This window comes from Micromonospora sp. NPDC048170 (assembly GCF_040652795.1).
Classification (GTDB): domain Bacteria; phylum Actinomycetota; class Actinomycetes; order Mycobacteriales; family Micromonosporaceae; genus Micromonospora.
Map to the genome: position 1 here is coordinate 1 of NZ_JBEZMR010000023.1, position 57671 is coordinate 57671.

Annotated in this window: 49 protein-coding genes and 4 pseudogenes (1 of these 53 running past the window's edge); 22 read left to right on the forward strand and 31 right to left on the reverse strand. The window is 68.5% G+C overall.

What is annotated here, in order from left to right; translation table 11 throughout:
- Nucleotides 1-7 precede the first annotated feature (7 nt).
- From AB0D32_RS23815 to AB0D32_RS23835, 5 genes are all read left to right on the forward strand, one after another.
- A complete protein-coding gene (locus AB0D32_RS23815) occupies nucleotides 8-1156 on the forward strand; it encodes an AAA family ATPase (protein WP_357094494.1) in 1149 nt (382 codons plus the stop codon).
- An 11-nt stretch (nucleotides 1157-1167) separates the two neighbouring features.
- The gene (locus tag AB0D32_RS23820) at nucleotides 1168-2793 is read left to right on the forward strand and encodes a VWA domain-containing protein (RefSeq protein ID WP_357094189.1); all 1626 of its coding nucleotides are present in this window, start codon (nucleotides 1168-1170) and stop codon (nucleotides 2791-2793) included.
- A 70-nt stretch (nucleotides 2794-2863) separates the two neighbouring features.
- Nucleotides 2864-3571 carry a peptidase inhibitor family I36 protein gene (locus AB0D32_RS23825; protein WP_357094194.1) on the forward strand — a complete coding sequence of 236 codons (708 nt, stop codon included), beginning with the start codon at nucleotides 2864-2866 and terminating at the stop codon, nucleotides 3569-3571.
- A gap of 67 nt (nucleotides 3572-3638) precedes the next feature.
- Nucleotides 3639-4265, forward strand: coding sequence for an ABC transporter ATP-binding protein (locus AB0D32_RS23830; protein ID WP_357094200.1), 627 nt, complete (start codon nucleotides 3639-3641; stop codon nucleotides 4263-4265).
- The gene (locus AB0D32_RS23835) at nucleotides 4262-6844 is read left to right on the forward strand and encodes a hypothetical protein (RefSeq protein WP_357094206.1); all 2583 of its coding nucleotides are present in this window, start codon (nucleotides 4262-4264) and stop codon (nucleotides 6842-6844) included. The genes AB0D32_RS23830 and AB0D32_RS23835 overlap by 4 nt, the downstream gene beginning before the upstream one ends.
- Nucleotides 6845-6871: 27 nt before the next feature.
- Here AB0D32_RS23835 and AB0D32_RS23840 read toward each other — a convergent pair whose 3' ends face one another.
- From AB0D32_RS23840 to AB0D32_RS23860, 5 genes and pseudogenes are all read right to left on the reverse strand, one after another.
- Nucleotides 6872-8032: a hypothetical protein gene (locus AB0D32_RS23840; RefSeq protein WP_357094210.1), complete on the reverse strand. Its 1161-nt coding sequence runs from the start codon at nucleotides 8030-8032 to the stop codon at nucleotides 6872-6874.
- Between the two features lie 302 nt (nucleotides 8033-8334).
- Entirely contained in the window at nucleotides 8335-11004 is a 2670-nt protein-coding gene (locus tag AB0D32_RS23845) for a BTAD domain-containing putative transcriptional regulator (RefSeq protein WP_357094214.1), read from the reverse strand.
- 506 nt (nucleotides 11005-11510) lie between these two features.
- Nucleotides 11511-13529, reverse strand: a complete 2019-nt coding sequence (locus tag AB0D32_RS23850; protein ID WP_357094217.1) for a BTAD domain-containing putative transcriptional regulator — start codon at nucleotides 13527-13529, stop codon at nucleotides 11511-11513.
- Nucleotides 13530-13578: 49 nt separating this feature from the next.
- The gene (locus AB0D32_RS23855) at nucleotides 13579-15432 is read right to left on the reverse strand and encodes an Hsp70 family protein (RefSeq protein ID WP_357094220.1); all 1854 of its coding nucleotides are present in this window, start codon (nucleotides 15430-15432) and stop codon (nucleotides 13579-13581) included.
- Nucleotides 15433-15645: 213 nt separating this feature from the next.
- Nucleotides 15646-15729 (reverse strand): annotated as a pseudogene (locus AB0D32_RS23860) (Lsr2 family protein); the annotation flags it as partial.
- A 61-nt stretch (nucleotides 15730-15790) separates the two neighbouring features.
- Between AB0D32_RS23860 and AB0D32_RS23865 the strand changes: the two are divergent.
- Nucleotides 15791-16258: a hypothetical protein gene (locus tag AB0D32_RS23865; protein ID WP_357094223.1), complete on the forward strand. Its 468-nt coding sequence runs from the start codon at nucleotides 15791-15793 to the stop codon at nucleotides 16256-16258.
- Nucleotides 16259-17696: 1438 nt separating this feature from the next.
- On the opposite strand, the gene AB0D32_RS23870 is transcribed toward AB0D32_RS23865, so the two are convergent.
- Both AB0D32_RS23870 and AB0D32_RS23875 read right to left on the reverse strand, forming a co-directional pair.
- Nucleotides 17697-18395, reverse strand: coding sequence for a hypothetical protein (locus tag AB0D32_RS23870; RefSeq protein ID WP_357094226.1), 699 nt, complete (start codon nucleotides 18393-18395; stop codon nucleotides 17697-17699).
- Between the two features lie 718 nt (nucleotides 18396-19113).
- Nucleotides 19114-19557, reverse strand: coding sequence for an ATP-binding protein (locus AB0D32_RS23875; protein WP_357094230.1), 444 nt, complete (start codon nucleotides 19555-19557; stop codon nucleotides 19114-19116).
- Between the two features lie 1045 nt (nucleotides 19558-20602).
- Between AB0D32_RS23875 and AB0D32_RS23880 the strand changes: the two genes are divergently transcribed.
- Entirely contained in the window at nucleotides 20603-21121 is a 519-nt protein-coding gene (locus AB0D32_RS23880) for an ATP-binding protein (RefSeq protein ID WP_357094233.1), read from the forward strand.
- A complete protein-coding gene (locus AB0D32_RS23885; protein WP_357094236.1) occupies nucleotides 21118-21444 on the forward strand; it encodes an STAS domain-containing protein in 327 nt (108 codons plus the stop codon). The genes AB0D32_RS23880 and AB0D32_RS23885 overlap by 4 nt, the downstream gene beginning before the upstream one ends.
- Nucleotides 21445-21586: 142 nt before the next feature.
- On the opposite strand, the gene AB0D32_RS23890 is transcribed toward AB0D32_RS23885, so the two are convergent.
- The 5 genes from AB0D32_RS23890 to AB0D32_RS23910 form a co-directional block, all read right to left on the reverse strand.
- A complete protein-coding gene (locus tag AB0D32_RS23890) occupies nucleotides 21587-23056 on the reverse strand; it encodes a protein kinase (RefSeq protein WP_357094239.1) in 1470 nt (489 codons plus the stop codon).
- A 504-nt stretch (nucleotides 23057-23560) separates the two neighbouring features.
- A complete protein-coding gene (locus AB0D32_RS23895; RefSeq protein WP_357094242.1) occupies nucleotides 23561-23770 on the reverse strand; it encodes a hypothetical protein in 210 nt (69 codons plus the stop codon).
- Nucleotides 23771-24133: 363 nt separating this feature from the next.
- Complete coding sequence (locus AB0D32_RS23900; protein ID WP_357094246.1) at nucleotides 24134-24739, reverse strand: hypothetical protein; 606 nt, start codon at nucleotides 24737-24739, stop codon at nucleotides 24134-24136.
- Between the two features lie 802 nt (nucleotides 24740-25541).
- On the reverse strand, nucleotides 25542-26792 hold the full coding sequence (locus AB0D32_RS23905; RefSeq protein WP_357094249.1) for an XRE family transcriptional regulator: 1251 nt from the start codon (nucleotides 26790-26792) through the stop codon (nucleotides 25542-25544).
- Nucleotides 26779-27567 carry a hypothetical protein gene (locus AB0D32_RS23910; protein WP_357094252.1) on the reverse strand — a complete coding sequence of 263 codons (789 nt, stop codon included), beginning with the start codon at nucleotides 27565-27567 and terminating at the stop codon, nucleotides 26779-26781. Before AB0D32_RS23910 ends, AB0D32_RS23905 begins: the two co-directional genes overlap by 14 nt.
- A gap of 234 nt (nucleotides 27568-27801) precedes the next feature.
- Between AB0D32_RS23910 and AB0D32_RS23915 the strand changes: the two genes are divergently transcribed.
- From AB0D32_RS23915 to AB0D32_RS23930, 4 genes are all read left to right on the forward strand, one after another.
- Nucleotides 27802-28977, forward strand: a complete 1176-nt coding sequence (locus AB0D32_RS23915; RefSeq protein ID WP_357094256.1) for a hypothetical protein — start codon at nucleotides 27802-27804, stop codon at nucleotides 28975-28977.
- A complete protein-coding gene (locus tag AB0D32_RS23920) occupies nucleotides 28974-32297 on the forward strand; it encodes a hypothetical protein (RefSeq protein WP_357094259.1) in 3324 nt (1107 codons plus the stop codon). Before AB0D32_RS23915 ends, AB0D32_RS23920 begins: the two co-directional genes overlap by 4 nt.
- The gene (locus AB0D32_RS23925) at nucleotides 32297-34705 is read left to right on the forward strand and encodes an RNaseH domain-containing protein (protein ID WP_357094262.1); all 2409 of its coding nucleotides are present in this window, start codon (nucleotides 32297-32299) and stop codon (nucleotides 34703-34705) included. Before AB0D32_RS23920 ends, AB0D32_RS23925 begins: the two co-directional genes overlap by 1 nt.
- Nucleotides 34706-35098: 393 nt before the next feature.
- Nucleotides 35099-36316: a hypothetical protein gene (locus AB0D32_RS23930; protein ID WP_357094265.1), complete on the forward strand. Its 1218-nt coding sequence runs from the start codon at nucleotides 35099-35101 to the stop codon at nucleotides 36314-36316.
- 113 nt (nucleotides 36317-36429) lie between these two features.
- Here the strand turns inward: AB0D32_RS23930 and AB0D32_RS23935 are convergent, their stop codons facing one another.
- A complete protein-coding gene (locus AB0D32_RS23935) occupies nucleotides 36430-36888 on the reverse strand; it encodes a GNAT family N-acetyltransferase (protein ID WP_357094268.1) in 459 nt (152 codons plus the stop codon).
- A 108-nt stretch (nucleotides 36889-36996) separates the two neighbouring features.
- Nucleotides 36997-37260 (reverse strand): hypothetical protein, encoded by a 264-nt coding sequence (locus AB0D32_RS23940; RefSeq protein ID WP_357094272.1) that lies wholly within the window; start codon nucleotides 37258-37260, stop codon nucleotides 36997-36999.
- A 40-nt stretch (nucleotides 37261-37300) separates the two neighbouring features.
- Here AB0D32_RS23940 and AB0D32_RS23945 point away from each other — a divergent pair.
- The 3 genes and pseudogenes from AB0D32_RS23945 to AB0D32_RS23955 form a co-directional block, all read left to right on the forward strand.
- A pseudogene (locus AB0D32_RS23945) lies at nucleotides 37301-37528 on the forward strand (hypothetical protein); the annotation flags it as partial.
- 37 nt (nucleotides 37529-37565) lie between these two features.
- On the forward strand, nucleotides 37566-38147 hold the full coding sequence (locus tag AB0D32_RS23950) for an RNA polymerase sigma factor (RefSeq protein WP_357094275.1): 582 nt from the start codon (nucleotides 37566-37568) through the stop codon (nucleotides 38145-38147).
- A 134-nt stretch (nucleotides 38148-38281) separates the two neighbouring features.
- The gene (locus AB0D32_RS23955) at nucleotides 38282-38989 is read left to right on the forward strand and encodes a hypothetical protein (RefSeq protein ID WP_357094278.1); all 708 of its coding nucleotides are present in this window, start codon (nucleotides 38282-38284) and stop codon (nucleotides 38987-38989) included.
- 110 nt (nucleotides 38990-39099) lie between these two features.
- On the opposite strand, the gene AB0D32_RS23960 is transcribed toward AB0D32_RS23955, so the two are convergent.
- The 3 genes from AB0D32_RS23960 to AB0D32_RS23970 all read right to left on the reverse strand — a co-directional run bounded on the left by AB0D32_RS23960 (nucleotide 39100) and on the right by AB0D32_RS23970 (nucleotide 41241).
- Nucleotides 39100-40185, reverse strand: a complete 1086-nt coding sequence (locus AB0D32_RS23960; protein ID WP_357094281.1) for a hypothetical protein — start codon at nucleotides 40183-40185, stop codon at nucleotides 39100-39102.
- Nucleotides 40178-40522, reverse strand: coding sequence for a PadR family transcriptional regulator (locus tag AB0D32_RS23965; RefSeq protein ID WP_357094284.1), 345 nt, complete (start codon nucleotides 40520-40522; stop codon nucleotides 40178-40180). The genes AB0D32_RS23960 and AB0D32_RS23965 overlap by 8 nt, the downstream gene beginning before the upstream one ends.
- 158 nt (nucleotides 40523-40680) lie before the next feature.
- Nucleotides 40681-41241 (reverse strand): hypothetical protein, encoded by a 561-nt coding sequence (locus AB0D32_RS23970; protein ID WP_357094287.1) that lies wholly within the window; start codon nucleotides 41239-41241, stop codon nucleotides 40681-40683.
- A 590-nt stretch (nucleotides 41242-41831) separates the two neighbouring features.
- Between AB0D32_RS23970 and AB0D32_RS23975 the strand changes: the two genes are divergently transcribed.
- Nucleotides 41832-42056: a DUF433 domain-containing protein gene (locus AB0D32_RS23975; protein WP_357094497.1), complete on the forward strand. Its 225-nt coding sequence runs from the start codon at nucleotides 41832-41834 to the stop codon at nucleotides 42054-42056.
- 124 nt (nucleotides 42057-42180) lie between these two features.
- Complete coding sequence (locus AB0D32_RS23980) at nucleotides 42181-42417, forward strand: cold shock domain-containing protein (RefSeq protein ID WP_357094290.1); 237 nt, start codon at nucleotides 42181-42183, stop codon at nucleotides 42415-42417.
- 519 nt (nucleotides 42418-42936) lie between these two features.
- Here AB0D32_RS23980 and AB0D32_RS23985 read toward each other — a convergent pair.
- From AB0D32_RS23985 to AB0D32_RS24005, 5 genes and pseudogenes are all read right to left on the reverse strand, one after another.
- Entirely contained in the window at nucleotides 42937-43446 is a 510-nt protein-coding gene (locus AB0D32_RS23985) for a tyrosine-type recombinase/integrase (protein WP_357094293.1), read from the reverse strand.
- An 11-nt stretch (nucleotides 43447-43457) separates the two neighbouring features.
- A complete protein-coding gene (locus tag AB0D32_RS23990; protein ID WP_357094295.1) occupies nucleotides 43458-44189 on the reverse strand; it encodes a phosphotransferase in 732 nt (243 codons plus the stop codon).
- Nucleotides 44190-44367: 178 nt separating this feature from the next.
- A pseudogene (locus AB0D32_RS23995) lies at nucleotides 44368-44927 on the reverse strand (NUDIX hydrolase).
- A gap of 26 nt (nucleotides 44928-44953) precedes the next feature.
- Nucleotides 44954-45211 (reverse strand): hypothetical protein, encoded by a 258-nt coding sequence (locus AB0D32_RS24000; RefSeq protein WP_357094299.1) that lies wholly within the window; start codon nucleotides 45209-45211, stop codon nucleotides 44954-44956.
- 980 nt (nucleotides 45212-46191) lie between these two features.
- Nucleotides 46192-46527 carry a hypothetical protein gene (locus tag AB0D32_RS24005; RefSeq protein ID WP_357094302.1) on the reverse strand — a complete coding sequence of 112 codons (336 nt, stop codon included), beginning with the start codon at nucleotides 46525-46527 and terminating at the stop codon, nucleotides 46192-46194.
- A 21-nt stretch (nucleotides 46528-46548) separates the two neighbouring features.
- Here AB0D32_RS24005 and AB0D32_RS24010 point away from each other — a divergent pair.
- Nucleotides 46549-46803: pseudogene (locus tag AB0D32_RS24010) on the forward strand (transposase family protein); the annotation flags it as partial.
- 84 nt (nucleotides 46804-46887) lie between these two features.
- On the opposite strand, the gene AB0D32_RS24015 reads toward AB0D32_RS24010, so the two are convergent.
- On the reverse strand, nucleotides 46888-47541 hold the full coding sequence (locus tag AB0D32_RS24015; RefSeq protein ID WP_357094305.1) for a hypothetical protein: 654 nt from the start codon (nucleotides 47539-47541) through the stop codon (nucleotides 46888-46890).
- 245 nt (nucleotides 47542-47786) lie between these two features.
- Here AB0D32_RS24015 and AB0D32_RS24020 point away from each other — a divergent pair, with 245 nt between their 5' ends.
- A complete protein-coding gene (locus AB0D32_RS24020) occupies nucleotides 47787-48686 on the forward strand; it encodes a helix-turn-helix transcriptional regulator (protein WP_357094308.1) in 900 nt (299 codons plus the stop codon).
- A gap of 23 nt (nucleotides 48687-48709) precedes the next feature.
- Here AB0D32_RS24020 and AB0D32_RS24025 read toward each other — a convergent pair whose 3' ends face one another.
- From AB0D32_RS24025 to AB0D32_RS24060, 8 genes are read right to left on the reverse strand one after another with little or no spacing between them, the layout of a single operon-like run.
- Nucleotides 48710-50077 (reverse strand): HAD family hydrolase, encoded by a 1368-nt coding sequence (locus AB0D32_RS24025; protein WP_357094312.1) that lies wholly within the window; start codon nucleotides 50075-50077, stop codon nucleotides 48710-48712.
- A complete protein-coding gene (locus tag AB0D32_RS24030) occupies nucleotides 50074-50724 on the reverse strand; it encodes a hypothetical protein (protein ID WP_357094315.1) in 651 nt (216 codons plus the stop codon). Before AB0D32_RS24030 ends, AB0D32_RS24025 begins: the two co-directional genes overlap by 4 nt.
- Complete coding sequence (locus tag AB0D32_RS24035; protein ID WP_357094318.1) at nucleotides 50724-51404, reverse strand: nucleoside monophosphate kinase; 681 nt, start codon at nucleotides 51402-51404, stop codon at nucleotides 50724-50726. Before AB0D32_RS24035 ends, AB0D32_RS24030 begins: the two co-directional genes overlap by 1 nt.
- The gene (locus AB0D32_RS24040; RefSeq protein WP_357094321.1) at nucleotides 51401-52387 is read right to left on the reverse strand and encodes a Gfo/Idh/MocA family oxidoreductase; all 987 of its coding nucleotides are present in this window, start codon (nucleotides 52385-52387) and stop codon (nucleotides 51401-51403) included. The genes AB0D32_RS24035 and AB0D32_RS24040 overlap by 4 nt, the downstream gene beginning before the upstream one ends.
- A gap of 10 nt (nucleotides 52388-52397) precedes the next feature.
- On the reverse strand, nucleotides 52398-53477 hold the full coding sequence (locus AB0D32_RS24045) for a radical SAM protein (protein WP_357094324.1): 1080 nt from the start codon (nucleotides 53475-53477) through the stop codon (nucleotides 52398-52400).
- A 10-nt stretch (nucleotides 53478-53487) separates the two neighbouring features.
- Entirely contained in the window at nucleotides 53488-53736 is a 249-nt protein-coding gene (locus tag AB0D32_RS24050; RefSeq protein ID WP_357094326.1) for an acyl carrier protein, read from the reverse strand.
- Nucleotides 53733-54299 carry a hypothetical protein gene (locus tag AB0D32_RS24055; protein ID WP_357094331.1) on the reverse strand — a complete coding sequence of 189 codons (567 nt, stop codon included), beginning with the start codon at nucleotides 54297-54299 and terminating at the stop codon, nucleotides 53733-53735. The genes AB0D32_RS24050 and AB0D32_RS24055 overlap by 4 nt, the downstream gene beginning before the upstream one ends.
- A complete protein-coding gene (locus AB0D32_RS24060; protein ID WP_357094334.1) occupies nucleotides 54296-55288 on the reverse strand; it encodes a hypothetical protein in 993 nt (330 codons plus the stop codon). Before AB0D32_RS24060 ends, AB0D32_RS24055 begins: the two co-directional genes overlap by 4 nt.
- A 654-nt stretch (nucleotides 55289-55942) precedes the next feature.
- Between AB0D32_RS24060 and AB0D32_RS24065 the strand changes: the two genes are divergently transcribed.
- The 3 genes in view from AB0D32_RS24065 to AB0D32_RS24075 are tightly spaced (at most 13 nt apart) and all read left to right on the forward strand, a layout consistent with a single transcriptional unit that may run on beyond the window.
- The gene (locus tag AB0D32_RS24065) at nucleotides 55943-56218 is read left to right on the forward strand and encodes a hypothetical protein (RefSeq protein ID WP_357094337.1); all 276 of its coding nucleotides are present in this window, start codon (nucleotides 55943-55945) and stop codon (nucleotides 56216-56218) included.
- A gap of 4 nt (nucleotides 56219-56222) precedes the next feature.
- Nucleotides 56223-57239, forward strand: a complete 1017-nt coding sequence (locus AB0D32_RS24070; protein WP_357094339.1) for a nucleoside hydrolase — start codon at nucleotides 56223-56225, stop codon at nucleotides 57237-57239.
- Nucleotides 57240-57252: 13 nt separating this feature from the next.
- Nucleotides 57253-57671, forward strand: partial view of a hypothetical protein gene (locus tag AB0D32_RS24075; RefSeq protein ID WP_357094343.1) — the 5' end (the start) only. Its footprint extends 562 nt past the window's final position; only the first 419 of its 981 coding nucleotides appear in the window; its start codon is at nucleotides 57253-57255; its stop codon lies beyond the right edge, outside the window.

Sequence of the window (57671 nt, forward strand, 5' to 3'; positions counted from 1 at the left end):
GTGCCCGGTGACCTCGCCCGCTCGACCCGCCAAGCCCAAGGCCAAGCCCCGCCCGATGTTCGGGCCGGTCCTGGCCCTGCTCGCGGCCGAACCGCACCGCGCCTTCTCCATCAGCGACCTGGGCAAGGAACTGCCCGGCCGGTCGTCCGGGGCGATCGGCTCCGTCCTGAACCGCCTCGTCGACCGCAGCTGGGCGACCATGTCCACCGGGTCGCCCCGCCGATACACCATCACCGCCGAGGGCATCGACGCGTTCACCGCGGGAGCCGGCACCAGCCGTGCCCCCTCGGCCGCCGCCCCCACGCTTACGGCGCCCGCCGCGCCGGCACCTGCCCCGACCGGCCCGGTTCCCCCGCGTCCCGGCGCTGTCCTGCGTCCCAACGGGGTCTGGTACCTGCCCCGCCAGCTCGCCGACAGCACCGACGTCGAGGTGCTGCGCCGGCTGCGCCGAGACAACATCGCGGTCCTGCTCTACGGGCCACCCGGCACCGGCAAGACCAGCCTCATCGAGGCCGCCTACCCGGATGCGATCACCGTCGCCGGCCACGGCGACACCACCGTCGAGGACCTCGTCGGCAACTACGTCCCCCTGCCCGACGGCGGCTTCGAATTCGCCTACGGGCCGCTCGTAACCGCCATGCGCGAGGGACGCGCCCTGTTCATCGACGACGCCACCCTCATCCCGCCCCGCGTGCTCGCCGCTTTGTATCCGGCGATGGACGGCCGGGCCACCATCACCATCGCCGCCCACCACAACGAAGTCGTGACCGCCACCGACGGGTTCTTCGTCTGCGCCGGCCACAACCCCGGCGTGCACGGCGCCATCCTCACCGAAGCCCTCGCCTCCCGGTTCTCCGTGCACGTCGAGGTCACCACCGACTTCCAGCTCGCCCGCTCCCTCGGCGTACCCAACGGCGCCATCGACGCGGCGATCGCCCTCAACGCCCGGATGCGCAAGCACGAGATCGACTGGGCGCCGCAACTGCGCGAGTTGCTGGCGTTCAAGCGCGTCGCCGCGAGCCTCGGCCTCGCCGCCGCCGTGGCCAACCTCGCCGCGATCGCACCCGAACCCGACCGGCAGGCCGTCGTCGAGGCCCTCCAGCGGGCCTACCGCAGCGCCACCATCACCCCCCTCACGCTCGGCAAGCAGAAGTAAGGCAGGCCGCCGTGACCAGCGTTTCCGCACACCTGCGCCCCTCCGGCACCAGCCCCGCCTCCGCGGCCCCGGCCGCCTCACCCTGGCACCGATGGTCAGCGGCCTGGACCAGACAGGCCGCGATACTCACCAGCCGACCCGACGCCAGCGTGACCGTCACCCCGGCCGTCGGCGGCCCACCCGGCTTCAGCTACCCCGCCACCGCCCAGATACAGGTCGACGCCGACCTCATCGCCGACCCGGCAATCGCCGACCCCCGCCGGCCTGGGCACCGGTCGAAGGTTCCCGTCGCCTACGGCGTCCTGCTGCACGAATGCGCCCACGTCATCCACTCGCAGTGGGACCCACCACCATCGGCGCCGCCCATCGTCCGGGAAGCCGCGCTCCTGCTCGAGGAGTCACGGATCGAGGGACGCTACCGCGACGCCCGGCCTCGCGACCGGCGGTGGCTACGTCGCGCCGTCACCAGCATCATCGACCCCGCTGACACACCCACCGACACCGCGTGGAGCGCCGCCTACGCCGCCGGACTGCTCCTCGCCCGCGTCGACGCCCGAATCCTCTACCCCGCCGACGTCCGCGAGGCACGACGCTCCATCACCACGGTTCTCGGCCGCAAGCTGACCAGGGGCCTACGCGCCATCTGGCGGGAAGCCCACACCGTCGGCGACACCGACACCACCCGCATGATCGAACTCGGCGAACGCTGGTGCCGCCTGCTCGGCATCGACCCGAACCTCACCCCGGGCCTGCCCGCCGACGCCGCCACCAGCACGATCGCAGCAGCCATCGCCGGCGCCCTCGACACCATCCTCCACAACCCCGCCGAGGCCCCGGAACCCGGCGGGGGACCTCGGATCAGCGGTCCCGGCATCCGTGTCGACACCGACATGCCGACCACCTGGGCCGAACGCGACGCCCGCGACGCCGAACGCCAGGCCGCCAACCGGCTCACCGCCCTGCTGCGCCGCGCCCGCCACCGCGAACCCGCCCGCACCCGTGAACCCAGCAGCGCACCGCCCGGACGGCTGCGGACCCGCGCCGCGGTCACCCTCGCCGCCCAACGCGCGGTCGGGGCCATCCCCACCGCCCAGCCGTGGCAGCGCACCGTACGCCGCCCCGTCCCCGACCCCGAGCTGACCGTCGGCATCCTCATCGACGCGTCCGGCTCGATGGAGGACTTCGCGAAACCCATGTCCTCCGCCGCGTGGATCGTCGCCCAGGCCGCCACCCGCGCCGGGGCCACCAGCGCGACCCTCGCCTACGGCGACCGGATCACCGTGCTCATCCCACCCGGCCGCCGCCCCGCCAAGGTCCGCGACATGCGCGCCGACGCTGGCACGGAACGCTTCGTCGAAGCCTGCGCCGAAGCCGACCGGCTCCTGCACCTGTCCACCCCCGGCACCGCACGACTGCTCGTCGTCGTCTCCGACGGCCACTACGTCAACCCCGACGAAAGCCAAGCCACCATCACCCGACTCCACCACGCCGGCTGCGCCGTCCTCTGGCTCGCACCCGACAACAAAGGATGGCCGTCCAGGGTCTACGACAACACCACCACCATTACCGTCGATGACCCCACCACCTGTGTCAACCTCATCGGCGAAGCAGCCATCGACGCTCTGAGCAGGGGTTAGGAGGGGCCGGACCAGGCTCTCGGCGATCGCGTCGGGAGCCCTGTGCGGGATCAGCAGGGTCTGGACGCTGATGACGTCGGCCAGCGGGCCGAACACCACGATGCCGATCGGGGTGGCCAGGGTCATCACGATGCCGACGTGGCTGAACACCCGGCCGTGCTTCTCCGGCTCCATCGTCTTCTGGATCAAGGTCATGAACGGAGTGGAGAACAGGGGAACCGCGAGCCCGAACATGAAGCCGGGCCGCGAGCTGGTCGAGGGGCATCTGGGGCGCTCTCGCGGCTGGGCTTCGCCGTGCAGGTTGCGATCCGCAAATTATCGCTGGGTTATTGATTCACTACCCTGCGAGATGTTTCGATGGGTGCCGTGTCGTGGACGCGGCACTTGTAATCGAGACGGGGAGGTGACGATGAGGATCAAGAACCTCATCGCGTCGGCAATGATCGTAGGGACGGGTCTGGTGCTCGTTCCGGGGACCGCCACTGCGGCCCTGAGCGACTGCGACGCGGCCTACATGTGTCTGTGGGGCAACAACGACTACAACTGGATGTTGGTCGAGCGCGGCCAGGGTTCATCCACCATCCAGAACCTGAGTGGCGACGCCAACGACCAGATGGACTCCTGGGCGAACAAGTCCACGACCCACTCCGGATGCATGTGGGCGGACGCCAACGGGTCCGGAGACCGCCAGACGTTGGGCCGCAACCAGAATGACAACAACGTCTCTCCGGCCAACAGCGACGAGGTGTCGTCCTGGCGTACGGCGTACAGCTGCTGAATAGTTAGGCACCGTGATGTCACCACTCATCCGTACGCAAAAGGTTCGCAAGGCCTACCACTCTGAGGTGGAGACCGTGTGGGCGGCACGAGACGTGGACTTCGAGGCTCGCCCGGGTGAGTTCGTGTGCATCTACGGTGCCAGCGGCTCAGGTAAATCAACGCTGTTGAACCTGATGGCAGGCCTGGATCTCGCCGATTCCGGCGAGATCCAGGTCAGCGGCGTCGACGTCACCACCGCGAACGAGAGGCAGCGCGCACAGCTGCGGCTCGAAACCGTCGGCGTCGTGTTCCAGAACCACAACCTGATCGAGGAATTCACGGCCGTGGAGAACGTCGCACTGCCCTCGGAGGCGCGTGGCATGCCGGCTGAGGCCGCGCGAGCCGAAGCAGCCGACCAGCTACGCCGGGTCGGGCTGGAAGGCCTCGACAACCGGCTACCCCGACAGTTGTCCGGCGGACAGCGCCAACGGGTCGGGATCGCGCGGGCGCTGACAGGACAGAGAGCCGTTCTCTTGGCCGACGAGCCGACCGGGGCGTTGGACTCCGCCGCCACCCAAGACCTGTTCGCGCTCATCCGCGCCCTCTGCGACGAGGGAGTCACGGCCGTGGTCTGTTCGCACGATCGTCGATGCCGCGACTACGCCGACACCCGCTACGAGATCATCGACGGACGCATGGAAGCCCGTTCATGACCGAAGGAAGCTCCCCGGCGTCGTCTCACGTGGCGCACCTGCGCTTTGTTCTGCGGCTCGCACGGCGCCTCATCCGCTCCCGCGAGCTGGCCCGATCAGCTTCGATCGTCTTTGTCGCCGGTCTGGCCGTCATGGCGATGTTCGTCACCCTGCGGACGCTGTCCCTGTCGGGCGCTCAGATCGCTGACCGGGACCTGGGTCGGTTCGGTGCTTCCGTCGGCTACGGCAGTGTCGTGCTGCCGCCCGGAGAGGGACAGTTCGCGCCGGACGTGCGGGCACAGGCTCTCCGCGCAGGGCTCACCGACTCCGAGGTCATGCTCAGCGCGTCCGACATGCAACTGGCCACCACTCCCGCGCGCAGCGTCAGCATGCTGGAGGCATCCTGGCAGGATCAGCCGTTCCCTGACCGGTACGACCTGCTGTCCGGTCGGTGGCCGACCCGGCCGGGCGAGGTGGTGGTCACCGAGCCGCGAGACGCCCCGGCGATTGCCGGCGGCACCCTACCCCTGCTCGGCGGCAAGGTGACGCTCACCGTCGTCGGCACCGCTGAGGACCAGTTCGCCCGTACCACGAACCTGCTGGTCGCCCCCGGCACCTGGGCATCACTTGATCCCAGCCTTGCCCAGGGATTTCCGCTGCTGGGCGCTCAGCCGCTGCTGCTGTGGTCAGGAGGCGACGCCGAAAGCGCCGTGACCGCCTTCACCACCGCAATCGGCGACTACACGCGCCGGTCGACTACCGCCACCGAGGGCGCGGACGCCCTCGTGGTCGGTGGCACACTGCGGTTCCGGGAGCAACTTCTCGAGCGGCCCGAACGCACCTCGATCGAACGCACACCCGCTGGCTACACCATTCCGTCGCTGCTACTACCCGTCGCGGCAGTCCTGCTCATGTTCGGACTCAACGACCGACGGTTCCGGCGGACATCGACCAGACTCGTGGCCGTCGGCGTACGCCCAGCAGCCGCCACCGCTGCTCTCACCATCGCGGCAACAGCCTGGTGCGTGGCTGCGGCCGCGGCCGGAGCGATCGCCGGGACCGGGGCCGGTCTGGTAGCCAGAGCAGTCATCGCGCAGGTGCGCGACTGGCCAGCCGGCCCGATCGAAGGACTAGCCGCTCCTCCGTTGCGTCTGCTCGCACTGGTCGTGCTCACCAGCCTGTGCGCCGGCGCAGCGCTAGCCCGCAGCAAACAACTGGTCAGCTCTGCTGTGGCTTCTCGATCTCGCCGCGAATCCCCCACGGCACCTGCGACTGGGCGACGCATCCGAGACGCGCGCCATCTCCTCGCCGTCGCCGCGTGGTGCGCCACCGTCGCATACGCCGTACGAGTCGATACTCCGGCCAAGGCAATGATCCTCACCGGCGTGCTCACGCTCGCGGTGCTACTCGTCATCCCCGATGTGCTCAATCTGGTGCTGCGAGTGCTGCCCGAAGGCGGGCCACGCCGCCGCCTGGCGCTTCGGCAACTCGCGGCCGACAAACTCCGTGCCGCAGCGATCGTCGCCATGCTCACGGTGCTGCTGGGCGCGTCCATGGGCTTCCTGACGCTGCTCAACACTCTCATTCGCACCCTGGACCAGCAGGCCTACCCCGACGCGCTACCCGGCCAAGTACTCCTGGCCGACCGCGCCAGCAGCACGCTGCCCCCACCAGCGGCGCTACTGCGTGCCGTGGAAGCCTCCGGCGTCGCCGACGGGCTCCCACGCACGCAACTGGCCTACCTGTTCACCACCGACGAGTCCGGCAACCTGACCCGGTCGGTCACCCGCGACGGCCACCACGGCAACCTTCTCGCCGTAGAGACCGACGCCCAGGTCGAACAGTTGATCGGCCACTCCCTCAACCCGACGCAACGCGCCGTCCTGGCTGAAGGCGGCCTGCTTGTATGGGCAGACGCACCCGACGCACCAACACGCACCGCGCGCCTCGCCGTGAAAGAGGGCGACAGCGTCACCAGCCGGACCCCCGAACTGCCCGTAGCCACCGTCGACGTGCCACTCGTTGAATGGCGCACCGGCACTGACGGCGTGACGCTGCGCTCTACGGCGGACAACCTGAACCTACCCGTGCCGCAGAACATGCCCCTCATCATCACCGAGGTCCCCGCTACCGCAGCCAAGGCCATGCAGGAAGCCGTCGGCCGTGCAGGCATAGACGCACAAGCTGTCCGGATCTACACGCCACCCAAGCCGCCCGTTCCCGCCGCCGCGCTGCTAGCCACCGCCGCTGGCCTGGTGATCCTCGTCCTCACCGCCGTTCTTGCCGCCACTCGCGCCCAGACCCGCATCCTTCGCGGCTACCTGACCCGCCTGGTATCCATCGGCATTCCTCCAGCCTGGACACGTCACGTCCTGCTCCACCAGTACGGCATCCTCATCGCCACGAGCACCCTGCTCAGTCTCAGCATCGCCCTACCGCCCACAGTGGTCGTCGCCCTGCAGATCTCCGGATTCGTCCTCAGCATCCCCTGGACGCAACTACTCACCCTGCTCGCAGCGATCTACCTCGCCACCGCTCTGGCCGCACTTCGCTCCGCCCTCAGCCTCCGCACCCGCGAACAAATCGGCACAAGTACCTGACGCCGTCGTCGCCTTCTGGTGGTGGCATCACTCGCTCTGGCCGATTCGTCGTCTGGGCGCCGAAGGCTGTTGTGTCCGTTTCCTCGCGATGCCCGGTCTGCGGGGGTAGTCCGGCGGCAGGTGCCGGTAGACCGAACGCAACGACCTGCCGATTCTCTCGGCAAGTACCTCAGGGTCCATGTTCGGTTCTTTGCGCAGCCAGTAAGCCACTGCTTCTGCGGTTGCCTGGGGAACTTCGGACTTCCGGTCATCGCCAGCGGCGTCCTCGCCGTCGAGTAGGTGCGTGACCGCCGGTTCGGCCAGCGACGGCACGGCTTGTGGAGGGGCATCGTTCTTGCTCTCGGTAGATACGTGCTGATCGTCGGTGGGAGTGAGCACGAGGTCCCGCTTCGGTTCTGGCTTCGGCTCCCGCCACCCATCGCCTGTCAAGGTTGCCGCGGACTCGCTGGACGCCGTTGGCGGAGACTCGGTGGGCTCGGCTGCCCGAGGCCTCTCGACGTGGCCTCTTCGTCGGCGCCAGCGACGGCGGCAGCCGGCATTATTGGCTGTGATGATCCGCTCTGGGGTCAGGTCCGCAGCGAGCAGCGTGGTGAGGCCGTTGTAGTCGGCGGTGGCCGAGAGGCGTGCGGCGATCTCGTCGAGGTCGTACACCTGCACGGCGATGTCGGCGGTGGTGGTGTCCAGGGCTGCTCGGATCCTGCGGTGCAGCACTTTGGCGATCGCGGCGTTGCGGTGTTCTCGGGTGACTGCGGCGCGGGCTTGCCGTAGGGACTCGTAGAGGTCGAGTCCGTCTGCCTTGGCGATCGTCCGGGCGCGAAGGGTGACGGCGGGATGTCGGATCCAGTGCCCGAGCAGTTCGTATGCGGGTGGTGCGGGTGGGAGGTTTCCGGTGGCACGCAGGCGGTCGCGGCGTTGGTTGCCAGCGTGAATGAGCCAGACGAGGTAGCCGAGGGCGGACATGCCGGCGTAGAACCCGCCGAGTAGGTGCTCGGGGTGAGCGGCCCAGTTGAACGTCACCGCGCCGGCGGCGATCGCCGCCGAGAGCAGGCGGGAGGCGAGTGCCCGTTCGCCGAGGCGGCGTCTGACGTCCGCGTCGGCCATCACCACCACGCCGCCGAGTTCCAGCGTGGCGACGGCGGGGACGGCGACGGCCAGCGGAATGTCGAGGGCCTGGGCGGCACCGGTCACCTGACCGACGAGGGCCACGGCCAGCACCAGGACGTAGAACGCCTGCCGGATCCGGGTGGCACGCCTGACCGCCTTGAGTACCTCGGCGTCGAGGTCACCGCAGGTCACCGGTACGGCGATGCGCCGCCGCGAGTAGGCCGGCTGGTGACCGGTTTCCGGCGATGTACCTTCGCCGAAGGGCGGGGTCGGTCGCGGGGCGGCGCGGCCATCGGTGGCTAGCGCCGAAGACCCGGTCGAGGCGGTGGCGGGTTGACCGGCCTGATCGGCACGCGCCGCCCAGGGCGGGGGGACCGAAAGCGCGGTCATGCCAGGCGTCCGTTGTCGCGGGGGCGCGGTCGTCCGGTGGGCCGGTGGGGTTGTGGGCTGGCGGCCAGGTGGTCGGCGAGGGCGAGGGTGGCCTTGCTCGGGGTGGCGTCGATCTCGGCGAGGCGGCGAGTGAGGATCTGGCGTAGGGCGTGGACCTCGTCGAGGTGTCCCAGGGTGGCGTGAGTCCGCATCGCCTGTTGGTACAGCGGCTCCGCGTAGGGGTCGTGTCTGATGGCGGCCTCCAGGACCGCGAGGGCCTCGTCCGGGTCCGGTGTCGTGGTGGCCAGAGCGAGGTGGGCGTCGCGGGCCTGCCGGCGGATGCCTTCGCGGTGGGCTTCGATCCACTCGTAGTCGAAGCCGTCGGCGAGGCCGCCGCCGTAGGCGTCCACGGCGCGACGCAGTGCGGCAAGCCGATCGACGCTGCTGGTGGCGCCCTCGGCGTCACGCAGCGCGGCACGCATCCGCCACAGGTCCGTGTCGATCGCTTGGCGGTTGAGCACGTAGCGGCGGGCGGGGTGGGTGAGGTAGGTGCCACGGCCGCCGGTGCGGGCGAGGGTCTTACGCAGCGCGGACACGTAGGTGTGCAGCCGATGCGGTGCCTTCGCCGCGGGCGCGTCGGGAAGCAGGTCGTCAAGGATTGCGTCCTGGGTCGCTTCGCCGTCGTGCACGGTGAGGTAGACCAGTAGTTCGAGGGCCTTCGCCCGCAACGGCAGGCTGGTGTCTCTGTCCAGGATGCGGGCCCCTCCGAGGACCTGCACCCCGACCAGCCCTCCACCACTTTCCGGCTGGTCGTCGGCGGTGGGTGATGGGGAACTCAGGCGGTGGATGTCCGTCGTCGCGGGGTGGCTCGCGCTGGGTGGCGGCGTGGCCTTGTCGTCGGGCGGCAGGCCGGCGTCGACTGCCGGACCGCCGTCCGCCGCTGGACGAGGCCGCGGCTCTCGGGTTTCCGCATGCCGGCCCCGGGCCGGGGGTTGATGTGCGCCGGCGTGTGCCTCGGCGAGCGCCGCGAGTAGGCCGGTGGTGTCCGCGGGGGTCAGGACGGTCAATCGGCCGGCAGCCGGCAGGTGCGTTCCCTGCTGCTCTTTCCCGTCGGCGACCGTGGTGGTCCCGTCGACGTCGACGTCGACGGTGTCCCCGTCGGGCCAGGCGCCGAGCATGACGCCATGGATGTCGAGGCGCTGCCCTTGGGTAAGCAGCGCGGTGGTGCGGGCGCGCTCGTGTGGTGCGGTGGCGTCGGCGATGAGCAGCAGCGGTGGCAGCGCTTCGGCCGACGGGTGGGCGTCGCGCAGCGCGGCGACGGTGTCGACCTCGTATTCGCAGCACATCCTGGTGCGGTGCAGGATCTGCTCCTCCACGGCGGCGAGAGCGTCGGTGAGGGAATCGGTGACGATCAGGCCAGGCGTGTCCACGACGAGGCCTGCGCTGTCATCCAGCAGCGTGGCCAGGACGGCGGAGGAAATGACCACCTGGCCGTGCTCGTCGCGTTGCCCTATGGCGTCGGCGGCGAGTGCGGACACCAGGAATCCGCGTGCCGCTGCCTGCGCGGCCGGTCCGGTCAGTCCGAGCCCCGACGCCGACCGGACCCCTGTTATCCGGCTGGTCTGCGCGGCTGTGACCATGCCCGCGTCGGCCGGGAGGCCGTACTGGCCGGTGCTGGGGATGCTGGTCAGGGCAGGGTCGGCGTCGGCGTGGAGGTGGCCGGAGGTGGCCGCCACGGGGATGGCCCTTGTCGCGGCCTGACCGGAGGTGCTGTCGGAATCCCCGCTGGTGGCCGCAGGGGTGGACGTTGGCGTGGAGCCGGGCAGCGTGCGGCGGATGCGGGCCAGGACGGCGGGCAGCGGCGGCACCTGCGGATCGTGCCCGTGGCTTTCCGCTGACGCGTTGCGGAGGGAGGTGTGGTGGTGTTGCCGGTAGGCCCAGGCGAGAGTGCCGGCGGCGAGCACCGCGGCGGCCAGCGCCGCATCGATCCACCCTCGGTCGCCGAGGGACACCCCGGGATGGTCACAGTCCGCCGATGATCCGTCGGGATCGGGTGAGGCAGGCGCCTCGGGTGTGGCGGTGGCCGGGGCGGTCGACGGGCTGGTGTCCTTGTCAGGTGAGGGTGGCGTGTTGTCCGGAGTGGTGTCGGGTACCGGGCGTGGGCTGGTGGACGGCGCGGGTGGGGCTGGAGCGTCCGCGCGGGTGGGCAGGCGCAACGTCCAGCCAGGCCGGATGAGGTCGGGGTCGGTCAGGCTGCCGGTCGCGAACCGTGCGCCACGGTTGAGGGAATAGATTTCCCGCCACCGGTCGGCGTCATCGAGCCGACGAGCGGCGATTGCCGACAAGGTGTCGCCCCGGCGCACCGTGACGGTCCGCCGCTTCGAGGTGTCGCCGTCGTCCGGCTTCGCCGAAGACCCGGCGGCGCGAGCGTCGCTGTCACCGTTGGCCGGCGGGATGGTGCTGTCCGCGGAATCTGTGGCCGTAGCGGCGAGGGCGGCGGGAGCGGAGCCGCCGGCGCCGACGGTCACGGCGGTAGCCCCGAGCAGCGCCGCGGTTAACCCCTGCAACGGTCTCGGAAGGCGCAGCCGGGCAAGCCGTTGCAGGCGACGGCTCGCCCGGGCGTACAGGTGGGTGAGCATGGCGGTGGCCAGCAGCGCCCAGAGCGCCCAGCCCACAGCGATCGCCAAAACGGCGAGGAATCCCGGTGTCAACGGCTGGCTGACCCACGCCCGCACATCGTCGCCGTCCGGCCACCGCACACTGGGGCGGCCGAGACCGCACAGCAGCAACGCGGGAGCGCCGATAACGGCCAGAGCGGTCAGGACCCTGCCGACGCGAGCTGTTGTCCGGATGCCCATGACGTCCTTCCTGCCGACCGGGTGAGATGTGCGGGGAACGTTAGGCCCGGACAGGCGGGTAGCGACGGTTTGGGCGGGACACACAAGGTCACAGCGCCTTACACGACCTTACAAACGCAGGTCACGCCACTTGGGGTAATCCCTTCCACCCGGGTCGCGTGGCCGGTGTGGGCACGAATCGCCGACGGCAGGCATCGATGTCCCGTCGTACCGGCGTCTTGCTGCGACCGGCTCGAGCCCCTGGCACCACGACGTGAGGGGCGGTGCCGTGATGGTGACCGACAGGACCGATGAGATCCCGGGGGTGGCTGGTGGCAGCGGGCGAAATGCTGCGGCTACAGGCGGACCGGGCCGCTGCTGGCGTGCGGGATCTGGTAAAGGCTGTCGGTGGGGCGCAGTCCCGCGAGGGTCAGCCGACGGGTGTAGGCGTCGCTCAGCCGGACGGCGGCCTTGTGGTCCCCGAGTGCGGTGAGGATGTCGATGGCCCGGCGGTGCAGGTCCTCGTTGTAGGGGTCGACGCGGATGCCGCCCTGAAGGATCTCCAGAGCCTGACGCGGGCCGGGCTCGGTGGACGCGGCGGCGGTGTGCGCGTCGATGACGAGGCGGCGGGTGGCCTCCCGTGGTGGGTCGGCCCAGGGCCAGGTGTGGTTGTCGGCGAGGTCACCGGTGTAGGCGTCTATGACGGCGCGCCATGCGGCGCAGTGGTGGGTGAGGGTGGTGGCGGCGTGGTGGGCCGCGGTGTGGAGCCGCCACAGGTCGACGTCGATCTGGTCCGGGTCCAGGCGGTAGCGGTCGTCGGTGTGCTCGATGATCGCGACGGTGGTCTTGGCGCGGATGGCGGCACGCAGGTCGCTGAGGGTGGTGTAGAGGCGGCGGGTGACGGTGTGGGCGGGTGGGCCGGGCCAGATGGCGTTGACCAGTTGTGTGGTGGTGGCGCCGTCGGGGTGCACGGCGAGGAAGACCAGCACTTGCAGGGCGGCACTGCGACGGATCGTGACCGGTTGTCCGTCGACGAGCAGGGCGGGGCGGCCGAGCACCCGCAACTGGGCGAGGGATGGTGCGGGCACCGGTGGCTGGGGCGTGGTGTGCGAGGTGTGCCTGCTGGGCTGGCGGGGGATCCGAGGGTGGCCGCCGTCGACAGGTCGGAGCGGTGTGGATTCGGTGCCGGCGTCGCCTCGTGCTGTGGCAGCGGGGTGGACGAGGACGGTGAGCAGGTGCGTCGCGGCGGTCTGGCCGAGGACACACAGCCGCGGTTCGGCCTGCCCGGTCTGGTCGTCGCGGGTGTGACCGTGGCGGTCGACGCGCCAGGTGCGCCCGAGCGGCCCGGGGCCGAGCGTGACGATGTGGGCCTGCCCCGCCAGGGCGGTCAGCCGGCTGGCCGTCGCGGTGGACGGCGGGCCGGTGACCAGCACCAGGGGTGTCATGATCGGGTCCCCGTCGGGCTTAGCCGGTGGGGCCGTAAGGGCGGACAACAGCGTGACAGCCTCCTCGCCCGTGTCCACGACACACAGCCCGGGGATGGAGTCGGCCACCGCATTGATGTCGGGCACGAGGGTGGTCAGGACGGCGCGGGTGATGACCACCCGGGTCGTGTGGGGTGGGTCGCGTAGGGCGGTGAGGAGCCGGGTGACGAGGACACCGCGGGCGGCGTCGGCGGCGCCGTCGCCGGTGAACGCCACGCCGGTTCCTGGCAGGCCCGGCACCGCCGCGCTGGAGGTGGTTGCCGGCTGCTGGCGGTCGGCGACGGCTGCTTGCACGGCGGTGACCGTGGCTGGCAGCGGTGTCAGCTGCGACGCTTCGTCGCTGGCGTGGCCGGGTTGGTAGGCGCGGCGGCGGCGCAGCCACACCAGGGCCGCCGCGGCGGCGATCTGCTGGGCGGTGTCGTCGGGTAGCCAGCCGCCCGGCACCGCCACCCCGGCGTCAGTGTGGTTCCACGCCCCATCGGTGGTGTGCGGTTCGACGCCACCGATAGGGACAGGTGCCGGTGGGGCCGGGGGGTCTGTGGTGGGGGTGTGGGCGGTGGTGAGGGCGGCGGCGCCAGCCATGCTGGTGGCGGCGGCCTGCCACGGTGTGGGCAGCGGCAGGCGACGCAGCCATCGGGCGCCTGCCCGTAGCCGGCGGGCAGCGGTCACCGCAACCGTGTAGGCCAGGCCCAGCCAGAGGAGCCAGGCCAGGGCGGTGAGCCCAGCGGTGAGAGTGCGAGAGGTGAGCGGGTCGGCGACCCAGTGGCGTAGTTGCGCGGCGGTTGGCCAGCCGGGCAGCGGCGGCTCGGTGAGAGTGGCCAGCAGCCAGGGTGGTAACGCCAGCATCGCCGCGACGAGGGCTGCGCCGGCCAGCCGGCGAGGCCACCTCATCCCCCATCCTCCTCGACGGCCATGAGCTCATGGGACGCGACGGGTCGGCTCATCCGGCTAGCCTGACTGGGGTGTGGGGGCGTAGGAGGCGGGTCCACAGCTGGCGCAGCCACCACACGGCCACGGCGACCGCGTAGATCGCCCCGAGCATTCCCGTGGCCGGCCAGCTGACCAGCGCGGCGGCGATGACCGCCAGGGGCGCGCCCAGGATCAGCCGCAGGACCGGTTGGGAGACCACGGCCATAACCGTCCCGACGCCGAGGAGCAGCCCGCCGACGCGGCCTGCGATGTCGATCCACAGCACCATGTTCGGCCACCGGTCCGCGGTGACGGAGTACTGGATGAGCAGCATCCCGAGCCCGGCGGTGACCACCGATCCGGTGGGGAACGCCAACAGACGCGACCAGCCACCCTGCGGGATGCGCCACTGTCGGGCGGCGACCAGGGCCATCACCGCGGCGGCGGCGGCGACCGGCGCGACCGGCAGCAGCGCCCAGCGGAGGAAACCGTTGACGGGCTGACCGATGTAGAGGCTGCCGACCACGGCGTACATGCCGGCGACCGCGACGGCCAGGGACGCCGACGCCAGGATCCCGGTGCCGATCTGGGACCCGGGGCTCACCGGCGTGGTGGGGCGAGCGGCGAGCGCGGACGCGAGGACGGTGCCGGCGCCGAGGCTGGCGATCATGGCGAAGACAGCGGCTATCGCCAGTTCACCCCAGTTGAGCCAGGCCTGCCGATACATGAGCGCGCCGTGCCACTCGGCGGTGAGAAGGAACTGGGAGATCAGGCCCAGCGACGCGAACCCCGGCACCGCGATCCCCGCTGCCCGCCGCACCGGCGGCACCGGCTCCCCCTCAGCCGGCACCGCCGCCGCTGCGGCGTCAACGGCACCGACGTCCGCAGCGCCGCGCACGGCCGCCGATGCGGGCTCCGCTACCACGATCGGCGTCAGCGGTAGAGCCGCAGTGAGGGCTTTCTGCAGCAGCGGCAGCCGAGCGACACCACCAACGCAGTAGACACCGGCAAGGTCCTGCACGCTGACCTCCGCTGCGGCTATCGCCTCCGTCGTCAGTTTGGCGACCCGCTGCAGGACGGGCTGGGCGGCCTGTTCCAGCAGGCCAGCGGTGAGCACCACGGCCGACGCGTCCGGCAGAGGCACCGTCACCGCGGCGCGGTCGGCCAGGGCCTGCTTCGCCGCGCGCACACTGGCCGCGAGAGCCCACCGCTGGCCATCTCCCTGAGGTGGGCTCGCGGCCGTCAGCGTGGCGGCGAGGGCGTCGTCGATCGCCGTACCGCCGGCGGCCGGGTCCGACAGGGTCGCCAGGACCTCGAACCCGGCGGGACCACGCCGCACAACACTGACCTCCGCACCGGCCCCGACATCACAAACGACGATGAACGCCCCGACCGGTGGTTGAACCCCGGTGGCGAGAAGATGCCCGGCAACCGCCACTGGCGCCTCGACAAGACGCGGCTGGGGAAGGCCCGCCCGGTGCGCGGCGTGGCGCAGCCAGGTGCGTCGGCGCGGTCCCCAGCCGGCGGGCACCACCAGCCGCACGTCCTGCAGCGGAGACCCCACCGTGCCTTGCGCGTGCGCCGCGACACGGCGCAGCGTCGCGGCGACCAGGTCGACGACCTCGACCTGCTGTCCCGCAATGCTCAGGTGCTGCTCCGGAGACTGTCGTGGCGCCGGGATGAACCTGTCCGGGGCACTGACGGCGGCCTGCCAGGCCTGATGGCCTGTCAGCGTGTCCCCCTCCGGCGGCAGAAGGACCGCGCTGGGCAACTCGGGCTCACCACCGAACAGTAACGGCGTCCAGTAGCCGTCCGGCCAAGCCAGCACAGCGGTCGTGCTCGCGCTACCACAGTCGATCGCCATCCGCGCCTGCCCCGCCCGCATAGACCCCAGTCAAACAGACGATCACACCCACGTCAGCCCGGAACTACTCACAAGCATGAGAGGTCCAGGTCAGCTTCGCTCACGGTCCCCCGCTTGCAGGTCAACACTGCCGACATGAACCCGCCGAAGCACCGACGTTCGACAGATTGCCTGCTGTTGGCCGGCGGACCGGTCATTCGCAGTGGGTGTGGGGCCGCTACCGTGCCCGGTTGGTCAGTGACCCGCCTTCGCGTGGTACTCGTCGACAATCTCCTGAGGAATTCGGCCTCGGTCGGAGATGTCCTTGCCGGCCTTTTGGCCCCGGCGCGTTTCTTGCGCAGCGATGCGGCGCCTTGCGCGTGACCGTCATAATCCATGCATGGCTATGTCCGAGGCGTTCGCTGCCACCGCTGTCCAGACGATCCCTGTACTTGCGCTAGCCGCCGTCCTAGAATATCGAACCTCGGTGGATATGGGCCGGGGCTATATGCTGGCTTATTTGCTGAGGAGTTCCGGGCAGCGGTTCGACGGGTGGAAGACTGGTCGGAGTGGTTTCATCGCGGGTGCCGCTTCAGGCCTCTGGACGATGGTCATGTTCGCTTGCGTGCCTGCGGAGGCCCTTGCTGTATACCGACTTCAGGGGCACGCGCTGGGGGCGGTTAGCGAGATTTTCGTCAGCGTGACCATCGTCGCGACCATGGCGCTGCTCGTGGTGTACCCGCTGCTTATGAGGATTGCTGATGCTCTTCAGGAAATCCAGAACGCCCGCACAGCGCCACCTCTGCACGATAGGAAGCCGACAGAAGGACAACCGATAGAAGCCGGGGTTGGAGATGCCGCAGAATAGCGAGAGCGGGATGCCTATCCTTCATGGACCGAGCGATCCGCGACTGCCGTGCGGGCTCCAACCTGCCACAAAGGGATGTATCCGGCGCGCCGATCGATCTTGACAGAAGCGGGCGCGCTGCCCGGTCGGGGGTCGCGATGCCACCGAATCGATGAACCTCTCCCGACAGACCAGCGAGTGATATCGCAGGCCTAGGGCTGCGCGGCCAACACCTTGACCATCAGTCGAGTGCTGGCCGGTCCTGCGGACCGAATATGCCGCTGCGGTACGCACGGGAACGCCACACCCCTCGACGTTCACCGGGGACTGCTGCTGCAGGAGCTGCTCGCCCGCGCGGTGCGCGTGCTACGGGGTGAACGAGTCCGCACCGCTGCTGGCTCGGCACCACCCGGCGGAAGTCAGGATTCGGTTGAGGTCCCGGCGCGCCAAGTCTTGCCGTAGCTGTTGACGATCATCATAGTCGACGGCAACGCCCTCTACGGCGGCACAGTCCTGCCCGTCTTCGCCGCCGGCATGACGCTCCCTCTGCCGCGGGAAACGAGTTCGTTGAGCTGGTGGTCGTCGGTGACGGCCGCGCGTAGGCGCAAGGCCGAGGAGACCGGGATCAGCGCGTCCCCCGATGACCCGGACCTACCGTGGGGTGCGCTCCGGGTGCTGCTCGGTAGCCGGCGCGAAGGGTCAGCCTGTCGAAGGCGCCCGATATCGTTCTTTTGTCCGCCGTCAGTGGAACTGCTCGGGGAGTTGCTTACCGGCCTGCGGGCGAGTGCCGAGGGGACCCGACGATGCCTTCAGCAACCGACCACCACCGCCCCGACCCGCTCGTGTTCAGCCCAGCCCTCTGAAACCTGCCGCATTACCTGCGCCTGCAGCTGCTGCGGATTCACCGCGAGGAGACGGCACGACCGACACAGAGCTGGTAACGCGGTGTCGATCTTCACAGGATCGCTCGGCTGGCAGCGCAACCCGACCGGTACCTCCGCTGATGTGGCAAGGCAATACTTCAAGAGTGTCCCAGCACGCTTACACATGATAAGTGCCTTGACGTGTTGCGATTCCATCCGATTCTCCTCGCCGGCGACCTGTGCCCCAGTCCTTCAAGACCGGTGGTGAGAGGCTTCAACGAACCCATCACGCGCGAGCTGTTGACGTAGCAGCTCGCGACGGGCGGTCTCCACCTGCAGCCGCTGGTCGCGCTGAACGACTTCTGCCCTCTACAAACGACAGGCGACCGAACTCTCGGGGCTGTTACATGAAACTTGTACGGCACTCGCCGCCGGAAGCCTCGACCCTGCCGTTGGAGACGACCTTCTCGCCACACGCGGTCGAGGGGCGATCAGCAGAACGCCCGAGCCGGGCAGGGCCCGAGCCCCCGAGCAGGCCCGGCGATCCGCCAAGCCTTGCCCGACCATCGAAGTCGAGGCCGGCGTTGCTCGTGTCGTCAGGTCTCGAGGGCGCTCGGCGACGCATACGCGACGCAGGAAGTCGGCTTGCCGGTCGTGAGCAGGTCTACCTCGGCAACAGCCTCGCCCGAGGGCGGGATCAGCTCGGGGAAAATGAAGCCACCACCGTTGATTTTCTTGCTGGCGTCGTAGCAGACGATGTCCACCCTTGGGCTCTTGAGCGGCTCCGTCTTCGGGTTGGTTACTTCGACCTTGGCCGTGAATTCGTTGCCGTACTCCGATTTCGCCACGGTGACGGGGCCAGTCTTGATTTCGGGGAAAGGCTCGGAGGGAAAGTTGCCCTTGTCCTCGATGAGTAGGGTTGCCTCGACCTTGGCGGCCTTCTTGCCCTTGGGTGCCTCCACTTGCGTCTGAACCGGAAACTCCTGTCCGACGCGAGAGAAGAATTCGACCTGCGACTCGCTCGCGAGCAGCTCGCCGTTGGCGTCCTTGACATTGAACTGGACCGTCACGGTCTGCCCCACCTTGTCGGAGGTGTTCTGCACGATGGCAATGAGCGACACATAAGCGTCCCTCTGGCCGAAGCCGGTCTTCAAGAGCGAGCCAGCTGGCTTCTCGTCGGCCCCTGCTGCCGGCGTGCTAGTCCCACCCGTCGAGGAACCCTGCTCGACTTTGTCGGCCTCACCGCATCCGGCGAGGAACAGTGCAGAGCACGCGACGAGGGCGGCAACCCGCATATTAATCAACTTAGTCCCCGTTCAGGTCGTTGGTGGGCTCCATGCTTTACCGCCGTGACGCCCGATGTGGTCATGACTGCCTGGTGCGCCGCGTCTGGTCGCGGCAGGAGCGAGACCACCCCCCGAGGTAGGGGAGCGCCTGCTCCTGTCGCGTCGCCCGCGCCTCCGTCATATCGGCGTTGACAGGCAGCGAATCGTTACGGCCGTGGAGCCTGGTGCTGATGCCGGGAAGGCTCGCTTAGCACCAGGCGCGGTGACAGTGGGCGCCGGTCCGGCTGTAGAGGGCTTGACGCAGAGCTTGCGGCCTCACCGTCGACGTCGTCGTACGGATCCACGCCCTGCCGACCGAACTGGTTCAAGTTGTGCGTCCCCCGCGACGCCTTACGTTGCTCGGGAGCGGGTTCGCGTACGGCGGCGAGCATCGCGGTGAGTGCTTTCAGCAACCCCTTGCCGCACAGCACTTCATCTGCTGATGCACCGTCTCCAACGTCAACTTCTCTAGGGAAGGAGAGCGCACCCTATACGTCCGCGCTACGGCACTTGCCATCCAGCACGGGGCGCGCCCCTAGCCTGGATGTCGGCCTGCACTGGCGCTGAGAGTTGGGTCAGAGCCGCCAGTCCACACTCTGCCGGTTCAGGCAGCTGAGGCAGCGGTGGATCGGCGGCCGGGCCGGAAGCTGCTGCTCAGGGAGGGCGGCCGATGTCACACATGCTGGCATCAATGCGGATCTTTCGGGCGCGCGGGCCGGCTGGATGCGGTCCAGGTCAGCCGCTTGGTGAAGCGCAGCCGCGTGCCCGTCCCGGCGATGGAGACGACGTCGAGGTGGTCAACGAGCGCGGCGACGATGTGCAGGCCCCGTCCGGAGGTGGCCGATGGGTCGGGCATCTGTGACCGCGAAAGTACGAAGCCTTCACCTCGGTCGGAGACCTCGATTGTGCATTGGTCGTCGTTGACGGTGACGTCAACGGTGTAGTCGACTGCGGCCACGGCGTGGGCGACGACGTTGCCGCACGCTTCGGTGAGCGCCAGTTGGATGTCGGTCCGGCAGTCGTTCTCGACTCCGACACCGGCCAAGGCGCCGTCGAGTGCACGGCGGGCCATCGCGACGGTCGCCGCGTCACGAGGCAGATCTAGCGACAGCCGCAGCAGCACGTTGGTCACCTCCCGCGCGCCGTTGCTTGTTCATCTGATGCTGCGGTACCCGAGGACGCTGGCGAGAAACGGTCCTTGGGCTCAGCCGAGATCGAGCAGACGGCAGGCGAAGGGACTGGCACGTGGACGGGGTGAGCCGAGATTTCGGTTCCCGTTCAACGTTGCCGTCACTGACGGGCACACCGGCTGCCAGCGCTTGGGCCAGAGCGACTGGGCGCGTTGTCTGGGGGTGATAAACGTCTGTGTTGTGCGTGGTCATTCGGTTGGACCCTCAAAGTCGACCAAGGTGGTGTCGTTGCGGTAGCGCCTTGTCCCCGCCCGTCGTGTGTGCGGTCTGGCTCTGGCTTGTGTAGCCCCTCTTCAGAGGCGATGGCGGCCAATCGGTGCCGAATCCCGGCTAGGCGGCGGTGCCGGACAACACTCGCACGGCCTGGCCTGGCCTGGCCTGGCCGGTCAGGAACAGCACGAGTTGTCGCCGCGACTGCGAGACGGAACGTTGGGGCGGTGGGGTTTGAGGGTTACGAAGATGACACTCCCATCGGTGATCGCAGCAACCTGCTCAGGCGGCCGAGCGGCGGATCCCGAAGGGCCGGGTTCATCCGGGCTGGGAGGCCGTGCTCGCAAGTTCCCATTAACTACATGGCGACGGCTGTCCCGATGCCGTTACATGCAGCCGATCGAAAGCCCGGAGCAGGCACTGGTCCCGAGACAAAGGGGATGTTCGTAGTGGCCCTTCGGCCCCTGCCCAGCAGCAGAGCAGAGCGGGTCAGCCTCATCATGCGGGCGGTGCCGGAGGGCAGCGCGCATGTGCCACCAGCGCAGATGGTGACGGCCATGCGAAGGCGTGGCTCGCGTCGAGACGACGAGGCTGCTCGGGGTGATGAGGTCAACGTCACCTAATGCGCAATGGGTCGCGGCCACCGGAGTGATGCGAGGCAGCAACCAACACAAGTTCTCGCAGGTGGGCGAAGACAACCGGGCAGATGCCTTGACCTGCAGATGCTTGTCGGGGAACAAGGGGCGCGCAACTTTCAGGGATAGGTAGCCTGCCACCATGAGTGACGACCCGGGGCAGGCCGACCGGTTTGAGTCGGCACGGGCACGCCTTGGCGGTGTCACGCCGCTGATGTCACAGCACTTCAGCGGCGAGACGGTCACCGCGCTCCGACACGCTCTCCAGGCGAAGGTCTTTGCTGCGGGTCTGGTGGGCGATCCCGGTCTCGACTTCGTGCTCGCGGTGCATGAACTGGTCACCAACGCCGTCCGACACGGCGGCGGCCACGGACGCGTTGACCTACGCCGTGAGCAAGACGTCCTGATCTGCGAGATCACCGACCACGGTGCAGCGGCTGACAACCTGCCTGTGCGGCTACCGGCGGTCGATGTCGCCGGTGGCCGCGGGTTGTGGCTGGCCCACCAGTTGACGGACGGGCTCATTCTCACCCGCCGACCCGACGGGGTGATCGCCACAGTCGCCGTATGCTTGCAACCATCGGCCGACCCCGACATCAGCGCGTTATCGTCTGCACCACGGAATGACGGCTTTAGCAGCACTGGGGAGGGCAGCGAGTGACGGACCTCCAGCCAAGCTGGCGGCATCAGGTTCGCGTCGAGCCGGACCGCAGGGTCGTCCTGCTCTCTGGTGAAATCGACGTCAACGGAGCGGGTCATCTCCTGGACCTGCTCAGTCACACGATCACCACGGCGCATCGGGTTGACGTCGACATGGCAGCGGTCCAGTTCCTTGACTCGACGGTCATCGGCGCACTGATCACCGCCCGGAACACCGCGACGGCAGCCGGGAGACAACTCGTCGTCACCAGTCCCAGCAGGACCGCCCGTCGAGTCCTGGGTATCACCGGCGTACTCGACGCCCTTTCCTCCACCAGCGACTGACGGACCTTCCACCCGTACCGGGCTGGCCCTCGACGACGCGGATAGGTCATCGCTAGGAGTCGTCGAGGTGTCGGTACCTGTCCCCGGACAGCGGCCCTCGCCTGCCTCGGACAACCGGCCGCATCGGCCCGCGACTGCGTTGTCAGTCGTCGTCTTCCTTGCCGCGCTCCTGCGAGTATCCAGCGAGTAGGTCCTGCAGGCGGGTGACGGTGTCGGCGCTGATCCGGCCCCGGTCGGCCGCCTCGGCGACTTGCTCGCTGAATTCGCGGATTCGTTTGGTCCGGTCCTTGGGCTTGCCTCGGTGGAGGCCGGCGAGCTTGCCGCGCAGCTCGTCGGCCGTCTCTGGGTCGATCTCGTTGCGGCTTTCCGCGTTGTCGATCACCGCCGCCAGCTGCGCGGCCAACTGCCGCAGACTGACGGGGGTGAGCTTGCCGGTCGTTGGCCGGGCGCTATCCGAATCCGGCGACGCGCCCGGCGCGTCCGACGCCGGCTGCTCGACGGGTGTGACGACGACCGGCCCTCCGACGGGCCGACTGTCGGGTTCGTCGCCGAGGGCGAGCATCCCGGCCAGCCCGATGACGAGGGCGCCGCCGGCCGCGACGAGCACCGTAACCAGCCGCTTCGACTGATTCGGCGGACGGCCCGGCGATGCGGGGCGCACCGGCCGTGCTACCGGGGAGCGGTCGATGAGAGTCGGCGGGTGAGCGGGTGCCGTCACGTGGGCGGTCGCGCGTCCGGTCGGCAGGGTGGGCAGGATGGCGGTGGGCGGGTTGGCCGGCTGGCCGGCGCTGAACCGGTTGGCCAGCTGCGCCGCGGTGGGGCGGCGGGCCGGATCGGCGGCGAGGCAGGCCAGGGTCAGCTCGGCGATGTCGGCGGGCAGTCCGGGGATCCGCAGCGGTGGTACTGGGGTGTGCCGGGCGTGCACCTGGATCGCGTCTTCCCAGGTTTGCACGGGCAGCGGGGCCCGACCGGTGAGGGTGCGGTAGAGCAGCGCCCCGAGGGCGTAGACGTCGCTGGCCGGGTTCGGTGGCCCGGGCCGCATCCGTTCCGGGGCGAAGTAGGCGGGTGTGCCCATCAGCAGCTCTCCGGTCTGCCCGGCGCGCGGGTGGTGCGGCCCGGCGAGCGCGGCGATGCCGAAGTCGAGCACCTTGGCGCCGGTCTCGGTGAGCATGACGTTGCCGGGCTTGATGTCGTGGTGCACGACGCCGATGCGGTGGGCGGCGGCGAGCGCGGCGGCGACCTCACGGGCCATCCGCACCGCATCGGGCCAGGCGAGCGGCCCGGCGGTGAGCCGGTCGGCGAGGTTGCGCCCCTGCACCAGCTCCATCACCAAGTACGGCATCACCGTGCCACCCGCCAGAGTCGCCTCGCCGTAGTCGTACACCTGGGTGACGTGCGGGTGGGCGAGCCGCGCGGCGGCGCGGGCCTCGCGCTGGATGGTGGCCCGCAGCTGCGGGTCGGCCGCCAGCTCCCCGGCGAGCGCCTTCACAGCGACCGGGCGCACGAGCACGTCGTCGTCGGCGTGCCACACCTCGGACATTCCGCCGAGGCCGATGCGCTCGCGCAGGACGTACCGGTCGTGCAACCGAAGGCTGGCAGTGAACGGCGACATAGGCGTCAAGTTTGCCTGGCCTGCCCGACCGGCTACCAACCGCAGTGCCCCAGTCCCGCCCCGCCGCACCTGCCCGGCCAGATCCGGGACTGCGTAGATTTCCGTGTTTTACCTGGGTGTGGTCCGTTGGACCGGCTTGGGCATCACCAGGTGCGCATCATGCCTTTCCGTCGCCCAAGGCAGCCGCAACCCCAGGATCCTGCCGTCGCGGTACGGGTTGGTCTGGCGGGCTGTCGGAGGGTCAGGCGGGTGTAGCGGGTAGGCAGAGGGGCGTACCCGTAGTGGGGTCCTGGCACAGGTAGCGGTCACCTTCGTGCATCCATCCCCACAGCGACTCCTGGAACAGGGGTTGCCCACAGTGCCGGCACGCCACAGTTTGCTGCTGTTGCGGCGTCTTCGGTGGTGCCTGGCGAACCGGGCGGGGTACGTCATTCATCGTGGTTGCCCCAGTACGGCATCGGAGGGTTGAGTGGCTGGGCTGGTTTGCGGCCTGGGCGGGGTCTCTTACATGCTGAGGGCGACGACCAACAGTGCGAGGGCGCTGGTGAGGAGGGTGATTCCCTCGAGCAGCGCGTAGGGCCGCCACTGGTCGGTGTGCCATGTCGTGACGGGCGGCGGGTGGGACAGGTTCGTTCCTGGCGGTCGGGTGGACACCGCCCGGGAGTTCAGTAGAGGCCACTTCGCTGGTGGATGCTGCGCTCGGGACCTCGTCATGCTGCCTCCGCGTAAATCGGTGTCAGAGCCCGGGCGGCCCTCCGGAGGGTTGGGGGAGGAGGGGGCGGAGAGCCACCCAGGCGTGAAGGCCGCTTGGCCTTTCATTTCTATAGGCGATGAGCGGACCATCCACATTACATAGACGCTTTACGGTGAATCGCCTCGGACGGTAACTGCTTGGCTACCCAATGTTTCAACGAGCTCCTGCTGGGCGCTGGAGAAAGCCTCTAGCCCGATCCCGCACAAGCAGGGCGTAAGCAGCGGCTTGGCCTTCTCGCACTGCCTTCTGGCAGGCAATGGCCCCTTCAAGCTCCGCTGCCCCTGTTGCGGTGCCGCACCCGTCAATGAAGCAAGCAGAGCTGTTCAATTGCTGCTCGACGACGGGTTTACAGTCTGGTCCCCGTTGGTGGCGTCATCGGCGGCGCGGTCTGTCGCGACGAAGAACTGCTCGTCGGTGATGAAGTGCCGAACGACCGGCCCGTTGGGGTCGCCGTAGTCGAGCAAAATGTCTGTGGCTGAGGCGCTCTTTCTGCGGCTGCCCTCCGCCGGGTCACCGGACCTGGAGGGTGGGGTTTCCAAGCGGTTCTCGATGAGGCGCACGCTGACGCGGTACACCGCGTCATCCGTGGAGGTAGGTCCACCGACGATCACGGCTATGGCCGGGTCGACCGGCGTCATGCCTGTCGCGAGGTGGTCAGGCGGTGAGCTGTTTGGCGTCGGTGTGATGCAACGGCAGGCGCGGCCGCGGGCGTGCAGGGCTCTGGTTAGTTGCCCTGCGAAGGTCAGGTATGCCGGGGAACACACCACCGCCACGCGCAGTGCCCGTCCTGCTGCCGCCGCGACGATGCCGTCGGCAACGCCTGCCAGTACCTCCCGCTCCTGCGTCTCGAATGCCAGATCAATGGCCAACTGTGCCTCCAGTTCAAGTTTGCCGCTATGGCCAGGCCCGATCGACCTGACATCGGTCAAGGGCACGGTGTTGCTGGTCCGAACGCCCGTTCCCGAGATGCTTCGGGCCTCGCCCGATCAGCGCACAGGAGGGGCCTGCCGTTACAACATGCCCGTTGGGTCGGCCCGAGTACGTTGAGACGCTCCGCAGGAGACCCCCTTTCGTCGCAATCATCCGTTGAGGGAATGCGGTGCAAATTCCACGGGCAGGGGAGTGCCGCAGCCCTGGCCAGTCCGAGTACTCTGTCCGGAGTGGACGCGGTTTCGGCCGGGGCTGGGCAGGAGGAAGCGACGATTGCGAATGGGGATTGATCCATAGATGACGGCCTCGACGCCGTCTAGGGCAGTTTACAGATCCCCGGACGTAGGTCCCTGCTGCCCAGGATGCAGCCTTCTGTTGATGCGGGTGAGGTCGTGTAATTGCCGCCTAGTGGCGGTGGTTAGACAGCCGGAATGGGCAAGGAGGCCGCGAGCAGCCTGCCCGTCCATCATGGTCTGGTTGATGAGGTCGACGGCGACGGCTTGTCCGGCTGGTTGAGCGTATCCTCGCCGCCTACGGCGGTGCATTCGTCGCAGGCTCTCTGGCCCGACCGCAGGAATGATCGTGCGTCAAACGTGACTCACAGTTTGCCCGGGCTGGGCCGACCGATGCTCGTTCCTCGTTAGGGCCGGCGGGGACTACAGAGGCGCTATTGCAGGCGGATTAGTGGGCACGTTGAGCCGCGTCAGCGGGCAATGACCACCTCGCTCAGATCGTTCGGCGAACACGGTGGACTACCCGAGTCGATGCTGGCCTGCACGGGAAGTCGTCCGGTCGAGGTCACTAGGTTGTGTCCGCATCGACTGCCTTCAGATGGCGAATGCGATCGGTCATTGGTGGCATGGGCCCCGCCGTCTTGCCGCCGGCTATGAGGTTGAGTATTGGTCGGTCAGTGACAGCACCAAGTAGCTGTCGGATGCGTTCCGGTGGCCAGTGGAGTTCCTGCGCCAGTGCGTTGATGGTTAGCCCGTGGTCAGAGGCCAGTTCGAAGGCTTTTCTTAGGATTGTCGGCTGTTCGCCGGGGAAGCCATCGATGGGTTCGAGGGCCGGCTTGGACTGATTGAGGCGTTGGTAGGCGCGGGTCGCAGTGGTGTCGGTGTAAAGACCTACTTCTCGGCAGCGGTAGATCAGGCTCTGGATCGACGTACCCCATGTGCGCTGGAGCTCAGCGAACGCCGCAAAGTTCACTCTCGCGGGTAGAAGTGGGGTAATGCTATCGCGCGGAGTGAGGAATTCTGCGGCGAAGGCGTCGGCGTCCCGTTCATGTCTGGAGTCACCGGGAAGGGCGTCGGCGTGGAGCACGAGGTGGGCGAGTTCGTGCGCGGCGGTGAAGCGCTGCCGGTAGACGTCACGCGATCGGTCGCGACTGATGACAATGAACGGCCGCGGTAGCCGGGAGGTCGAGAAGGCGTCCACTGTACGGAAGTCGCCGTCGGCTGGCGCATGGACGACAACGATGCCGTGGACCTCAAGGGTGCGCACGAGGTGCGGAATAGGCGCGGTGCCGAGATTCCAGTGCTGACGAAGAGCCTGGGCGGCTTGGACTGGCTCGGTGGGAAGGCTTGCGCCGGGATGAATCTCGCCGCCGGCGAACCCAGGAAGGTCTACGTGGGGCAGGAAGACGCGCCGTTCGAGGGCGTAGATGAGTTCCCAGACCTGCTCGGTGAAGGAGACGGCCTTGGCGCGCTGGTATGAGCGTGTCTCACGGAGATGGCGGAAGTGCGCTGCCGAGGAGTCCAGGCGGGCGTAAGGGCGCCCGACCTGGAAGAAGCCGACGGGGTAGCCGAGGTGTTCGGCGAGGGCGATCAAAACCTCGGGTCGTGGCCGCGCCCCTGATTCGTACTGGCCGATAGCCGCAGCGCTGACCCCGACCCGGTCGGAGAGCTCCTTCTTGGTCAGCCCGGCGAGCTGGCGAGCTTGTGTCAGACGTGCCGAGTCGAACTGCCTGGCGACAGCACTGGCTGACCCCGAGGGCGACTCCACGGGAAGGCCGCCGGCAGAGAACAGGTCATCAGGCTCGTCAGTTCTGGGCATCGCTTCGCTGTTGGTGGTCGCTATGGTCGGCTACGGGGCTAACGGTGGCCTGCTCAGCGGCGGTACGGGCGCGCAGTGTCGGGCTGGCGAGCTCCGCCTGGTCGAATCGCGGCGATGCGGTCGAGGCCGACGGCTGGGTTACCAGGCGAAGTCCTGGGATCGGTTCTGCGGACGGGACGAGGAGGGGTTGTGCGGATACCCAGCTCGCTGTGCCTGTCTGGCTCACGCTGATCTGGCCCCATCCGATGTTGAGCAGCCCGTGCCGCTCGTGCGCGGCGTAGTAGATGATCACGATACCGTCTGGTTCCAGCCCTCGCAGGAGGTCGGTGGCGTGGTCGTCCGACTCGGACTCCATACCTTCGAAGGCCGGCTGTTCATGATCGGGTTTGGGGCCGAAGAGCCGCGCCAGCTCTAGGGTCGTCTTGTTGATCTTCTTCAGAGCGCGAGGGCTGTCGTAGGCGGTCGCGAGGTCCTTCGCGTACTCCACCGGCAGCACGGCGACGTTGTTGATGACGACGATGCGGTAGCTCTTGCCGAGCGGGCGCACCGTCTGGGCGTCGGGGACCTCACCGAGGTGGTTGACCAGTTCCTCGTACCGCGCCGGCCAGCCTCCGCCGAAGGCGTGGCGCGACGTCAGGCGGACCGCTTGGTGGCCGTCCATCTGCCGTCCGACGGCGGCCTGAATGGCCGACGGTATGGCCTCCATCAGCGTGGCTGCCACGTCGCGGCCGAACAGGGACGCCGCCCACGCTGCCGGCCGGATCTTCTTCGACACGATTTTCCCCTCATGCTTTACCTGCGTGCAGAAGGCTAGCATCTGTGCTTTAGTTTTGGGCGCGATGACGTCACTTTGGTGACGCTGAGTGCGTTATCCCAGATCACGCCGCCTTCGGTGTGGCGTGATCTGCCATGCGCTGCGATCGCGACGAGCGTCGATCAAGCCGCACACGGTGTCCGGTAGCGGTGTTGCGGGTCGCCCAGGATGAGCGGCCGGGGAGGAAGGGGACGCATGACGGCGGATCTCACCAGATTCGGCCGGGACACACTCGTGACCACGGTGACGCAGGCCGCCAGTATCTGGACGTCGCCGGGACCGCCCGGCGAGCGCTGGCAGCAGGTGGCTGAACTGCACGGGCGGGTCGCGCTGGCGCACTTGACGCATGGTGAACCTCTGCTGCCCCTGGTGGCCTTCACCGACCTGTTGACCGGTCCCCTGTCCGGGCTTCTGCCGGCCGCACTGAGGGAAGCGTGCGACGAGGTCTTGTTAGTGAAGGATGGACAGCTGAGTGCTGCTGCCGCTGACCTGCTGATGGAGAACCTCGCACCGTCGATAACGGCCTCCGATGTCGTCGGCTGGTCGATGCCGCGCCTGAGCGCGGAGAAGGTGCAGAGCTGGCTCTACGGACAGATGCTGGCGACGGGCACGGAGGAGGGGTACCGGCGGGCGCGACGGACCGTCATTGAACATGCGGCGGGGGAGATGTCGGAGGTGATCGACGCGATCAAGGCCGCAGGGCTACCCCGCGAGGGCCTGGTCGAGGAGATCCCCGCGTGGGCGTGGGTGGCGCATGAAGGGGAGCACTACTGGTTCGGGTGCCCTGTGTGCCGGTACCCGATGCGGTACCAAATCGGTCGGCTTGCCTGTGCCTACCCGCCGCACACGAAGGCCCTCGGCGGTTCGATCACGGTGAAGGCGGCCAAGGGTCGTGCACCGGTGGCCGGCGCGTGGAACGTCGAGCGTGCCGCGCAGTTGGGCGGACCACAGGTCACCACTGCGGTTCGGGTCACGGGACAGGTGTGCCTCGCCCTGCCGGCCTGGCGGTACTCGACCATCCCCGGTTGTGAGGAGGTCCGCCTGCACCGCGAACTCGAGATGATGCCGGGCGTCACCGCGAGACTGTGGCCGCACGTCGACCGGTACGACCTGGAAGTGACGGCACCAGGACGACGGCGGCCCTGGCGGGTCGATGTCAAGGACTACACCGACCCCGCGCGTCTGGCCAACGAACTGCTGCGTCGGGGCAGCATCGGCGAATCTGACCTGTTGATCGTCATCCCCGACTACCGGGCGGGCCATGTGGCGATCCTCAACGAACGGCTGCGCCTTGCCACCGGATCACGGCGCCGGTTCGCCACAACATCTCACCGATTCCTCACTGAGGTGAAGAGGGCCGCAGCCGGATGAGCAACCGTTCGCGTTTTAACAGAACCGCCAACCGCTTCCTAATCGGACCGTCGCTGCGTCTAGCGCTCGGCCTGGCCGAACAGCTCTTCCCCGCCGAGACCTGGGAAGGCGCGCCCGCGGTGGACCCCCGCGACGCGCGGTTCCTCCTCTCCGGCCAGCTCGGGATGTGGAGCCTCTGGCGCGACGGCCTCACCGCCACGCAACGACATGCGATCGACCGCCTCATCCATCTGCGCCCTCGCCGCCTGGCCACAGAAGGAGGCCTGCGCGTCAGCCTCAACGAGCACCTGCGCAACAACCGGTCGCCCCGCTACCTTGAGGCTGGAGACTTCTTGCAGGTGATCGACGGTGTGCCGGTCGGTGATCTGATCACAGCCGCGTTGAAGGAGCTGGAGGATGCCTCATCCCCGCTGCGCGTCCCCCCAGAGGCGCTGGCTGACAGGCGCTACAGCTCGTCGGTCTTCCTTGCCGGCCCCAGCCGCGACGAGTTCCGGCGCAACACCTACCTCATTCCGCGGGCACCGATGTCCTACCCGCCTGTCCCGATTCTGGACGCCACCGCACCAGCCGAGGTGGTGGCGGACCTCGCGGACATGCGCGCCACCGCCGAACTGATAGACAAGAAGCGAGCTGACGACACCTTCAGCCTGGCGGAGGTCCTGGACGGATTCTCGCGGAAGCTGCGGACGCCACAGGGCCAACCCGTCAAACGGCTGAAGCTCGCGGCAGGGCCCCTCCAGCTCATGATCGCTCCCACTGGCTCCGGCAAGAGCGTCTGGATGCGCGTCGCCGCCACCCACCTCGCCAGCCACAGAGGAGGCCGTCGCACCGTTGTCCTGCTCACCCCTGATGTCGAGAGCACGCTGGAGCTTGTCGCGGCCATCCGCAGTGACCTCGCGGTGCTGAGCCTCGACATCCCCGTTGTCGCACTCATGTCCCACCGACGGCTCATCGAGGTGGCCGTCCGGCGCACCAACGACGCACCGGAGGATCCGGCCGGTGCCAGGTGGACCTGGCAGGAGCTCGGCTACTCCTGCATGCTAAGCGACGAAGAAGGCGCCGCATGGCAGCCCGGCCAGGAACCCTGCACAGATCTCCACGAGCCCGGCGTGGAAGGCCGCCACCGATGCCCTCTGATCGGAGCCTGCGAGAAGTGGGCGCCATGGCGGCAAGCCGCCGGCCCAGCCAAGATCATCGTCACCAACCACGCCTACTTCCAGCAGGGCTCGGTGCCGTTCCCTGTCACCGCGAACGGCACGCTCCACGGACGGATGAGCGCGCAGGAGCTGCTGCTGCGGCGTGCCGACATCGTCCTTGTCGACGAGGTCGACGCCTTCCAGGGCCATGCGGTCGCACAATCCGGCCGTACCCTCGTCCTGGCCCGTCGTGACACGCAGAAGCTGCTCCTGGAAAAGCTCGACGACCAGCGTAAGGAACAGGTCGAATCCGACAACGTCCCGGGCGAACTCGAACTCGCCTTCCAGCGGGCCATCCACAGGGTCGAGTTCCTCTCCGAGCGCTACCTGGCCGCCGTCGTCAACGGGTTCATCGACCCGCAGGACCCACTCGGCCCCAAACAGGCCAGGCTCCACCTGCCCCGCCGATGGGACAACCTCCTCGCCTGCCGCCTCTTCGGCCTCAACGAACTCGAAGACCGTCCCAGCGACGACCAACTCGACAGATTCAAATCCCTGTTCACCCAGAACGAACCCGACCCTGACGCGCTACCCACCGGCTGGACAGACCTACGCAAGGAACTGCGCCTCGTCATCGCCGACGAACCGGAATCCGACCTGATCCACAAAAGAAGCCAAGGCATCGTCAGCGCGATCCAAACAATCACCGCGCCCACCGCCGCCGAGGGCGAACCGGACGCCGACGTCGAACTGGACGAAACGGACTGCGGCCGTCAAACCGGGAAGGACGACGCTCCAGCAGACCCTTCCGTTACGGCGTGGCAACTCCAGACCGCCCACCTTCTCCTACGCAGGGCGTTCCTCGGCGAACTCCAGCAAGGGCTCGCCGAGCTGGAAGCCCTACTGCCACTGATGCGCGACAGCGGCATGCGGCTCGCCGACGACGTCGAAGCCGCGCTGGACCGAGCTCCCTCCTGGCAGGCAACACCCGAAGGACCGATCGGCCGAGCTGTCTTCGGATTCGCCATCACCGGCGACCCAGAGAGCCGCTCCGACCGACAGTTCACCGCAGAGATCCTCTCCAGCGACCCGCACGCCTACACCTCAGACCTCGGAATCACCACGGCTCCCGCGCTCACAGGCGCGCCCAGAGTCATCGTCGGGCTCTCCGCGACCGCCTACCTACCCGGTTCCCCCACCAACCACGTCCATGCCGACGTCGCCTGCTACTACCCCGACAACGCGGATACCGGCACTGGCAGGCTGACCGTCAGCAACGCGTCCGTCAACGACCACACGACCAACCGCGGGTTCGTCATCTCCGGAGCAGCCCGCAACCGCAAGGCCCAACTACTCGAAGCCATCGGATCCGGCCTCTGGGACCAGATCCTCGAACAGAGGCTGCGGGACCTGCACGACCACCGGGATGCCGAACGCCGCGCCCGTGCCCGGGTCCTGCTCGTCACGAACTCCTACGACCAGATGCTCGCCCTCTGCCGCGGCCTGATCGCCGGGGGTGCCCACCGCACCCGCATCGCGGTCGCCGTCCCCGCCGGTGACCGTCGCGGCCTGCAAATCCCCGACGACGTACTCGCCATCCCCGCCAGCCGGCTGCGGACCTTTCCGGCCACGGGCAGGGACGTGCTGATCTCACCTTTCGCACGGGTTGCCCGCGGGCTCAACATCGTCGTCGGCCACCGGTCCGCGCTCGACTCCATCTGGGTATGCGTCCGGCCCATCAAGCTCATCGACGAACCATCCGCACTGGTTGCCCACACCGGCGCCCACGCCCGCCGTAACCGGCACCCGGGCGAGGACCCGCGCAAGGAACTCGACGAACGCCACAGCATCGCCGCCAGACACCTGGAGCTCATCAACAGGTCCAACCCCGCCTTCGGGCGCCTGCCCGCCGACGTGCGAACCGCGATCTTCGCCGACGTCCTGGCTGACCTAATCCAACTCGCCGGGCGCGCCCGCCGTGGCGGCACCAACACGACTCTTCACCTGGTCGACAACGCCTTCCACCGAGGAGGCGCCGCACCGGGCAGCGACTTCGCCTCCCTCATCCGCAACCTCCACCAGCGATGGCTCCACGACAACGAACTAGACCAGGTCCGCTCCATCTACGGCACCACCATCGACGCGTTCTTCACGTTCGCCGGCATCAACGACAGGAACCCCTGATGCGCACCCTGGCCTTTCCCTACACCGAAGCGATGGCGGAGAAGATCTACGGCTACACCCTTAGCAGCGAGGTCAACGACACCTGGCAGGACCTGAACCGCCGATACACCCGCCACCCGAAGAACCTGCCGTACAGGGACCTGAGCCTCGGCCTGCGCTACGTGTCCAGCGACTACGCCGCCATCTGCAAGGACCCCGACGGCCCCGGCACGCTGCTCCTGATGCGCAAGAAGATCGACACCGCCATCATCAGCCGGCTCTTCGCCGCCTTCGAACGAGACCTCGCGGCCCGGCACAACGCACCATTCGAAGACCTCCTCGCCCCCCTGCTACGCCGTACCAAGCCACGCACGATTCACATCGCCAAGTACCTCCAGGCGGACACGGCGACACACGCCGACATCCCGAACTGGGTCTTCGACGTCGCCACCTGGCGCACCATCGAACTCCTCCGAGGCGCGCTCAAGCTCCCCGACGGTACGGACCTGCTCCTCCGTCCCGACACCGACGGCAACCTGGTTGCCTTCAACCGCCCGCTTCCCGACACGCACCCCCGGGCCGAACAAGGCATCCACTACCTCAGTCTCGAACCCATCACCGTCCCCGGTTACCCCGGCATCCTGCTCAACCTCGACGCCCACATCAGCGCCACCACCGGCTTTCCCGGCAACGCCAAGAGCGTCTGGATCGCCACCGACGACACCGGCATGTTGCTCACCGCCAAACACCGCTACGACCGCCCCACCGACCGAAACGTGATCACCGGGCTCCTTCCCCAACTCGTCGACTCATTCAGTATCCGCGGCGTACCAGCCAGCTTCACCAGAGATGACCTCCTCGCAACCCACCCGCGCATCCGCGCCCGGCACGCCACCACTCCCGACAGGCACCCCGTCGGCTCCGGACCCGGCCGCCGATTCCTCGACTGCGTACTCGAGTACGCCACTGCCAAACTCAACACTGAGTCGCTCGTCCTGGAAACCACACCCATACGCAACATCGACGCCCCAGGCGACCCCGACCGCCACGCCAAACTCGCCTCGGCAGTCAACACGGCAGCACGGCCGATCCACATCAGCGTCGTCTACCAGGACGACCTTCAGCGCCACCGGTCCGCCCAAGCGCTCACCGAAGTACTCGGTCTCCCCGACAACAGCCTCACAACAGCGGAGAGCACCTTCCTCGACGGCGCACTCACCATTACCCTCGACAGCGCCAAAACCGACATGCTGATCACTCCCGGCCCGGCCCATCCCCGGAGCGCCCTCGCCGAGCAGATCATCTCCACCAAGACCCCGGGCGCCTTGCACCTCGTACTCGCCGAGACCAACAAAGAACTCGCCGCAGCCAAACCCGCCGACGACCCCAAGCCACAGCTTCGCCGCGCCCTGGCCGCCCACGGCACCGTCAGCCAGTTCATCGACCCAGCGTCATCGCCCAAGCCCGACGCCGTCGACCACCCGGCGAACGCCGCCGTACGAGACCTCCTCCGGGCAGCAGGGCTCACCGCCACCACACCAACCCGGGTCTTCTCGCGTCCCCTGCAGCCGCAGCCATGCGTCATCGTCGGTCTCTACACCCGCGAACAAAACCAACCAGCCACCCGCATGATCAGCCTCTCCGCCCTCATCAGCGACGGAACCGACACACCCTGGCACATGCTCGGCTACCACCCCGATGCGCATGGCTGGAACGACCTGCCCACAGCCATCGCGGCACATCACGCCGCCGACCTGAGCCAGTTCAACGACCCGAACCCTGCCACCCGCACCGCCCTGGCGCGGGCCTACGCAGAACGGGCTCTGCACCAGCTCCGCACCCGCTACGACGACATCCCAATGATCATCTACGTCGACGGCTCCAACCGGTACCCGCTGTGGTCCGGCACCACCAACAAGAGCCTGGGGAATAGACAACTCGATACGCTGCCCCACCTTGGAATGATCAACCCAGCCGGCATTTCACTGGTCAGGGTCAACACGGCATCAGATGGCAAGCTGCCACAGCCGGTCAGGGCAACCGGAAACCGGGCCAACTCAGACGACGGTGTAGTCCCAGCCACCGAGCTGCTCTACCACCTGCCCGGTGCCCACCAGGACACCTACTACCTGATCAACCGATCGCGCAGCGACAAGGCGTTCCAATCCAGCGTCAGAGCCGGCCACCGCCAGACCCGATTCGACCTCAAGGAAGCAAGAGAGCTACGCACACCCTGGCACGCGATGACCTGCACCGAGTTTCTCCTCCTCAACCACGGCACCTTCGAACGCCAACACCTCGCGGCGCTCAGCGCACGCCTGTGTGGCCACTCGCTGGCCTGGGACGGGCGAACAGCCCGACCCGCGCCCGTACACCTTGCTCGACAGATCCTGGAGGACCATCCAGGGCGCAAGACCGCCGCACGCTGAGCTGTGGAGGGCCGAAGGAATCCACATACGGCCGGTCACTGCACGGCATCCCTTTGGACCGAGACTCTAGAACGAGCGGCATTGCATGAGCGCCGATCGGGAGGACGGGGAAGCTCCACCCACCCCGCGCATTCCAAGGTCCGGACCTCGGACCGACGTGGGCCCGGTCGAACAATGCCGGGTCCGTTGACGCGCTGCCAGCTTGGTGGACACGGTGTCCGTCCTTCTGCGAAGAATGCGGGTAAAGATCCTGACATGCTTGATATGCCGAACCAGATCGAGAGCTCGCCCACAACGGCACACCTCGGTGGTTGCCCGCCGTGGTGCGTCAAGGTCCACGCCGGGGAGGAGTTGGGTAGCCCAGGCGACCAGGCACGGGGGCACTCCCGGACGGTGATGGAGACCCACAAGGGCGAGGACCGCGGGATATCGGTGGAGATCTTCTCAGTGGAGCACCTTGACCAGCCCGAGGAGAGCACGCCGGCGGAGGTATTCGTGTCTGCCCGGGGTCCGCTCAGCCTGGCCGATGCCGGCTACCTCGCTACATCCATCAGGAAGGCGGCCACGCTAGCCCGTCAAACCCACCGGCCGTACTGGCTGAAGCGGGCGTGTCCGTCCTGGTGCATCGCGACCCATCTGGACGGTGACGACCTCGATGATCGGCTCCACTGGCCAGACGACTCGCCGCCGGTGCTGTTGTCGCTCCACAACTCGGTGAGTACTGCCGGCGAGTCGTTCGTCGATCAGGCGTACCGGCCGCAGCGGCTGGAGGTCGACCTGGAGCAGCACGCCGACGCGGTCGAGCCGGTGGTGAAGTTTGTGATCGAAGGCGCGACGGCGGTGTTGCGCCTCACACTGGACGAGGCCGAGCAGGTGCGGACGGCGGTCGGCCGGGTTGTGGCCATGGCCCGCGATGAAGACAGCCAGCCGAACGGGGCCGCCCAGGCGTTGGACGGTCCAGCACCGACGCCGGACCGGCCAAGCCTCGACCGAGCCCTGATCGACCTGGTGATTCACGACGAGGGCCTGACGGCCGCACAGAAGATCAGCGTGCTCCGCGGCGCGGTCGCCGAGCAACTCACCCAGCAGGGCCTGAGCGCCGCTGAGCAGGCCGCGCGGTTGAACTGCACCAAGGAGCAGGCGGTGGACGCAGTGGTGGACTTCGCCATGTGGTCGCACACCGGCTACCTGCTTCCAACCGCGAAGCCGGCCGAACCGGAGTGCCCGGTGTGGTGCGCCGGGGACTGCCGCACCGAAGACGGCGTCCGTCTGCACAACCGGCACGTGGCCGCCGTGTACGGGCAGCACAGCGACGATGCCAACGACATCAAGATGGCGACGGTCGACCTTGAGGCGTTCAACTCGCCCGACGGGTACGACGAGCCGCCATCGGTGACGCTGGCCATCGACAACCCGGAACAGCGCACCGCCGACCTGACCAAACTCGACGGGATGGACCACGGCACGGTCCGGAACCTGGCCGCATCGTTGCTGTCGGGCTGCTGGGACCGCACGACGATCCGGCTCACCCCTCAGAAGGCGGCGGAACTCGGTGCGTCACTGATCGCCTCATCCCGCGCCGCCTACAACAACGCGGCAGCCAATGCCTGACCACAGCGAGGATGTAGAACGGGCCCGGACCCTCCGCAACGAGGTCCGGACCGCTCGTTCAGGGGCGGCTCAATTCGTGCCGATGATTCGCCGCCGCGCCCATCACAGGCACCTCAGACTCCTGCGGCCGCCTGTATGAATAAGGGACGGTTGAACTGCGGGCCCTCCGGGTGGTCGTATCGCGTCCATCCAAGCGACGTCCAGAAGTCGTCGGCTTCCTCGCTGAAGGCGAGCAGTCGCCGTTCGGAGTGCCTGGACGCCAACGCACGGATGATCTTGGTTCCAGCACCTCGACGTCGCTGTGACTCCGCAACCTCGATCAGTTCGATCTCGAGTGCTGTATTGCCGAGTTCAGGGCTGCCTAGGTAGTGATCGATCACGACGTCGGGATCGAGCTCGATCCGTGCTACCTCGACTCCACCCTGGCGGACCTCCAGCAAGGTGTATGACTTATCCCCGTCGATCGAGCGGTAGTCCCACCAGCTCGGGCTGAAGTCGTCGTTTTCAGCGAACGGAAACCAGATCACCTGGTCACCCGGTGCGGGCCGCTTCTCGATGAAGTCGAACGTCACTCGACGCATCCTATTCCATGCGCGACCCGGGCTGGAGGTGGCGGCATCGCCACGGCTGGACGCTTGGCCAGCGCATCCTCACCATCGACAAGATCGCCGCTACCCTGGTCAGCTGTCACCGCGCCCGAGGTGCCCGTGTCGGGAGCACCACGGGCAGTCCTTGTCACGACGTGGCATCTGGTCTGCACGTTCGCGCCGTCTCGGCAGGTGGATCGTGGAGGTGGTGTCGTCGGGGTTGTGGTGCATGCCGGTGACGGCAAGCATGAAGTGGTTGATGGCCTCCGTGGCGACGAGGCCGTTGAGGGCGATGACGCTGGGCGCTGGAACGCCTGCGACGTAGCGGGCGGCAGCCCGTACATGTTCGGATTGCATGTCGATCGCGAGTTCGGTCGGGTCGATGAGGCCGTTGGTGCGGCTGGCGTGGCTGCCGGCCTTCCTCTACGTGTGCGCCGTCTACGCCGCCGCTCCACGCCAGACCAGCGTCGTGGTGGCGGCCTGGGCCTGGCCGATCCAGTCCTCCACCACGGCAGCATCGTGGCTCACCGCTGCCACGATCTTCGGCCTCGGTGTGGCGGGATACGTACACGGCGGGTCCCGCGCCTCGGCTGGCCGCCGCTTTCGTTCGAGAGGAACGCCGTGACCTGCAACAGAGTCGGCGTGAGTGGCCATAGGGTGGTGTGACGCATCTGGTGCGACCGTCGGACGAGGAGCTGTGGGCCTCGATAGCCGCCGGTGACGAGACGGCTTTCGGTCGGCTCTTCGACCGGTACTCCCGCCGGGTCTACAACCACGCGTTCCGGCTGACCGGGTCGTGGTCGACGGCCGAGGACGTCACCCAGGCGACGTTCCTCGTCGCGTGGCGCCGCCGTCAAGAGGCCCGTCTTGTGGAGGGCTCGGCGCTGCCGTGGTTGCTGGTCGTCGCCACCAACGCGGTCCGCTCCGAGTGGCGGTCGGCGCGCCGGTGGCTGGCGCTGCTACGACGCCTGCCGTCGGAACGGCACAGCGGTGATGACCCCGCCGAGGAAGTGGCCGCGCGGTTGGACGACGAGCGGCGGATGAGCGAGGTCCTCGCTGTGGTCCGCCAGCTGCCGCCGGCGGAGCGGGAGGCGGTGGCGTTGTGCCTGTGGTCGGGCGTGTCGTATCCGGACGCGGCAGCCGTGCTGGGAATCAGCGAGGTGGCGGTGCGGTCCCGGGTGAGTCGTGCCCGCAGCCGCCTGGCGCGCCTGATGCCCGAGGAGATCCAGGAGGGGAAGCGGTGAACGACATCCTTGACCTGCCCGCGGAGCGGGACCTGCCGCCGGGGGCGGCGCGTGCGATGCGCGCACAGCTCCTTGGCGCTGTGGGCCATCGTCCGGCTCGTACGCCACGGCTGCGGGTTGCCGTAGCCGCGGTCGTGCTGCTGACGATGACGTCAGGCGTGGCGGCAGTGGTGTGGGACCGGCCGGACGGCTCGAAGGTGCAGGTGCTGGCTATGGGGCCCGGTGAGCTGTCGCCGACGCTGCGTACCGCGGTTGAGCAGTGCCTGCAGTGGAACGCCCCGGAAGGGCTGCTCCGGCCAGCTGAGGGCGAGCAACAGGTCCCGGTGTCCCTGGCCGATCTTGCGGTGGCGACCGAGCGCGGGGACCGCGCGCTGGTGCTGTTTATGAACGACGTTGGCTACGCCACCTGCGACATCAAGTCAGATGGGACCCGGGAGCCGTCCGGTGGGGGCGCCACCGAGCCGTGGCCACACGGCGAGTGGCTACCTGGGCCGGTGCAGCGACTTCTGTTGACGTCCACCGACTCTGACGGTGGGGACGTCAGCGTGAGTGGCCGGGTCAGCGGGCGCGTGGACCGGCTCGTGCTCGACCACGGGGACGGCCGCAGCACAGCGGCCCGGATCTCCGGCGGGGCGTTCGGCCTGATGACGAGTGGTGCCCGACTCAAGATCGATGAGGGCCCCGAGTTGGTCAGCTATGACGCCCGGGGGGCGGAGATCGACAGGCGTCCGCTGTTCCAAGCCGAGGACCAACTTGAGCACTGTTACGCGAGCCCGGACGGGAGACGGATCTACGGCAAGCCGACCAGCCGCTGCCTTCCTGCCGAATCGTGGAATCGGTAGTCATCGCCGAGGATCCCGTGGCTGAACGTGACCGCCCGCCGGGCTCGGACGCCTGGCGACCCAGGCTGAGGCGGTTTGGCTGGGGTTCCTGGAGGCTGACAGCGGAATTCTCAGCTTTCGGCGACTTCGCCGGTCGACGCTGCCGCCCTCGCCGGTCGAAGCCGGCCCACCCGGGCTGCTCCGGCGATCAGGCTGAGGATGCCGATCAGCGCGAGCGCGATGACGCTGGCGGCCAGCGGGTTGGCGATCTGGTTGGCCAGCGGGTACATGTGGTCGGCGGCGAACAGCACGTTGGCGCTGCCCGGGTCCGGGATCATGCTCAGCACGTTGTCTAGGGTGTTCACCCCGCAGGCGATGAGGGCCGGTAGGCCGAGCAGCAGGATCAGCCGCCGGGCCGGCCGTGGGGTTCGGGCGATCCGGTGAGCCATCCAGGTCATCGCCTGCCACACCACGAGCAGCCCGATGGCGAACCCGGTGATCGCGCCGGCGAGTACGCCGCTGGGCTCGATCGGGTAGGCGCCGACCGTGACGCCGGTCTGGTTGTCGTATCCGGACACGCGCAACAGCACCCCGTCTCGGGAGGCCCAGAAGACTCCGTGCGCGCTGTTCACGTCGGCCTGGCTGTTGGCGCCGCCCTGGCTCAGGGGGCCGGTCCGCCAGCCCGCGCTCGTCAGGTGCTGGTGGGCATCGGCCAGGACGGTCGGTGTGTCGGTGACCTGCTCGTAGAACCGGCTCTGGCCCATCGGCGCTGGCCGTCCGCCGTCCCAGCCCTCTATTGCGAAATCCTGGAACTCGCCGTACGTCCGGTAGGCGTAGGCCATGTCGAGGAGGTTGCCGCCCGGGAGTTCGTAGGCGGACGAGGCCGGGCGGCCGACCAGTTCGTCGCTGAAGGCGGCGAGGTCGGGTTCTTCGGGGTTGGCGAGCGCCCAGACGGCCAGGGCGCCGGCCCCGCTGAGCACCACGGCCGCCCAGATCGCTACGAGGCCGGTCGCGAGTCGGCCGATCCAGGTGGGCGGCGCGAACCGGTACCGCAGACCGTTCACCAACAGGTGGGCCGCATCGCCGCGCGATGGCCGGACCTGCCCCGGCTCGGCCGCGTCGAGCAGGGTGGTGAGGATTTCCAGTCCGCGTTCGCGCCGGTAGAAGCCGGGGTACGCGCGGAGCAGACGGCGGTAGGAGCGTTCGAGGTCAGGCATGCTGCACTCCCCCGGTGAAGCCGAATGCCTCGCGCAGTCGGGAGGCGGCTACCTGGGCGTTCGACTGGAGCCGCGCCACCGTGGCTTCGAGCGCCGCGCGGCCGTCGTCGGACAGCGTGTAGTAGCGGCGCAGCCGGCCACCCACGGCCTCTTCCCGGTCGACGACGATCAGGCCCTCCGTGGTGAGTCGGTCCAGCGCCGCGTACATCGTCCCGGCTTTGAGCTTGACCCGCCCGCTGGACAGCTGCTCGACCGCCTGGATGATCCCGTAGCCGTGCAGCGGGGTGGCGCGCACCAGCGCGGTCAGGATGAAGAACGTCGGTTCCTGCATCGCCATGGTCTTCACCATAGACCGTCTCTATATACAGTTGGCTTGTATATCGGCGAAATGCCGCGTCAGCCGCTTGCCCGCATCACGCGAGGCTTCGGCAGGTGACTGCTGATCCATGTCTCGACACGGCAGGGGTGGCGGCGCGACGGGTGGGGCGTGCGGCGTCACTCGCGGGTCAGGCCTGGTGGCAGCGCGTCTTCGTCTGGCCGAACGCGGCGGGCGTTGGCCAGGGGGTCGCGTTGGAGAGTGTGGATCAGCGGTTCCGGGCCGCCGACGCAGGTCCAGGTGTCGTCCCAGAGCGCGGAGACCAGCCATGATCGGTCGGCGGGGAAGAACAGGTCGGGTAGCGATCCACGGGGATGGCGCATGTGACCACCGGTCCGCCAGGTGAGGGCCTGCTCGGGGCCGGCCTCGACCAGCACGTACGGCCAGTTCCAGTAGAGCGACACCCTCGGGGCGTGGGGAAAGACGACGTCATGGGCGCCCGTGTCGAGGTAGGCCAGCCACCAGGGCTGGTCGGGGGTGTGCGTGATGAGGCCTTCGACCAGGGCGCGCTCGTAGGCGGCGGCGGTGACGTCGTCGGCCTGGTACGTGGTGGCGTAGGCGTCGAAGATCGGCGGAATGGCAGTGGTGATCGAGACGCCGGCAGTGGTGTGACCAGCGATCCATTCCACGTCGGCGACAGCGCCGATGCGCCAACTCCGCCCGTCCTTGCTGACCTGCACACCACTATTCAAGCCGCTGCCGTGACGGTTGGCGTGGGAATCGCACTGGCCGCAGGACGGCCACCTCCGCCACGGGCGTTAACGGCCGCACACCCCGCCGAGGCCAACGCCCGAATCCCGGGAGCCGAGGTGCCGCTGCGGGCCCCGACACCTGGGAGCTGTCGCCAGCTCCTGATCGACACCTGGATGTGAAGCCGGCTGGTGGACTACTGGCAGTTACAAGCCCGTGCTGCGGACCGAGTCGCGCGGTGCCCGCTCTGTGACGTGGGCCGAGTTCGTCGAGGCGGGACTCCTGCGCGAGTACCGCCGTACCCATCGGGTGCCCGATGGTCGAGTTGCGCGCGTTCATCCACTTGCTTCACGAGAAGTTCGGCGGCCCTACCCGCTCGCCGACCGCCGCCCCTATGTCGCCGGCCGGAAGCTGGTTCTGGAGGCGCAGCAGCGGTTGGTCTCGATCCGGACTACTGCCTGGTCGCAGCGGTCGGTGACCAACTCCTGCTCACTCCTCCGTCCGAGGGCTTCTACCGCCGTGTCTCGTGGACGGGGACGTCGCAGCAGGCTGGCGCCCGGAGCCCAACCCCCAGTCGTCAGTGCGGATCCTGCCTGATGTTCGGTTCGGTCGGCCGTCGATCAAGGGGATCAGCACTGAAGTTCTCTGGGAGCAGGACGAGGCGGGACTGGACGTCGAGGAGACAGCCGAGACGTACCAGCTTGACGTGCCCGACGTGCGGTGGGCGCTGGCATACATGATTCCGGCAGGTTCTTTGGGCACCACCCGGGCAGGTTCTTCGGGCACCACTTGCCGTCATAGCTGATCGGCGGCTGTTGATGGGGGTTTAGCTTCTCTGGGCACCACTCGGCGTGCCTTCTAATCGGCATCTTGGTCGAGCATCATCGCGATCCCTGCCCGAGTTCCATCGAGCCGATACCCTGGCGCGTGTGAGTGATCAGGGCCTGCGGGACACCGGCGTGGTAAGGACCTGGCACTCCGAAGAGGGGTGGGGAACTGTCGCCCTCGATCACGTTGACCTGACGGTCTGGGTGCACTACAGCCACATCGTCGCAGGGTCGACCGAGTACCGGAGTCTGGCACCGGGCCAGCAGGTGCGATGCCACTACGAAGTCCCGGGCCAGGACGGTTACCCCGCCCGGGCGGTCGAGGTCACCATCCTCTAACCCGCAGCCGCCGGCGTAGCGCGTCCGCGGCGGTGTCGAGAACTACTTGTCGATCAAGAGTGTGGTCCTCAGGCTGGTGCCGAGTTCACATGTCGATCTTCGGCACCGACAGGCTGAGATTCAGCGGCCGTACACCACAAGGGGTGCCCGAAGAACCTGTTGTGGTGCTCCGGTGGTGCTCGGACGTTCGTCACCCAATCAGCACGGGCGCGACTGTTCCAGCATCGCAGCGGCTCTGCCAGCCGTCGTCGTCGGCGGCCTGTTGAATGCAACGCCTGGACCAGCGGAAACGAAAAGCCCTCCGTGTGGACGGAGGGCCGCTGAACGAGTGCATTATAGGAGTTTAAGCTCATGATAGATCTGATTTGCCCGGTTCCGACTACGGATCAGAAGGTTAGGGGTTCGAGTCCCTTCGGGCGCACTTCCAGAAATGGCCTCCCACCTGCGGTGGGAGGCCATTTCGTTCTCCCGGGAAGGCCGGGCAGGGATCACCAGACCCTCCGGCTGCTCACGGATTGCTCACGGGGCCTTCCGCTTGGGCCGGTGACGGGTCAGAAGCTTCGACGCTTTCTCGACCTGTTTCGCCGTCTCCTTGCGGAGCATGTGCTTGTAGATGCGGCGGGTCACCTCGGGACCGGCGTGTCCAAGGATCATCTGTACTACCTCGATCGGGACGCCACCGGCCAGCATGAGCGAGCACGCGCCGTGCCGGGTGTCGTGCAACCGAACGACCGGCAGGCCGCAAGCGCGTACGTGCTGCTCGAACTCGACCGTGACGCGATCGGGCCGCAGCGGCGTACCGTCCGGGCGGCAGAAGACGAGATCGTGATCGTCGTAGTCCACGCCGAACAGGTCACGCTCGATCTGCTGGGCCGCCCGGTGCCGGGCGAGTGCGGCCAGCGCGGGCGCGGTGAGCGGCACCCATCGGCGGCCCGCCCGCGACTTCGGCGGCTTCAGTAGCCGGCCGACGTGCTCCGCGCTGCAGATCGGGCATCGCGCCTGCTGCGGGGTGACCTCCTTGCGGGTCACGGCGACGTTTTTCAGACCGCTCGAACTTCGGCGAGCCGCCTGACTGCATACTCGTCGTCCCAGCAGACGGCGGCTTCCCATGCGGCCGACGCTTGCCCGGCGATGTCGAGCGCGCCGTCGTCGAGGCCGGCGGCGTTGCCGGGCAGCACGAGGTCGAGGTCAGGGACGTCGACGTGCGACTCGTCCCAGTCGATCAGCGCGACCTGACTCGCGGTCATGCGGACGTTGCCAGGGTTGGGGTCGCCGTGGACGACGCATGTCTGACGTCCGGTGAGCCGCGCCCACGCTACTCGGCATCGAGCAACGCTCTCAGGGGGCATCGCGCCGAGGTCGATCTTCGTCCCGGTCTCGGCGTGCAGGAGGTCGGTCGACGATCGCCAGCCGGGGCGCTGCGGCCAGCCCTGCGTCAGCCGATGCAGATCGCGGAGCGTGCCGGCCACGCGACGCCAGTCGGCCTGCGTCTCGGGCGGTCCGCCATCCAGGTAGGTCATCACCACCAGACCGTCGGCGAACAGCCGGCCGTCCGTAGTCGGGATCGGGACCGGCACGGTCAGACCTTCACGGTCGAGGTGTTGGAGGAGCTCTGTCTCCCACGCAAGATCAGCGTCGCTCCTGGTGCCGAGACGACCGACCGCGAGGTGCCCGTTGACGCGCACGCTCCACACGTCGTTGGCTACTCCGCCCGCGAGCCGTGCGATGCGAGCGACGTCTTCACCCCATTGCCCGAGCGCCTCCCACCCCACTGGCCATATCTTACGGGGTTCCGAACATCACTGTTCTCGGCAGATGCGTGCAGTTCCGAGTGGCGGTGCCGACGACCTCAACCGTCACACGCCGTTACTTGACGCAGGCAAGATCATCGTCGGGTAGGGCCAGTTATAGCTGTCCTCGTGGAGCCCGGTTCGTCCGTCATAGCCATCCTCAGGAGCGACGCGGAGAGGCAGTCGGACCACTGATGGCGAGCACGTGCAACAGGGCGACCAACGTTCCAGAGTTGCTGACCTGCCCCTGTGCGATGAGGTCCGGGACCTGGGCCAGCGGTACCCACTCCATCCGCTGCATCTCGGTCTTCTCCGTCGGCTCACCGACCCGCTCCGCACCTCGCGCAATGAACACGTGGTGCGGTGTGGTGACCATGCCGATCATCGGTTCGAACGTCACCAGGTGCTCAAGGGTTCGGGGCCGGTAGCCGGTTTCCTCCTCGATCTCTCGCGCCGCCGTCTGGGCCGGTCCTCCCCCTCGTCCACGAGCCCGCCGGGTAGCTCCCAGTTCCACAGGTCCGGCACGAAGCGGTGACGCCACATCAGCAACACGTGCGTAAGGTCGTCGTTCAGCATCGCGGTCATGGCTGCCGTGGGCATCCAGACCGTGTGATGCTCGAAGCGCTGGCCGTCCGGTAGCTCGACATCGGTCTTGTAGAGCTTGATCCATTCGTTCTCGTAGAGAGGTCGGCGGCCCATGCACCCTCCACCGGCTGTCATCGTCGGGGGTCGGCGTCGCGATGGCCTCAGGGCTCGGTGCCGGCAACTTGCCGCCGCCGCGCGGCCGACCGCCGACACCAGCGCGAGGCCGTGACTCCTGCCAACTGGTTATCCTGCTCTGGCTTCCAGAGGTGCGTACGGCTGCCGATGGTCCGATCAGGCGCAGGCATTTGGCCACGCTTGCGGTAGGTGCTGACGGCACCCGGCTCGATGCCGAGGTACGCCGCAACGTCCTTCGTCGTCCACCACTCGGCCTCGGGGTCGGGCTGCGCTGTCATCGTCACCAACTCATTCTCTCCGATCGAGCGAGACACAGGCACGTCATGGTTGGGGGTGTGCGCACTGCACACCGATTGCTCACACAGTCGTTGACAACAGGTGGCAGTCAGCGACAACAGGCGACAAGTCCGAACGTCGCTGACCTGGGCCGCAAGGCAGGGCCAGACATCGAACGATGTTGGCCGGCAACTTCGCTCGCACCCTACGGATCAGAAGGTTAGGGGTTCGAGTCCCTTCGGGCGCACAGACGATCAAGGCCGTGACCTGGAAGAACAGGGGTCACGGCCTTTTTCTTTCCCATTCCCGCGCCCGTCTCTCCCGTCTGGTGGGACGTTGATGCTCGTCTGTTTCGGCTGGGGTTTGTCCTGGCCTGCGTCGGAACTGTCGGTGACCGTCTGATGCGTGCCGGCTGGTCCGGGAGTGCTGACGGGCGGGCGAGGGTCTGGGCAGGTGGAGCGGGTGGAGCGCTTCTGATTCGAGGTGTCGGCGGTGCTGTCGGCTGGGATGACGAGGGGTCGTGCGTCTGGGGATTCAGCGGTGTTGCCGGCGGCATCAGTTGGCCTGCTGCGCCGGCGGTTGCGGGCCCGATTCGGGCGCTCCGGCGTCGCGTCGCCGGGCACGACGGTGGTTGCTGGCCTTGGGATGACGAGATGGTGAAGCAGCGTCGGTGATCGTGTGGGATGCCCGCCGAGCCGCGACGCCAACCTCGATCTGGCTGCGATGCTGGGCGACCCGTTGGGTGGCGAGGGCCCAATCAGCCCCGGACTCCGACGGCGACTGTGCCTCCCAACGCGAGGGCCAGCCCCGACAGGAATGCCACGCTTCCCGGGCGCGTACGCCGTAGTCCGGTGGTCGCCCGGGACGCCCATGCGATGAGGCCGCCACCGACGACGGCAACGACAAAGCAGGCAACCAGCATCGGCAGACGGTAGATCGCTGGACGTGCGTCGCAAGGCCCCGCCCCCGGGCGTGCTTGGGCTGATTCCTATGGCGTCAGCGCATATGGGGGCGGAGGAGGGTTCGCGCTTACGCCGGTGCGGGGTGGCACCGGCCAGTCGGGGATGAGTGTGGCGTCGTTGGTGAGTTCGAGTGCGGTGATCGTTGCCAGATCCTGTGTCGCCTGCACGAAGCCCTCGACCCACATCAGCGTGATGGAGGTCTTGCCGTCCTTGCGGCCGTAGAGCGGTTGGGACTGGATGGTGGTCCAGAGCCACCGTCCGCCACGGGCGGGCAGGGGCTGTGTCCGGACGCGGGCCTGCCACCGGCGGGTCACATTGGGAACCCCCAGGTGCTGGGCGATCCGCTCCCGTATCCGGTCCATGGCCGCTGGTGTGCCTTGGCAACGAAGCTGGCCGGACCGGCGAAGGGCGTCTACTACGACGCCTACGTGATGATCGACATCTACTCCCGGTACATCGTCGGGGTCCGTGTGCACGCCCGCGAGTCCGGCCCCCTCGCGGAGTCGATGATGCGCGAGGTGTTCGGTGTCCATGGCGTCCCGCACATTGTGCACGCCGACAGGGGCACGTCGACGACGTCGAAATCGGTGGCTGACCTGCTCGAAGACCTCGACGTGACCCGCTCGCACTCCCGGCCTTACCCTGACGGACAGGGCGCGAGCACGGCCTCAGGGTCGGTGTCCGACGTCTGCCGTACGTCGGACCCACCGACCCTGAGGCCGTCAGGCAGCCTTCTTGGCGTCCGCGACGAACCGCTCGACGTGCGCGCGAAGCTGCTCGGCGCTCATCGACTTCGCGGCGACGAGGGTCTTGTTCTCGCGTGCGGCACCGTACCGCCACCATGCCTTGCCGGTCGCCGGGTCGGTGACCAGGAAGCGGTCCTTGACCGACGGGCCGCGAACCAGAAGTGAGACGGTGCCGGGCTGACCGAGCGCCGCGTGGATCGTGCTGTGGTGGATCGTGTATGTGTCGCCCTTACGCTCCGTACGGCGATAGAGCGTGCGCAGACTAGCGACGTCGATGCTCTCGTCGAGCCCGTCATCCGGCTCGTAAAGCACGTGTTGGTAGGCGCCTTCCAGGATTCTGCTGGTGAAGGACCATCTGTGACTGTGTGGCCAGTCAGCGCAGGCCAGTCGGAAGACGTGCAAACGCAGCCGGTAGCCGGTCGGGTCGTCGTGCAGTACGATCTTGTCGAGGTGGTCGAGGGTTTCGCTGAGTGATGTTAGGTGCGCGTCCGACGCCGCGCGCGCCATCAGATCGGCGAGCAGGCTCCTGTCTTCGTCAAGGGTGTCGAGCAGAGCGATGTTGGCCTCTTCAACCGCAGCGAGGTCATTCCAGTCGACCTTGCTGATCGCCGAGAAGAGAGGTTCCAGCATGTTTACCTCCGATGGCGGTGATGGATCGCCGTGCTGCTGGGCAGGGCGACGACGAAATCTGGGCCAATCGCCGAGTCGATGTCCTGGCCGAGGATTCCAGTCCGGCCTGACCAGGATCAGCTGATGCTGGCCGATAAGACGATGAACAGGGAATCATGAAGGTTCGACTTCTGGAGGCGTTAGGGGCCTCTGCCACCGCGGCCAGAGTTTACCGAACGTTGCTCCATCAGCCGACGTCGGGAGTTATGGAGATCGCCGGCACGCTGGGCGTGACCACCGAGGCGGTCCGCGCGGCCCTGGACGAGTTGGCCGACCTCGCGTTGTTGCAACCCGTGATCGGGCACCCGGGCGAGATGCGCGCGGTGAGCCCGATCGTCGGGCTGAACGCGCTGCTCGCCCAAGCGGAGGCGGACGTCAGGCTGCGCCAGCGCCAGATCGAGGACACCCGGTTGGCGATCGCCTCGGTGCTCAACGAGCAGCAGAAGGAGCGCCAGGAGGCGGAGCCGGTGGTCCGGCACGTCGGCCCGGATGCCGTCCGCAACCGGCTGGAGGAACTGGCCGCCAGCGTCCGGCACGAGATCCTGGTGTTCAACCCGCACGCCGCTCAGAGCCTGGACGCGAGCGACTGGGGATTCCCGTTCGGCCAGCAGGCGTTCGCCCGCGACGTCAGGATCCGGGCGATCCTTCAGCACAGCTTCCGCAACAACCCGCAGGCGCTGGCGTACGCGAGCTGGTTCGCCGGGCTCGGCGGTGAGCTGCGGTGCATGCCGGCCACGCCGCCCCTGATGGCCGTCTACGACGGCGAAACCGCGCTCGTTCCCATCGACGTCGCCGTCAGCGCGCGCGGCCTGCTGGAGATCCGCAGCCCCGGGGCGGTGGCCGTCCTGCACGCCTGCTTCCAGCAGGCATGGGCGGCGGCCAGCGAGTTCGGTGGCCGGAGCGCGCCCGACGACGACGGCCTCGCCCCGTTGGAACACCAGCTGATCCGGCTCCTCGCCGAGGGGCAGACCGACGAGGGCGCCGGGCGGGAGATGAGCCTCTCGACCCGGACGGTGCGGCGGATGATGGCGAACCTGATGACGCGCCTCGATGCCCGCAGCCGTTTCCAGGCGGGCATCCGAGCGGCCACGCGCGGCTGGCTGTAGGAGACGCGCCTGGTCGGTTCCGGTCATGGGACGACCAGCCGCGTCGTCGCGGGCAGGGCCGCCACGGGCGCGGTGCGCGGCACGAAGACCGCCCGGCACCCAGCGGCCAGCGCCGCGCCGCCGTCGTTGCACGGGTCGTCGCCCACGTAGACCAGGTGGTCGACCGAGGTGCCCAGCGCGGACGCCGCCAGTTCGAAGGCCCGCCGGTCGGGCTTGGCCACGTTGGTGACGGCGGAGGACACCACCGCGTCCACCAGGTCGTCGAGACCGGTGGCGACCAGCATGTCACCCAGTGACGTCTGCCAGTTCGACATCACCCCGGTGGGGATGTCGCGCTGCCGTACCCAGTCGAGTACCTCACGAGCGGTGGTACGGCGACGCCAGCTGTCCGGCCGGGTGTAGTCGGCGACCACGGTGGCGGCGACCGTGGGGTCGGTGGCGCCGAGGCGGGCCAGCACCCCGCCGTAGAAGGCGTCGAGGGTCCGGGCGATCGTCTGGTCCGATGCCCAGATGCTCGTGTCGGCGAGCAGGTGGACGTGCTGCCGGAAAGCCTCGTCGACATCCTCGGCGGCGACCGGCCGGCCCTGGTCGGCCAGCGCCTTGGCGACCAGCTCGTGCGGGGTCCGCCGGTCCTCGACCAGCGTGAAACCCGCGTCGAAGGCCACCGCCCGGGGCGGCCCGAGGGCGGCCGGCCCGGCCGCCGCGACGAGCGCCCCGGTCATTGCGACCAACGCGTCCACGTAGGGCACCGCGAGGCGCGGTGGCGTCCACCCGGCGCGTCGGTGCCAGTCGTACGGCACCGCGCTCGCCACTCCGACGGCCGACAGCCCGGCTGCCTCCGCGGCGGCCCAGTCGGCCGGGCTGTCGGAGACGTACCAGCAGGTGGTCGGGGTGACGCCGAACCTGCTCAGCTCCCGGAACGACTCGGGTCGGCTCTTGGGCCACCAGTTGTCCGCGTGGCAGACGAAGTCGAAGTCGGACGCCGCCACACCGACGGCGTTCAGCTTCGTCGCCGTCTTGTGCCCCGGTCCGTTGGTCAGCACCCCGACGCCGAGACCGGCGGAGCGGGCGCTGGCGAGCAGGGCCGGCACCTGACCGAGTGGCTGGTGCGGATGCGCCGTGCCGAGGGCGTCGTACGCGTTCTGGAACCGGTCCAGGTCCGCGTCCGGCCACCAGCGGCGTACGCACTCCCGGAACGGCCACCGCCCGTAGCCGGCGGCGAACGTGGCGTCGTCCGGGCTGGCGAGGCCGAGCTGTTCCGCCGCCGTACGCATCTTCGCCAGCCCGGTCCGGTAGGTGTCCACCAGCGTGTCGTCCACGTCGAGGACCAGCCAGGCCGGGTAGCTCGGCAACGCCCCCGTGGCGCTCGTCGGTGCCGACATTCCGATCATCCGGCCACTCCTTCCGCGCATCGAACGGCCGAGATCGAGCCGGCGGACGTCAGATTCAGGGCGGACCGCCAGGTGCGCCCGATCTCCCAGCAGAACCGGCCGAGCTTCGACTCGGACCCGGAGACGGGACCGACGTCCGCATCCGCCTCGACCTTCTCGATCAGGCGGGCCGGACCGGTGGTCAGCCCCGCCCGGTCCAGCTCGGCTTCGATGCGCGCGACGGTGGCGAGCGTCGTGAGGGCGGACCGGTGGCCGTACCGGAACGTCACCCGCCGGCCGGCCCGCGCCACGTTTGTGTATCGGGTGGTGGTCCCGACCTCGGACGCACCCAGCCACAGGTACCGGTGGGTGTGCTCGGCACCGGTCGGGGCGTAGTCGAACCGTACGATGGCCGGCAGCAGTCCGACCTCCTCGGCGAACAGTTCGGTGTAGGCCCCCGGACGGGACAGCGTCGCCAGCCGCTCGCACGTCGGGATACCCAGCGACAGGTGCACGGTGGCGGCCAGCGTCCGGTCCAGTCGTGGTCCCCGGTCGTCCAGGAGGAACCACGCGGCACTGGACCGGACGAGCCCTTCCGACAACACCGGGCCCGCCCAGCGTGACTTCATGCCGTGCAGGGCGATCAGCGGGGCGAGCGGGGTGGCCATCAGCTGGTCGCGCCCGCCGGTTGGCGCCGGACGGTGATGGCCGCGACAGCCTGGTCGAAGATCGAGTCGCGGTCCCGCAGACCGTCCAGTTCCACCAGCCGGCCGCTGTCCCGGTAGTACCCGGTGAGGTCGTCGACCAGGCTGCGGTGCAGGTCGAGCCGAGCCTGCATGAGTTCCGGGGTGTCGTTGTAGCGCCGGGTGATGGGCCCGCCGCAGCCCACGCAGCAGCCGGGCCGCCGGGGATCCTCGACCGCCTGGTGGGAGCCGAAGTCGCAGGCATTGCAGACCGTACGCCGGCTCGCCCGGTCGAGACAGACCTCGTCGGGGGTGGCCACGTGCAGGGCGACTGTGAGCGGCTGACCGACCTCGGCGAGAATCTCGTCGAGCAGGAACGCCTGGCTCAGCCGGGCCGGCATGCCCTCGAAGATGAAGCCGTTCGTGAACGCCCCCCGGGCGAACTCCTGCCGGACCGCCTCCCCGACGATCTCGTCGGGGAGCCAGTGGTCCTTGTCGGCGTACGGCTTGGCCTTGAGCCCGAGCGGGGTGAGCCGCCGGACCTGGTCGGTGAAGTACCGTCGCACCCCGAACCAGCCGACGCCCGGGTTGGTCGCCAGCAGCCGTCCGGTCAGGGTGCTCTTCCCCGAAGACGGTGCCCCCAGGATCACGACCTGGAAGGTCATCGCCGTACCACCGAGTCGATGGCGGCCTGGAGCGCCGCCATGCTGCGCAGGTTGTCCCGGCCCGAGAAGGGGACCTCGGTGCCGGTGCCACCCGCCTCGACCCAGGCCGCCAGCAGCGCGGCGTTCAACTCCTCGAGCGAGACCGGCTCGGCGGTGGTCGACACGTCCTTGTACTGCTCGCCGTCGATGAACAACCCGCCGTCGCGGACGATCACCGTACCGCCGGTGCAGACCACGTCCCAGCCCGAGTCGAAGCGGACGGCCGGGTGCCCGGCGGCCGGGGCGAAGTCGCCCCGGTAGTCGACGGCCACCCCACCCTCGGTGCGCAGCACCGCCGAGACGGTCGCGTCACCGTTGGTGAACGGGCTCCACGGCGGGTTCCAGCTCACCGCGGCGACGTCGGTGATCTCACCGACGCACCACCGGACCAGGTCGAGATGGTGGATGCCCGCCTCCAGCAGCAGCGGGTGAGCCATCGCCAGGCGCCACTGCATGCCCGGGGTCCAGCCACGCCCGTCCAGTGCCATCCGGATGGTCACCGCGACCGGCTCGCCGACGACGCCGGCGGTGATGACCTCGCGCAGCGCGAGGAAGCAGGGGAAGTAGCGCATCTGCTGGGCCACAGCGATGCGACGTCCGGCCCGCTCGGCCGCCTCGACCATGGCGGTCGCGTCGGCCGCCGTCGGCGCGACCGGCTTCGCCACCAGGATGTCGAGTCCCGCCGCGAGGGCACGGTCGGCGTTGGCCCGGTGGAACGGGAACGGGCTCGAGTCGATCATCATGCTGGCGCCGAGGGTCGACCAGTCGCCGCTCTCCGGCAGCAGGCAACGGTCTGGGGCCAGCCCGAAGTGTGCCGCCGCGGCCTCCCGATCCCGGTCGTCCGGCTCGACGACCGCCACCACCTCGAAGTCGTCCGACCCGGTCAGGCCGGGCCACCAGCAGCGCCCGAAGCCGCCGGCCCCGACGAGAACCACCTTTTCCATGTTGCTCCGTTCAGACCGCGCTCAGCGAAAGCTTGAACTCCTTGACCCGGGCCAGTTCGGCCAGGTGTCGGTCCTCCTCGAACAGGACGGACAGCGGGTCGATCCAGCTGGTGTGGGCCACCCCGTTCGTCATCACGTTCAGGCGCCGGATCTTGCGGTCCGGGTCCGGCTCCTCGCTGGACTCGTCGATGTCGAACGTGATGTCGTCCCACGTGTAGACGTCGACCTTGGAGTCGGACTTGCGCTGCTGGTACGTCTTGGTGAACAGGTTCATCGCGTCGAGCTCGTCCACCAGCGGATCGATCGGGATGTAGTTGTCGTCGTTGTACTCGGAGAAGGCCGTCGGCTTCTGGTACTCGTTCGGGATCTCCGAGCAGCTCCGGAAGATGAAGTTGCGGAAGCCGAGCTCCCGGCCCCACTTCATGTACTCCAGGATGTGCTCGACGGTGCGGACGCCGTCGTGGGTCATGACGCAGCTCAGGCGCGGCTGGAACCGGTCGGACCGGAAGTCGGCCACCCGGCGCAGCATCTCCTCGCTCATGCCGGACCAGCCCCGCCCGAAGGCCATGATCCGCTGGTTGGTCTCGGTGTCGTGGTGGGCCACGCTGACCGACGCGCCGGTCATGCCCGCGTCGATCAGAGCGGGCAGCAGGAGCTGCTCCCCGTTCTCCGTCTGCACCGCCTTGAACAGGCCGGACCCGTTGGTGTGCAGCCGCGCCCGGCGGAATCCCGGGTTCATCTGGCTCACCAGGTCGTACAGGCGCTGGGGGTGCATGGTGGGCTCGCCGCCGGTGTAGGCGATCTTGGTCACCCCGGCGACGTGCGCGAAGTCCTTGATTCGCTTGAGGCGTTCGTCGTACTTGAGGTACGGCCCGGAGGGGGTGAAGGTGATCTCGTTCGAGCAGAAGTGGCACGCGGCGTTGCAGGCGGCGACGACCACCATGGTGAGGATCGCCCGCTTGCTGAAGACGTACGTCGCACCGTCGAACTCGATGATCTTCGCGTTCCAGTACGTTTCGCCGTCGAACTCCTCGGGAGTTTCCCCGATGGTGTGGATCACACGCCGTCGAGGTGTCTCAGCGTCAGCCATGTCGGCACTCCTACTGGGATAGAGGGGCGGGCAAGCGTTCGGCGAGGGCCGCGGCGAGGGACTCGAAGTTCTCCGCGTCCCACACGGCCTCCATGGGGATCTCCACACCCGTGGCGTTCTCGATCTGCGTGCAGAGCTCGAGTACGTCGAGGGAGTCCCCACCCGCCTCGAAGAAGTTGTCCTGCGGCCCGACGGAGGGATCGTCGATCACCTGCCGGGCGATCTCGACGATCTTGTCCAGGGTCAACTGCTCGGTCATGCGTCTTTGTCCTTGTCGAGAAAGGCCAGAACTTCGGAGTACCAGTCGCCCTGCGCCTCGGGGCCGACCAGGTACCAGTCGGCGGTCGTCGGCACGCCGAGTGTCGTGCAGGTCTGTCGGAAGGCGTGTGCGGAGTCCGCCCACGCGCGCAGGGCGTCGGCAAGCGCGGTCTCACCGGAGCCGTCGCACCAGCCGACGAAGTGCAACACCCGGGATCCGTGCGCTCGCGCCTCGGCATCCGTGCGAGTCGGCGTCAGGTACAACTGCCACGCCCGCTCCGCATGCTCCGGAGCCACGTCGGCGAGCGCGTCGATGGCGAGGCGCCACTCGCGTTCGCGGCGGACGAAGGCGGGGACGTACACGTCCCGCAGCGCCAACGCGAGCAGCGCGGAATGGGTCAACAGGGCGCGACAGGCGTGGGTCGCCAGCTCCCACTGGCCGGCACGCAGTGCGCCGTCGAGGTCGAACATGCTGGACATGACGTCCTGGCGCAGCTTGACGGTACGCTCCCAGCGACGCAACCACGGCGTCAGCTGGCCCGCCTCGGAGACCGAACCGATCATCGACGGCCTCCCGAGCCGGTACCGAGCAGTTCCGTGACGACCGCGGTGACCAGGGCGGCGGCTTGCCCCGGGGTCACTCCCGGGACGGCCCGGACCGAGTCGTACGCCCGGAGTTCCGGGTCGGCCAACGCGGCAACCACCAGGCTGTCCTCGGCGATGACCTGGTGGACCTTGCGCCTGACCACCACCGCGTGTCCGGGCGGGGTGCCCGGCCCGTGCACCAGCACGATCTCGGCGGCCGGTTCCTCCGGTGGCATGCGGTCCACGCTCCGGCCGTCCAGCCAGTCGAGCGTCGTGGCGACGTAGGTGGCGGGATCGTCGCCGTAGGAGAGGAGCCGGGCGACCTCCGCCAACTGGTCCGGCTGGCCGGCGAACGCCCGCGCGGCCTTCTCCCCGGTCCACTTCAGGGACGGGTAGCCCTCGCCGATCCCGGCGAGCAGCGACATGACCCCGAGAGCCGCGGCGTCGTTGGCGTAGACCGCGGCGTGCCGCACCGACCCGGCCCGCAGGGCGATCCGGGCCCGCGCGGTGTTCGCGTCCGAGTGCAGGGTCGCCCACTGGCCGAGCAGCTCACAGGCGCGCTCACGACTGAACCGGCCCAACAGCTCCGCGTGCCGTCCGGCGCCGTTGAGCGGTACGGCGATGGCGATGCGGTAGTACAGGTCGAGCCGGCTCAGCGGCAGCGCGGCGATCCCGGCGTCGTCGTACACCGTGTCGTCGAACTCCGTCGCGAGGTCGTCCAGCCGGCGGGCGCTCAACCGCTCACAGTCGAGGTAGGCGTCCTGGGCGAAGGCCATCTGGGTGGCCTTCTCGTTCGAGTCCTCCGAGACGAGGTAGAAGTCGAGGTCGGACCGGTGGTTGCCGATCCCCTCCACCAGGGAACCGGAGAGCAGCAGCGTCTCCGAGTCGCCGAGTCGGGAGGTGACCCGTTCGAATGCTTCCCGGCCGATCGTCGACTCCACCTGACGCAACGCGTCGTCCGGGCTCATCGTGGCCGTTGTCTCAACCCTGCTCATTGCCACCGTCGTCGATCGCGGGAGGGGCGGGGGCGTCGCCGTTCGTGGACATGGTCCCGGTCATGGCAAGCCTCCCCCGCCGCTAGACATCATTTCGAGGGTGTCGAGTGGTTTTCTTCGGCCCACTGCGACCAGTTCCCCCGGCACGCTCAGACGAGTTTGCGAAGCGGGCCGGGAAATGTCACTACCCAGGGGCGGGCCGGAAGCTGCCAGGCAGCTTCCGGCCCGCCCACCCATGCGCGTTAATCAGCGAAAGGAACAGAGTGTCGCGCTATGGTCACAGCAATTGTTTCGTGCCCCCGGTCGTCGGTGCCGCATTTGTGCTCCTGGAGGTCGCTGCGTCCCTGAGCAGGGGTTGCGCGGGTCGACCCCTACGGTGCGCAGCCCGAATTTCCGGCCGGTCCACGAATGTTAGTCGCTGAAAATATGACAGGGGGTGTGGCACTTATAGGTCAGGCCTATTGCTGCCATGGGCTGGCGCGTGACAATGCCCCACGGCGTTCGGCAGGATGTCCCTGGTCCGACGGGATGGAACTTATGACATCCCGGGTGTCGCTGGCGCACATTCAACTCGATGCCAGATTCGTAGGTGGGTGAGGATGACGCTGGTGCAGCTGTTCGCATTCGTTGTCACCTGTCCCGTCCGACTCGGTCGCGATTCCGGCGGGCGTCATCCTCGCCACGCCCCACTCCCAGCCCGAGGGCGGCCTCAAGCACATCCGCGTCAGGGCCCGACCGGGTCAGTACGACGTCGTGTTCCTTCCGCCGACCGAGGATCAGGCACCCGGACATGCCACCGCCCGGACGCTCTTCGAGTGGACCCTGCGGGCCAGCCCGCTGCGGCGCGGTTGGTCCGTGACCGCCAGGCACTCCTGGCGCACCGACACGACATCCGAGGAGTGACCTGATGCCCCACCACGTGGCCGGCGAGTCGCCGATCCCCATCGTCCTCGACACCGACCTCGGCACCGACGTCGACGACCTGCTGGCGCTGATCGTCGCCGCCACCGACGCCCGCCTCGACCTGCGCGCGGTGACGACGGTGAACGGGGACACCGTCCTGCGGGCGCGCATCGCGCGGGCGGTCCTCGACATGCTCGGACGCACCGACGTTCCCGTGGGGGCGGGAGCTCGTGTCGGTCTCTCCGGGCAGCCCCACGAGACCATGCCCAACTCGTTCGGTCATGAGGGTCGGGGCGTGCCGCTGCCGCCCGTGACGGAGATCCCGCCCGCCACGGAGGTGCTGGCGGACGTTCTCGGCGCGGCCGGGCAACCGGTCACCCTCTGTGCCGTCGGAGCGCTGACCAACGTGGCCCAGCTCCTGATGGGCCGTCCTGACCTGCTCGACCACGTCGCCGGAGTGCACCTGCTGGGCGGCTGCCTCGCGCCGATCCGCTGGGGGCGGGTGCTGCTGGCCGACGCCGACTTCGCCGAGTACAACGTCAGTTGCGACCCGCTGGCGCTCTTCGCGCTTCTGGCGATGCCCGTACCGATGCGCATCGCGCCGATCGACGTGACCGCAAGCCTCCGGCCAACCTCGGCCGACCGCCGGGCGATCGCCGATGCCAGCTGGTTCGGCCGGTTCGTCGACGAGCAGATCGCCATCTGGCTCGAGGTCCTGCAGGAACGCCTCGCGGCCAGCGGTCGTCGGCGGGCGGAGCTGTACCTGCACGACCCACTGGTGGTCGCCGCGCTCGCCGATCCTGCTCTGATCACCTGCGAGATGCTGCGGGTAGCCGCCCGCGGGACCGCCGGCAAGGTGAGCACCATCATCTCGGCGGACGGCCGCGTGGTGGAGGCGGTCCGCCAGGTCGACACCGACGGCCTGCGGAAAGCCGTGGTGCGGGGCGTGTGTGCCGCATCGCTGCGCGCCGGAGTCCAGGACAGCCGGACCGTGCCGGCCGGAGCCGTAAGCCCTTCCTAGGAAAGAGATGTCCGTGACTGTGACGATGCCGAGGTCGCCGTTGGTGCGGGTCACCGACGCGTACTCCGACCCGGAACTGCTGCTGAAGTTGGCCGTCGCCAACGCCCCTTACCCCGCGCCGGTCAGCGGGTACAACGACCCGCCGCAGAGCAGCCGCATCCCTTGGTTCAAGGCGGTCTGGGTGCCCCGTTCGCCGGCTCCTGCGGGCATTGAGGGGCTGCTGCACAGCCCCCGGCTCGTCGAGGGTGCCAAGGCGATGTTCGACGCCACCATCGTCCGGCCCACCAAGATCCTCGCGAACCTGATGGGACCGATGCCGGCGCTTCCGCCCCACGTCGATCCTCCGATGTTCCGGGGCGTCGACCGCTGGTCGGAGTCGCCGAACCCGTCCACCGGCCGGTTCTCCGGCAAGCGGGCGCTGGTCGGCCTGAT

Excerpts from the sequence above, each read along its gene's own strand:
- AB0D32_RS24070 (WP_357094339.1), top strand. The coding sequence starts at position 56,223 with ATGCCCCACCACGTGGCCGGCGAGTCGCCGATCCCCATCGTCCTCGAC.
- AB0D32_RS23925 (WP_357094262.1), top strand. The coding sequence starts at position 32,297 with ATGCGCACCCTGGCCTTTCCCTACACCGAAGCGATGGCGGAGAAGATC.
- AB0D32_RS24035 (WP_357094318.1), bottom strand. The coding sequence starts at position 51,404 with ATGACCTTCCAGGTCGTGATCCTGGGGGCACCGTCTTCGGGGAAGAGC.
- AB0D32_RS23890 (WP_357094239.1), bottom strand. The coding sequence starts at position 23,056 with ATGTCGCCGTTCACTGCCAGCCTTCGGTTGCACGACCGGTACGTCCTG.
- AB0D32_RS23920 (WP_357094259.1), top strand. The coding sequence starts at position 28,974 with ATGAGCAACCGTTCGCGTTTTAACAGAACCGCCAACCGCTTCCTAATC.
- AB0D32_RS24040 (WP_357094321.1), bottom strand. The coding sequence starts at position 52,387 with ATGGAAAAGGTGGTTCTCGTCGGGGCCGGCGGCTTCGGGCGCTGCTGG.
- AB0D32_RS23865 (WP_357094223.1), top strand. The coding sequence starts at position 15,791 with ATGGCTATGTCCGAGGCGTTCGCTGCCACCGCTGTCCAGACGATCCCT.
- AB0D32_RS24050 (WP_357094326.1), bottom strand. The coding sequence starts at position 53,736 with ATGACCGAGCAGTTGACCCTGGACAAGATCGTCGAGATCGCCCGGCAG.
- AB0D32_RS24030 (WP_357094315.1), bottom strand. The coding sequence starts at position 50,724 with ATGGCCACCCCGCTCGCCCCGCTGATCGCCCTGCACGGCATGAAGTCA.
- AB0D32_RS24060 (WP_357094334.1), bottom strand. The coding sequence starts at position 55,288 with ATGAGCCCGGACGACGCGTTGCGTCAGGTGGAGTCGACGATCGGCCGG.
- AB0D32_RS23915 (WP_357094256.1), top strand. The coding sequence starts at position 27,802 with ATGACGGCGGATCTCACCAGATTCGGCCGGGACACACTCGTGACCACG.
- AB0D32_RS23895 (WP_357094242.1), bottom strand. The coding sequence starts at position 23,770 with ATGACGAGGTCCCGAGCGCAGCATCCACCAGCGAAGTGGCCTCTACTG.
- AB0D32_RS24055 (WP_357094331.1), bottom strand. The coding sequence starts at position 54,299 with ATGATCGGTTCGGTCTCCGAGGCGGGCCAGCTGACGCCGTGGTTGCGT.
- AB0D32_RS23940 (WP_357094272.1), bottom strand. The coding sequence starts at position 37,260 with ATGCAATCCGAACATGTACGGGCTGCCGCCCGCTACGTCGCAGGCGTT.
- AB0D32_RS24005 (WP_357094302.1), bottom strand. The coding sequence starts at position 46,527 with ATGGACCGGATACGGGAGCGGATCGCCCAGCACCTGGGGGTTCCCAAT.
- AB0D32_RS23850 (WP_357094217.1), bottom strand. The coding sequence starts at position 13,529 with ATGAGGTGGCCTCGCCGGCTGGCCGGCGCAGCCCTCGTCGCGGCGATG.
- AB0D32_RS23905 (WP_357094249.1), bottom strand. The coding sequence starts at position 26,792 with ATGCCCAGAACTGACGAGCCTGATGACCTGTTCTCTGCCGGCGGCCTT.
- AB0D32_RS24015 (WP_357094305.1), bottom strand. The coding sequence starts at position 47,541 with ATGCTGGAACCTCTCTTCTCGGCGATCAGCAAGGTCGACTGGAATGAC.
- AB0D32_RS24045 (WP_357094324.1), bottom strand. The coding sequence starts at position 53,477 with ATGGCTGACGCTGAGACACCTCGACGGCGTGTGATCCACACCATCGGG.
- AB0D32_RS24025 (WP_357094312.1), bottom strand. The coding sequence starts at position 50,077 with ATGATCGGAATGTCGGCACCGACGAGCGCCACGGGGGCGTTGCCGAGC.
- AB0D32_RS24020 (WP_357094308.1), top strand. The coding sequence starts at position 47,787 with ATGGAGATCGCCGGCACGCTGGGCGTGACCACCGAGGCGGTCCGCGCG.
- AB0D32_RS23835 (WP_357094206.1), top strand. The coding sequence starts at position 4,262 with ATGACCGAAGGAAGCTCCCCGGCGTCGTCTCACGTGGCGCACCTGCGC.
- AB0D32_RS23880 (WP_357094233.1), top strand. The coding sequence starts at position 20,603 with ATGAGTGACGACCCGGGGCAGGCCGACCGGTTTGAGTCGGCACGGGCA.
- AB0D32_RS23960 (WP_357094281.1), bottom strand. The coding sequence starts at position 40,185 with ATGCCTGACCTCGAACGCTCCTACCGCCGTCTGCTCCGCGCGTACCCC.
- AB0D32_RS23965 (WP_357094284.1), bottom strand. The coding sequence starts at position 40,522 with ATGGCGATGCAGGAACCGACGTTCTTCATCCTGACCGCGCTGGTGCGC.
- AB0D32_RS23825 (WP_357094194.1), top strand. The coding sequence starts at position 2,864 with ATGACGTCGGCCAGCGGGCCGAACACCACGATGCCGATCGGGGTGGCC.
- AB0D32_RS23855 (WP_357094220.1), bottom strand. The coding sequence starts at position 15,432 with ATGCGGGCGGGGCAGGCGCGGATGGCGATCGACTGTGGTAGCGCGAGC.
- AB0D32_RS23870 (WP_357094226.1), bottom strand. The coding sequence starts at position 18,395 with ATGCGGGTTGCCGCCCTCGTCGCGTGCTCTGCACTGTTCCTCGCCGGA.